Source organism: Bacillus cereus group sp. MG1 (assembly GCF_040460035.1).
GTDB classification, from domain to species: Bacteria; Bacillota; Bacilli; order Bacillales; family Bacillaceae_G; genus Bacillus_A; species Bacillus_A cereus.
In genome coordinates this window covers 5,069,968-5,127,494 of the sequence record NZ_JARVGY010000001.1, presented here as the reverse complement: position 1 = coordinate 5,127,494, position 57,527 = coordinate 5,069,968, and the positions used below count along the sequence as shown (strand labels likewise).

Sequence of the window (57,527 nt, the reverse complement as noted above, 5' to 3'; positions counted from 1 at the left end):
AACTTAGTTAGTATTTTAGACAAGTACGTTGGTGAAACATTTTGCATTTCTGCTAATTGGTGAACATTAACTAACTTATTTGGTGTAGCCTTTGCCAGAAAAAGCATTGTATGAAGAGCATAATTTGTAGCTTTAGAATATTTCATAATACAGCTCCTATTGTAGACTTCATGTATCTACAATAACTTTATTTTTTTATTATGTCAAACGTTTGTAATACTCCATACAACATTATTTCTTCACAAGTAATACATCTGCCGCGAAAATCGTCACTTCTCTAAATGGAGAGTCAAATAAAACACCTAGTTTAAAACCATCTTCAGTAAGAGCTATTTCATGATATAACCACCAAGCATTTTCAAAGTTTTCCGGCATAGAACACTTTGTTACTCCTATAAAGGTTACTTCAAGTAAGTCATTTGATTATTTAAAAGTGGATGAACAAAATGTTAATTCATTTGCAAAATTAAATGATCAGGATAAGAAAAATATCCAAATTACTATGGTATTACCAGAGCAAAATGAAAATAGGGATTGGCTAGCTTACGGTTTTACTAGTCGTGAAACATTAGATGCGTATATTGAAAAGGATAAAAAAGCAATTAAAAATAAAATTAATCCTTTAGGTAGCGGTGCTGGTAGTACTGATTTTTATGAACATAAAGATAAAGGTGGCCAATATATTTACTGGAGCAGCGGATTTAAAAACTTACCATCTAGCTGGAATGACAGAATTTCTTCTGTAAGTACAGCGTCACCTTCTGCAAGTTATTCAACGACACTTTGGGAGCACACTTCAACACAAGGATATGGAAAAGGCGTTTTATTTAAACACGCTGATTGGTACGGTAAAACTGCTAATTTAGCTGCTGATTGGAACGATATTACTTCAGCGATTGAAATTAAATAGTAATAAGACATTTAATTTCTTCTATAAAAATTCAAACCACTATTCTCTCTTTCATTTAGAGAATAGTGGTTTATCATATTTCTATTTAAGCATGTACAGCATGTCCTACTGCTTGCATTAACGCTTCATGAATCGCCTCAGATAAAGTTGGATGTGCTGCAATATAATCTCTCATTATATCAGCGGTAACTTCTGTATGAATCATTACAGTTCCTTGTCCAATCAGTTCAGTGGCATGAGGACCAATAATAGAAATCCCTACAATTTCTTGGTATTTAGGTTCCACAATGACTTTTACTTTACCCATTTGTTCGCCAATAATAAGCGCTTTTCCGTTTGCTGTAAAAGGAAATTCTCCAATTTGTATGTCACCGTACTGCTCTCTTGCATCTTTTTCTGTTAAACCGACACTAGCAATTTCTGGAGCTGTATAAATACAGCGAGGTACAGCATGGTAGTTTACTTTTACATCTTCTCCACTCGCGTGTAATGCTGCTGTCGTTCCTTCATGGAAGGCAACGTGAGCAAGCTGAATTCCACCGATCACATCACCAGCTGCGTAAATATGTGATACGTTCGTTTGCATATGTTCGTTCACAGCAATCCCTTTATTTGAAAACTGAACCCCTGCTTTTTCTAAATCTAATTGTTGTACACGTGGTTTTCGGCCGACAGAAATGAGAACATATTCCGGGTTAGCTTCTTGGATACTACCTTCATATTCAAATGAAGCTTGCTTCTTATAATTATTTAATCCTTTTAAAGCAGCTCCTGTAAATATTTCTACGCCATCACTTTCTAATTTCTCTCTTAAAATATGTGCGATATCTTCATCTTCACCTGGTAATAATTGCGGTGCCATTTCAACAATCGTAACTTTTGTCCCAAGGCGACTATAAATACTTGCAAACTCGCATCCTATTACACCACCGCCAACGATTAACAATGAAGATGGTACACTCTCAAGAGACATCGCATGGCTACTATTTAAAATCCATTTTCCATCAAACGGAGCGAATGGTAATTCTGTAGGTTCGGAACCAGCTGCGATAATAAACCTCTCTCCATCCACTACTTCTTCTTTATTTCCTTGTACAACTCGCACACGATGATCCGTTTCGAATTTCGCTTTTCCTTTTACAACTTTAATTTTATTTTTCTTCATTAAATATTGTATTCCTTGGACGAGTTGCATTACGATTTGTGATTTCCTTGCCTGTATTTGATCCCAATCAATTGATATACTTCCTGTATTAAGCGTAACCCCATAATCATTCGCTTTTCTCACAATGTCATGCACTTCTGCACTTTCTAACAATGATTTCGTCGGCATACACCCAACATTTAAACACGTTCCGCCAAGGTCAGCTTCATCAATAAGAGTGACCTCTTTTCCATTTTGAGCCGCGGTAATTGCCGCTACATATCCAGCTGGTCCGCCTCCAATTACAACTAATTTACTCATTCTCTCACCTTCTCTTTATAAAAGAATTGTTATAGGTTCTTCTAAATAATATTTAATTGTGCGTAAAAATGCAGCTGCTGGTGCACCGTCTAGTACACGATGATCGAATGTTAAACTTAAAGGTAACATACTACCTTTTTTAAATTTTTTCCCTTTATATACAGGAACATGTTCAATTGCGCCAATACCTAAAATACCAGTCTCAGGTGTATTTAATACAGGTGTGAAATATTCAATACCAAAGCTACCTAAATTACTAATTGTAAATGTCGTTCCGTGCATATCATCACTACTTAAGCTACCTGCTCGCGCCTTTTGTGCCATATCCTTAATCTCTTTAGACAACTCTACTAAAGATAAATTATTTGCAAAGCGAATAGCTGGAACGACTAATCCTTTTTCTAATGCGACTGCTATGCCTAAATGCACATGTTCAAATTGATGAATGGCATCATCTATATAAGCGCTGTTCATTTCTTTATGCTCTCTAAGCGCTAATACAACAGCACGAGAAACGAAATCCGTAATGGTTAGTTTGTTTTCGTATCGTTTTTGCACAACTTTCGCTATGTCTTTATGTAATGCAACTAAATCTGTAACATCTACTTTCATCGTTAACGTTAATTGCGCACTATTTTGTAAGCTTGCATGCATACGACTCGCAATTGCTTTTCTCATACCAGTAACAGGAACGACTGTACTTTCTTCTTGTTCAGGTACTTCTGGATTTGCTACTCTTTCTTCTAGCGCCTTTAATACATCTGCCTTTGTAATCCTTCCGCCAGGACCTGTACCAACTAATGCCTTGATATCCAGATTTTCAGACTTTGCAATTTTCTTCGCTACAGGTGAAATTTTAATTCTTTGCTTCGCTACTTCTTTCCCATTTGGTTCTTGATTTTGTACTTCTATATTAGATGTTTTTTCTTCTACCACATGTGTGCTTTCCTGCATTTCTACTTTTTCATTTGGTTTACCGATGTAGCAAATTACAGTACCAGGCGGCACTCCTTCATCTTCACTTACAGCTATATCAAGTACCGTACCATCAGCTGGCGCTTCAATTTCCGTTTCAATTTTTTCTGAATTAATACTAGCAATTAGTTCTCCTTTTGCTACATTATCGCCTGCTTTAATATTCCAGCTCGTAATAATACCTTCTTTCATCGCCATACCTAACTTCGGCATTACAACTTCTACAGCCATGTGTCTCTCTCCCTTCTCATCGTTTTATTACACATGTAATAAAGATTGGTCTCCAATCATTTCTGATACAGTTTCAATTACTTTTTCTGGCGTTGGCAAATACAACTTTTCAAGTGGTGGTGAGAACGGAACAGGTGTATGTGGTGCTGTAATTCGTTTAATAGGTGCATCTAACAAATCAAAACCTTTATCCGCTACAATTGCCGCAATATCTGTTGCGATACTACATCTTGGATTCGCTTCGTCAATAACGATAAGACGATTTGTTTTTTCAACAGATGATAAAATAGTATCTTCATCAAGCGGTGATAAAGATCGTGGATCAATTACTTCTACTTCAAGCCCCTTTTTCGATAATTGCTTTGCAGCTGCAAGTGCTGTATGAACTTGTTTTCCGATTGCGACAATTGTTACATCAGAACCTTCTCGTTTAATATCTGCTTTTCCTAAAGAAATTGTATAATACCCTTCCGGCACTTCACCTTTCATATTGTAAAGTGTTTTATCTTCAAAGAAGATTACCGGGTCGTCATCTTCAATTGCCGCTAATAATAAGCCTTTTGCGTCATATGGAGTAGAAGGAACGACAACTTTTATACCTGGAATGCTCGTAAATAAGGCATACAAACTTTGTGAATGTTGTGCAGCTGCGCTAAAACCTGCACCGTGCATCGTACGTACCGTAACTGGCACTTTCGCTTTACCACCAAACATATAGCGGAATTTTGCACCTTGGTTTAATACTTGATCAAGACAACTACCAATAAAATCATTAAACATTAATTCAGCTATCGGACGTAACCCAGTTGCAGCAGCTGCCATCGCAGCTCCCATATAACCCGCTTCAGAAATTGGTGTATCCAATATACGATTTCGGCCAAACTCTTGTACAAGTCCTTTCGTAACACCAAGAACACCACCCCAAGCTTCATCATCTTGCAGATGATCAACTTGTGCACCGCCTGCAACGTCTTCACCTATTAAAATTACATTTTCATCACGACGCATTGAGATTTTCATCGCTTCATTAATTGCAGTTGACATACTTACTGTTCTAGTCATAATTTTTCACCCTCCTCTTATTTGTAAGAAACGTATACATCTTTTAATAATTCTTCATCGTCTGGGTATGGACTATTTTCACTAAATTCAATGGATCTTTGTACTGCATCATCTACTGCTTTTTCCATATCAACAAGTTCAGATTCCGTTAATAAACCTTCATGAATTAAATGCTTACGGAAATTCACAATCGCATCTTTTTCATTTAAATGTTCTTCTTTTTCTTCTGATGTTTTATATGTTTGCGCTTCACCTTCAAAATGACCGTAATTACGATATGTCATACATTCAATAATTGTTGGACCATCACCATTACGCGCACGTTCCACTGCTTCTGCAGCAGCTTTATATACAGCTAGAAGATCTTTTCCATCTACTTGAACGCCTGGAATATTATAAGCTTTTGCACGATCCGCAATAGAATCACAACTTGAAGCATATTCAAATGTAGTTGCTTCACCGTAACCGTTATTTTCTGCAATAAAAATAACTGGTAACTTCCAAATCGCCGCTAAATTAACCCCTTCATGGAATGTTCCTTCATTATTTGCTCCGTCACCGAAGAAACAAACACTTACATCTTTTGTTCCTTTATATTTAGCTGTCAATGCTGAACCGCAAGCAAGTGGGAAACCCCCGCCTACAATGCCATTAGCACCAAGCATTCCTTTATCTAAATCCGCAATATGCATGGAACCGCCTTTACCTTTACATAATCCTGTCGCTTTCCCGAAAAGTTCAGCCATCATACCATTTAAATCACAACCTTTTGCGATACAATGTCCATGACCTCTATGTGTACTTGTAATACTGTCACTATCCGTTAAGTGGGCACATACACCAACTGCTACCGCTTCTTCACCTGCGTATAAATGAACGAAACCTGGCAAAGCGCCTTGCGCGAACAATTCATGTACCTTATCTTCAAACTTACGAATCTCTAACATTTTTTCATACATCCAACGAGCTTGTTCTTTCGTAATTTCATTCCCTTTACTTTCAGTTGTTTTTAACATGTCCAGCCCTCCTATTTTCTTGATCATCTTTTATATTGCAAGTACCGTGCCAAATTCTAATCCTTGATTTAATAAGTTTTCTCTTTTCTTTCATAATAAAAAAGTGGACAAAATGAGACATCTGTCTCGTTTTGTCCACTTTTGTTCACCTAATTTGAGAACTATTATTTTATTCATTATCAAAGCTCCGCTGTAATTTTCGGATGTAAATAATTTGGCCAATATGATATGCATTATGAGTTGTTACATTCGCTAACACTTCCCACCACTTTGCAGAAACAGGAAATCCTACTACATCACTTTCAACCTTTTCTTCATTTATAAGATTTTGCCATTGTAACAGTTTTTCTAGTAGTTTTTCCCGTAATTCATCGAAAGTTTGATTATCTGAAAGCATAAAACTTTTGTTATTATCTCCAATAGCGGGTACTGCATTCACATTTGATTCTTTATACCTAGTTTGCCACGTTGAGTTCCAATACAGTAAATGTTGTACAATTTCAGCTATACTATTACTCTCTTCATTCGGTTTCCAGAAAGCTTCTCTCTCAGATAGATCTTTCACTGCATCTGAAAATGGAATATACCAACTGGGATCGTTTGCATTCGCCAACAATTGATCCGCTAATACATCCTTCACATGGACCATTTTTCTTCCCTCCTGTTAAAAAGATTCATTTCATGACAATACTCACTTCTCTAAATACGCTGAGTTTGTAAGATTTCCTCTTTTTAAGCATAACCCCATACATATGCACATAAAGAAACCGAAAGCACCTAATACATAAGCTAATGCATAACCACTTCTCCCAATAACCCAGCCCGCAATTCCAGGTCCAATCATTTGCCCAACTGCATAGAAAACAGATATAAAACTAATTGCCATTGAGACATATTTCGGAGATACTTGCTTTGAAGCTGCAACTTGAATTAATAATAGTATACCTCCGAGGCTAGAACCCCAAATAATTGCCGACACGATAAAACCAGTTATATTTCCAAATATAATTGGAGCCATATCACCTATAATAGCTAATAAAAGCGCACTACATAAACTCTTCTTTATACCAATTCGATCCGAAATAAATCCCCAGACAGATGCTCCTACGATTGAAAAGATGCCAGCAATTGCATAAACAGTCCCCGAAATTGATGCTGAGATACCACTATCAATCATAAAACTAGTTTGATATAAATTTGGAATTAAATATACAACACCAACAATAAAATACATCCATGCAATGATATATAGTTCTTTCGTTTTCCATAAAAACGATTTATTACTCATTTTTTGCTCATCTTCAGTAACTTCTGGATTTTTCAAAACAACTGAAGCGACAAATACAATGATACATGTAATAACTCCAAACAAAAACCATGCACCACGCCAACTATACTCAGGAAATGTGCGCACTACATAAGGAACAATTATTCCACTAAATAGCATACCTATACCTGCACCGCTTAATAACAGTCCCATTACAGTTCCTCTTTTGTCTGGAAACCACCCTACCGTTATTGACATGAGTGGTGTATATACAAGAGCACTACCAGCTCCAGCACATAGCATACAAAAAGCAACTATCCAAAACGAAGAAACAAACGCTAATCCCATTAAGCTTATAACGACGAACCAACTGCCTATTAATAAAACTGATTTTGCGCCAAAACGGATAGTAAATATTCCAGATGTTCCTACAGTTAATAAATAACCTAAAAAAAGTATGGTTCCTAGCATACCTGATTGAGCCGTAGATAAGTGAAGTCCTTCCTGCATAAATGGCAGTATAATTCCATATGCCATACGGGCGAAACCAGTTGTTGTTATAATAAGAAAGATTCCTATTAATACAAATATCCAAAAATGACTTTCATTCCGCTCTTTCATTTAAATTCCTCCATAAAAAATTATTTCCAATTGGATGTTGATTGTAATTATAATGATTATGACGAAATACAACTACCAAATGGTGGAGGAGTTTACGGTATAACGGATTTTTAATACATACGCAAAATTTCAGAAGGTTTCATTCCATATTTCTTTTTAAATGACTCTGAAAAATGACTAATATTATTGTATCCAACAGCAACTGCCGTTTCGGTCACATTACTAGTTCCCGAACGCAATAAAAGCATTGCTCTTTCCATTCGCTGTTCTCTTAAATATGCAAATGTGGACGTGCCAAATAATTCTTTAAAACCAATTTTTAATTTATAATCATTTAATCCTACTATTTTAGCTAATTCTAATAATGATGGGGGTGACTCCATTCTTTGAAGTAAAATTTCTTCAGCTTGTTTTATTTTATTTAAATCCTTTTTGGATAATTGGCTCCTTTTATTTGCATCACGATCATTCAGTAATACTTTCCCAAAGTATATAGAAAGCAATTCGAGCGCTTTACTTTCTATTTCGAGTTGATTAATACGATCCTTTTGGGGATTCTCTAACATTCTCTTAATAATATTAGATGTTAGGGCATCAATGGGGGTTTGAAACTTTTTAAAAGATTGATTTCCTATTATAGTATGAAAATCATGACTTTTTTCAATAGCACAATTTAGCATGAAATGATTAAACAACTGTACAGGAATTCCAATTGCTAATGAATATAGTGGAGTTTCTTTTTCATATTCAAATAGAACTTCAAAGTCATTCATAAAGTATAAATAGCTATTCCCAGCCATTAATTTATTTGTAGAGTAACCAACTTGTACTTCCCCGGATCCTTGTAAACAAAAATTAAGTTCCACCATTGCTGCATCCGATGCAAATTGAATGCGATGGTTTTTATGAAACTGGTAATTTGATAGCACTATTTCCATTCCAGAAAACGAGCTCCACCTTCGCACTTCACCCATACCTATTGTTTTTGGCACATACATATATCTTTCTTCTACAACTTGTAACCCATGAAAATATTTACTAAAAATATCATGAAAACTGTTAGTCTTCATGAAATCCACACTCCTTTTATATACAAATTACAATCAATTGATAATCATTTTCAATTATAACAAATATCTTTATACAATAAATAGCTTTTACCTTTATATCTCGTTATGATAAAAGAAAAAGAAAGCGAGCCGACAATGAATAAAAAAATTGCAATTATTACTGGGGCTTCAAGTGGATTCGGCCTATTAGCAACGCTTGAACTTGCGAAAAAAGACTATTTAGTCATTGCTACAATGCGAAACCTAGAAAAACAAGGAACCTTACTATCTCAAGTTACTGAACTCAACTTACAGCAAAATATAAAAGTTCAACAATTAGATGTAACAGATCAAAATTCTATACATAACTTTCAATTATATATAAAAGAAATAAACAGAGTAGACCTACTTATTAATAACGCAGGATATGCAAATGGGGGCTTTGTAGAAGAAATTCCAGTAGAGGAATACCGCAAACAATTTGAAACGAACCTATTTGGGGCTATATCAATTACTCAGCTTGTCTTACCGTATATGAGAAAACAAAGAAGTGGAAAAATCATTAATATTAGCAGCATTAGCGGCCAAGTTGGATTCCCTGGTTTATCTCCTTATGTATCTTCAAAATATGCATTAGAAGGCTGGAGTGAATCACTTCGCTTAGAAGTAAAACCTTTCGGAATAGATGTTGCTTTAATTGAACCAGGTTCTTATAACACAAACATATGGGAGGTTGGGAAACAACTCGCTGAAAACCAATCTGATACAACATCTCCTTACAAAGAGTATATGGATAAAATACAAAAACATATTAATAGCGGCAGTGATACATTTGGTAATCCGATAGATGTTGCTAATAAAATTGCAGAAATTGCTGAATCTAAGCGTACAAATTTACGATATCCAATCGGTAAAGGTGTGAAATTTATGATCTTTGCGAAGAAGATTCTTCCTTGGAGATTGTGGGAACACCTTGTTTTGAGAAGCTTTAAGAAAATGTAATAAACTTTTTGAAAACTATTTTGAAAGGGATGCTAATTAAATGTTAGGTTTACCGTATGGGAAAGTGTTTTTAGTGCCGTGGACTGAAGAATGGGAAATTGAGTTTATGAAAGAGAAACAACTCATTGAGGAACAAATTGGCGAACATATTTTAGCAATACACCATATTGGTAGTACTTCTATTCCATATTTAAGTGCAAAGCCAATTATTGATATAGCAATTGAATTAGAAAATTATACGGACGGTATACATTGTATTAAAAAGTTAGAACTACTAAACTATAAATATAGAAAAGAAGTATTACCCGAAAGATACTATTTTAATAAAGGTGAACCAAGAACTCATCAAATTCATATGTATGAACAAGGGAATACATATTTAATAGAACAATTACAATTTCGTGATTACTTAATAGACAATAAAACTGCACGCATGCAGTATGAACAGTTAAAGATTCAACTTTCACAAGCTAATCCTACTGATAAACATAAGTATGCAGAGGATAAAACTAATTTCATTACATCTATATTAACTAAAATAAATGCTTAAATAAACAAGAAACCATTTAGTAGTAAATGGTTTCTTGTTTATTAGTTATTTCATTATTTGTACTATCAAATTTTTATTATACAGCAGGTGGAAAGAAGTAAAATAGTATCGAAGTCATAAAAATAAACGTGAATACCCCAATTACCGAAAATATATATTCTTTCGACTCTCTATCATACTTCCATTCCATCAATGCTCTTAAGATTAACGTCCCACCTAAATAAGTAAAAATGACATAAGCAATATTAATACTTTCAAATTTAAAGATAAACATAAAGCTAGTTATTAAATAAATAAAAAGTAGTCCTATTTCCAATTTTTTATGTAAACTATTTACATGTTTTTTATATCCCCAAAAACCACCCTTGGGCATATTCAATTTTTTTCTTAAAAACTTATCGAGAAAATAGACAGCTATACAAAAAACAATAGTTATAATCCAAAAAGTAGAACCTCCCATTTTCCCCCCTCCTATTATTTCATTTAATTACTTGAAATAAATTGGACTATATTACGGTTATCCCCTTCTAAATAACTTATGATGCCTTCAGGATATGTCGGCTTCTCCTGTAATTCCTCTAGACTTTTCCAAATTAATATAATATCCTCATGCTCTTTATGCCTTATTTCATTTGTAATGATTTTTTCAACAGTCCCCCAATGTATCAATGTACAATGATGACCTTTTTCGTTGTCCCACTCAAAAATGTGTTCATTTACAATTGCTAACTCTTGAACATCAACTTTCAAATCGTATTCTTCTATTAACTCTCGAATTATTGCTTCTTTTGACGTTTCACCAAATTCAATAGAGCCACCTGGAAAACGATAAAATGATTCATTTTCATTGCATTGTACAAGTACTTTAGAATGATCTTCATTTAAAATCATTGCTTCAGCACGTAATTTAGGATTTTTCATTTTGTCTCCCCATTCATTCCACATATGATTAAATCCAATAGGTATAAAAGAAAAAATTAAGAATAATTCCTGTTATTACTAATAGCGGAACCGTTCCTAAAGAAATGACATATTCCCTCGATTCTTTATCAAATTTCCACTCCATAAATGATTGAAAGCAGTATAAAGTTATTAAAAATAAAATGGGTAAATTACTAATATAAACGGGATTTAAAGTAGCACATATCATCGTAAAAATTATATAAGAAATAATAAGAGCCCTAGTGCCCCATTTATGAAAGTTGTTTACATATTTACTATTCCAGTCTGTTTGTTTCGGTATATTTAGTTTTTTCCTCACTACTTTTTCAAAAACAACTAAGGATATAATCCATACTATTAATAAAATTCCTTTAACCCAAAACAGTGATGTTTCCTCCTTTACCTTTTCTCCGGCTGATCACTCGGATACGTAGCATTCCTTTTATTTTCTACGTCCCAACTAATAATTGTCGCACTATCACGTCCCAACTGATGATGCACGTGTTCTAAAACATTGTGAATATTTTCTTTAAGTGTTTTATCATTTCTGTGCATAGCAATATGCAAATTTAAAGGTATTTCATATCGGCGCTCCCCGCATTCTAATACTCCATCTGTCACCATTACAATTCGGTTCTTTCCAGTACGTAATTCACGAATACCTGATGAATAGCAAGGAACAGGTAAATCAAATGTGTTTACATTTCCAATCCATTCGTAAAAATGACGTTGATTTAATGCATATTGTCCTAACTTATGTAACTCTTCATGAAATACATACACTAAACAATCACCGATAGAAAGCCACCATATATAATTTTCTTTCCTTACACATAGTAAGCAAGCTGTTTCACCTTTAATTTTTTTGCACTTTTCCTTAAATGAAGATGACTGAAAAATTGTAAGTATATGATTTTCAACAGACTGAAACACTGTATTAATTGGTTCATTCAAAATTACTTTTATATTTTCATATTCTTTTTCGATTGTATTTACTACTAACTCAACACTTTCCGCACTATTATGTCCATCTAGAATAGCTGCAAATTCCCATTCACCATTTGACCAAACTAATGCACCATCTTCATTCTTTTTCGCTCCAGCACTTATATTCCCACCATATTTACCAAGTACAATATCACCATATTGTTTAACTGAAATTTCTCCTAAACACATTTCTATATTTCCAACCCATGAATATTGTGTATTATTTTTTGTATGCATACTCATTTACCATATACTTTCGTATTCTTTCACATAGTTTTTTTATTTTCTCTTCGTCACCATATGGTGCGCCAGTCCATTTCGCTATCTCGGTTGGTGACCAAAACTCTTTTGGTGTATTCGGATAACGCGGAATAATGTGCATATGCATATGTGGTACACCATTTCCTGAAACAAAAGTGTAAATATGCTCTGCACCTTCGCTTTCTTTTAACGCTTTACTTACTCTACTTGTTATAAGTCCGAACGCTTTCGCTTCTTCATCTGTTAGTTCAGCAAGGCCAGGTACATGTCTTTTTATATCTATCATTACATAACCCAGGTATGTTTCTTCACTATCCCAGTGGACATGTCCAACGTAAACGAGTTCATCTTCGTAAATAGCTCCACCTGGAACTATAATATTTCCTATATGTTTTTTGCAAATGAAACAGTTTTGTTCTATTTGATTGTTTGTTGACATATCCATCACCTTCCTTTTCATATATAATATCACAAAAAAAGGAAAAACAGGTTTAGTATTCCGAATTTTCATTCTTTTGATACAACAATTTTTGAAATGAATTTACATCTCATTATTTCTTCAAAAACGCAATCCCAATTATAATCCCAATCACAATTCCGATTACTAAATTATTTGTAAAGTGCCCTTGAAATACACCAATTACAACTCCTATACCGACACCTATTGCCAAAGCATCATTTCTTTTTTTATTTTTAGCCAAAATTACATCTCCTCCCATCATTTCTCCCTAAATAACATACATTTACTTGAATGTATTAATATAAGGACTATCTCGCTTAAATATTTCCAAAAAATGTACTGTAACTTCACATATAATATTTTCCATTTTCTGTACATACTCCTTTTATATTGGAAAATTTTCAAGTAACTATTAATTATACATAGGCATTTACTATAAGAAAGCTTCGTAATTTATTGAAGGAGGAACGATTCAAATGTATCCTCATTGGAATCCAAATATAAATCAACAGTATGTTTATTCCCCTCATCCCGCAAGGAATACATTGCATCATGATTCACAATATATGATGCAGCGTATTGCAAGTCTTGAAAATCAATTAACTAAATTAATCTCATTAATCGAGGAAAATAATCAATTAATTAAATCAATGGAACAACAAAAAAACCAAGTTTGTGCACCAGCTGGAGGTTCTGTTATCGTTCGTATGTGATCTGGATGCAATAAAAAACACACTTTGTATTATAAAAGTGTGTTTTTTATTCATTATTTTCTTTTCGTATGGAACCCTTGTGTAATTCGATCTAATATAATTGCGATTACTACGATAGCTAATCCAGCTTCAAATCCCATTCCGATATTAACTTGTGTTACAGAGCGATATACATCAACTCCAAGTCCTGGAGCTCCTACAAGTGATGCTGTTACAACCATCGATAACGAAAGCATAATGCTTTGGTTCACACCAGCCATAATCGTTCCGGTTGCAAGTGGTAATTGTACTTTAAATAGTTTTTGTGATGCTGTGGATCCAAATGCATTCGCTGCTTCAATTAAATCTTCTGGAACTTGTCTAATTCCTAAGTCAGTAAAACGAATTGTCGGTGGCATTGCAAAGATTACTGATGCAATAATTCCAGGTACTACACCTACTCCGAAAAATGTAATCGCTGGAATAAGGTATACGAATGCAGGCATTGTTTGCATAAAATCTAATGTTGGTTTTAAAAATTTTGAGAAACGTTCATTTTGAGATGCTAATATACCAATTGGAATTCCGACAATAATTGAAATAATAACAGACGTAAGTACGAGTGCTAATGTTTGCATTGTTTGTGCCCAGTAGTTAATATTCAAAATAAATAATAATCCAATAAGCGTAAAAATGACTAAAGATAATTTCCTCGTTGTGTACCAAATGAGGAAACATAAGATAATAATCATCAATATGGCGGGTATTATTGTTAAAAAATTAGTGAGTAAATCAACAAATCCGCCAATAATATAAGAGAATCCTCGGAATAAGCCTTCAAAGTGCTCATATAAACTTGCAACAAATGAGTCGACCCATTTCCCTAATGGAATCCGCGGTATACTATTCATCGTCTTTCACCTCTTCCTCAATGTTTCCTGCAAGAGCTTGAATGACACTTTCACGTTTAATAATTCCTCTTAGCCTTTTCTTCTCATCGATTACTGGTAACGGATATTTCATCTCTGCCATTTTTGCATATGTCTCTTCCAGTAAAGTATCCAAATACACATGCGGAATATCATTAAGTAATAAATCAGCAATCGGCCACTGTTTTTGTACTGCTTTACTCGCATCATCCGCAGTTAATATACCTAAAAACTCATACTTTTTGTTTACAACATATACAGTTGAAACACCTGCATTCCTCATAATTTGAAGGGCTACACGAGGTCCACGATCAATTAATAAAGTTTCTGGTCGTTTTAAAATAGACTCCGCCGTAATTACTTTTCCTAAATTCACATCCGCAACAAACTTTTCTACAAATTCATTAGCGGGGCTCATCATAATTTCTTCTGGTGTTCCAATTTGGACGATTTCTCCATCTTTCATTAATGCGATACGATCTCCAATTCGAAGCGCTTCATCTAAATCATGCGTAATAAATATAATCGTTTTTTCCATTTTATCTTGTAACTCTAACAATTCATCTTGCATTTCTTTTCGAATAAGTGGATCTAATGCACTGAATGACTCGTCCATTAGTAATACATCTGGATTATTCGTTAGTGCCCTTGCGATTCCAACGCGCTGTTGCATACCACCACTAAGTTGACTTGGGTAATTATCTTTATGATGATCGAGTCCTACTAACTGTAGCGATTCTAACGCTTTTTTCTCTCGCTCTTCAACCGGAACTCCTTGTATTTCTAAACCATATGCAACATTTTGTATAACTGTACGATGCGGAAATAGAGCGAATTTCTGAAATACCATACTCATTTTCGTTCTTCTTACTCTCCGTAACTCTTCTTTTCCCATCGTTGCGATGTCTTCACCATCTATGTATATATGACCTGCAGTTGGTTTAATCAATTGATTTAACATACGAACTAGCGTAGATTTCCCGCTACCAGACAAACCCATAATAACGAAAATCTCTCCAGAGTAAACTTCAAACGTTGCTTTTTTCACCCCAACGTTCATTCCTGTCTCTTTTAAAATTTCCGATTTACTTTTTCCTTCTTTTAATAAGGAAAGGGCCCTTTGCGGATGTTTCCCGAATACTTTTGTTACGTTTTCAACACGCACCTTTGTATTATCCATGTCACTACTCCTTTTCTACCCATCTATTCACATAGTGTTGCGATTTTACAAAGAAATATTACATAAAAATGACATTCATAAGATTTCTTTAAAATTCTCGTTTCCGTTCATAATAAGAATGCTTACTTATACATTTATTTTATAAGGCAAACGTTACTTAGGAGGTTTTCGATGCGAAAGAAAATTTGGTTTATATGCCTTGCATTATTTATTACTATGATTTTCACTTCATGTAATGCAACAAATGCAAATTCGAAAGGAAAAATTAAACTTGGTGTAACAAGTTGGAAAGAAAATATTGCAACCGCAAACATGTGGAAAGTTTTATTAGAAGAAAAAGGCTACAAAGTTGAGCTCATGTATTTAGAAAAAGCCGCAATTTGGACTGGTGTCGCTCGTGGTGATGTTGATGCGAATTTAGAAGTATGGCTACCAGTTACAGATAAACCGCTAAACGATCGTTATAAAGATGATATTGTCTTAAAATCAAAATGGTACGAAGGTACTGGACTAGGTTTAGTCGTCCCTTCTTATATGAAAAACATAAACAGTATCGAAGATTTAAATGCTCATAAAGATGAACTAGAGAATAAAATTGTCGGTATCGAACCCGGTAGTAGTCTTATGAATTTAACGAATAAAGCAATGAAAGAATATGATATAAAACTAAAACTTGTCCAATCCTCTGAAGCTGCGATGATGAGTGAACTAAAGAAAGCATATACGAAAAAGAAACCAATCGCTGTTACGCTTTGGAATCCGCATTGGGGCTTTTCAGAATTTGACTTAAAATATTTAAAAGACCCTAAGAAAGTATATGGTGAAAAAGATGACATTTATTACTCTGTTCGTAAAGGTTTCGAAAAAGACCATCCGGATATCATAAAATACTTTGACAAATGGAAGATGAACGATGAACAGCTTGGTACATTAATGGTCGAGTTAAATAAAACGAAAGATCCCGAAGAAGCGGCGCGAAAATGGATTAAGAAGAATCAAGCGCTAGTTAATGAATGGATAAAAGATTAATAAAAATAGGCTAGAGGGTTAGGATATCCTCTAGCCTGTTTTCAACTTATTTTTTCGTAACAACGTCATCTACAATCCCATATGCCTTCGCTTCTTCTGCAGTCATAAAATAATCTCTTTCTGTATCATGTGCTACTCTTTCAATCGGTTGCCCCGTTTTTTCTGCAATCATTTTATTAATATCATGCTTTAACTTTAATATTCTTTTCGCAGTTATTTCAATTTCTGTTGCTTGCCCTTGTGCACCACCAAGCGGCTGATGAATCATAATTTCACTGTTAGGGAGAGCAAACCGTTTTCCTTTTGCTCCTGATAATAATAACAATGCACCGAATGATGCCGCAAAGCCCATGCATAGCGTTTGCACATCTGGTTTAATTAAATTCATCGTATCTAATATTGCAAAACCTGCTGTCGTTGAACCGCCAGGGCTATTGATGTATAAGAATATATCTTTTTCTGCATCTTCTGCTTCTAAAAATAATAATTGCGCTACGACACTACTCGCTACTTGATCATTAATTTCTGAGCCGATAATAATAATGCGGTCTTTTAATAACCTTGAATATATATCATAGGAACGTTCTCCTAATTTTGTTTGTTCTACTACATATGGAATTGCATTCATTTTAAATCCCTCCAATACTTGTTATGCTGCGTAAAGCATATAACTGTAGGAAGAAGGGTTTTTCACATTAAATAATAAGACTGGCTGTTTAGATGGTAATTTAGTAAAATCTATTGTCGGAAGAAGCTTCGTTAATAATTCTGGTCTTTCCTCACGAATAGATGTTACAACAACTTCAATATCCTCTGTGAATTCGACTATCTCAATCCCTTCTTCACTTACAGTTTTCAGCCTATTTCTACTCCGAAATAAAGAAGCTTTCACTGCACCTTCTGATACAGAACACACTTTAGCAATATCAGCGATACTATATTGAAAAACATCTTTTAATAATAAAATTGCGGATTGCTGTACATTTAATGAAGACAATACTTTCCCTACCATTTCATGCAAATCTGCAATGTTCTCATGTGGTTCTTCAAAAGTGATTTGTCCTCTTATTTTTTCATGAACAGACTTAGACTTCATCTGATCTAACCAACGATTTCTTGCTATTTTATAGACGAGTGTCATACAAATATCTTTATTTCTATATTTTCGAAGCACTTTACACACTGTTTCTTGGGCGAGATCTTCCCCATCCCATTTGTTTTTCGTTAAAAAAGTACAGTATCTTTTTAACTCTCCATATTGTTCAATTAAAAAGTTTATATTTGAATGATTCATATCGATATGATTCTTTAAAACATGAGTTACTTTTGTGCACAAAATAACCACTCCTTTTCAGCGCTTACTTAATAAACGATTCAACATTAAAAAAAGTTACGGGGATATAAAAAAATAATGTTTATGTTCAATAATTCGCGGTCATAAATATGTTATGTACAATTTTACGTGAGGAGGAACAAATTTGCCAAAATTAACAATTGAAGGTGCGGGAACTTTTGATGTGAAAGAAGGAACAAAGTTAGTATTAGCAATTGAAGATAGCGGTGTCAACATTCTTCATCGTTGCGGCGGGAATGCACGTTGTACAACTTGTAGAGTAGAAATACTAGCAGGTGATTTCTGTGAAGCGAGTGCGAATGAGAAACATGCAATGACGGAAAAAGGAATTGAAGATCATTTACGATTATCTTGTCAAATGCGTGTACATAAAGATATAGTCGTTCGTCCGGTACTTACAGTTGAAAATTCAGGTCTTGATGCTGGGCCACGCCCGGCGGAGTAAAGTGATGAATTTAAAACAGCTCGCTGGCGAATATGCTGCTAACTTTGTAAATGATGGCATGAAAATTGGGCTTGGTACAGGTTCTACTGTATATTGGACAATACAAAAATTAGGTGAACGTGTAAAAGAAGGATTATCATTTCAAGCTGTACCAACATCAAAGGAAACTGAAGCATTAGCACAGCAACTAAATATCCCCCTAATTTCGTTAAACGACGTACAAAGCCTTGATCTTACAATTGATGGAGCGGATGAAATTGATTCAAATTTACAACTTATAAAAGGCGGTGGTGGTGCATTACTTCGTGAAAAAATCGTTGCCTCTTCCTCTAAAGAACTAATTATCATTGCTGATGAATCGAAATTTGTAACACATTTAGGTAATTTTCCATTACCTGTTGAAATCATCCCTTTTTCATGGAAACAAACCGAAAATAAAATTCAGTCTTTAGGGTGTCAAACAACGTTACGTTTGAAAAATGATGAAACTTATATAACCGATAACAATAACCTGATTATCGATTGTATATTCCCTAATCATATTTCTAATCCTGCCCATTTACACACCCAATTAAAAATGATTACTGGTGTAGTTGAAACAGGGTTGTTTATAAGTATGACGAGTACAGCAATTATTGGTACTAAAAATGGGATAAAGAAATTGTAATAAAAGCTAACTTTTTAAAGTTGGCTTTTTAGTATGTTCTTCTTCTCTTAATAGTGCTTTATTATGATATACTAGGAAAACGCAAACTGATTACACTAGAAAGGACTGAACATTTTGCAATCCAAACTTATAACAGAACTTGCTGATTTAGAAACTGCCTTTCATATTCGAAAAGAAGTATTTGTAAAAGAACAAGGTGTCCCTCTTGCAGATGAATTCGATACATTCGATGAAATCGGAGAGCAATGTAAACATATTTTAGTTTATTATCATGAACTTCCTGTAGGCACAGGTCGTATACGATTTGTTGATGGTGTCGGAAAATTAGAACGTATTTGTATTTTAAAAGATTATCGTACATACGGATTAGGTAAAGTCATCATTCAAACGTTAGAAGAACTTGCTCGTAACGAACAAGTTACGAAAGTGAAACTACACGGTCAAACACAAGCTGAAGGATTTTATAAAAAATTAGACTATGAAACTTCTTCTGATATATTTATGGAAGATGGCATTCCGCACATACTTATGACGAAAATGTTATCATAATAAAAAGGGTAGTATATGAATCTTATGTATTCATACACTACCCTTTTTTATTAATAGAAAAGTGAATTCTCAAGATTACCTTTTGCATCAAAGCCCATCATCTCTTAGTTCATACCTAAGTAAAGCTTACACTGTTTTCCATAATGATAATGCATAAATCCAGTTTGGATCACCATTTCCTTGATAACTCTGGACTGCTTCATATACTTTTCCTTCGTGTAGAACTCTATCTCCCTTTTTATATGCTTTTTTTGCATCCCACGCTTCATATGAAGCGCTTTCGGTTTTTGTAGTAATTGTGAATATATCACTCTGTACGGATTCATTTCCAGCTACATCAACAGCTTTCACTACATATTTATAAGTAGTATTAGCGAGCAGATTTTTATCCAAATAAGAAGTTGTATTGGATGTTGCAATCTTTTTCATTGATCCTTCTGTTTCTCTATAAATATCATAATGGTCTACACCAATATTATCGTCAGATGGACTCCACATTAAATCCACACTTGACGCTGTCGTTCCCATACTATGTAATCCTTTTGGTTGTGTTGGTGCTTCTGTATCAGGAGTCTCAACTGTCGTTTTTACTGTAAGCGCTGTACTTTCTGTCGATACATTGCCAGCTGCGTCAATTGCTTTTACAGTATAAGAGTATTCTGTACTTGGTTGTAACTTCTTATCAATAAAATGAGTCCCTGGTACTGTATCAATCATCTCTCCGTTACGGAAGATTTGATATCCTTTTACCCCTACATTATCCGTAGAAGCGTTCCATGTTAGTTCTACACTATTCGCTGTTACTTTTTGCGTCTGAAGTCCATTTGGAATACTTGGTGCTTCTATGTCTGGTTTCACATCATTAATAAGATTAACATCAATTACATTATAGAATGCATTTGCTGTATCAGCTACATCCCATACTGCTAAAATCACATGATATCCACTACGATCAGTAGGTACATTGATTTTATGAGTTAAATTATTTGAAGCTGCAGAACCATCATGTTGTACAGTTCCAATTGGTTCGAAATCTGCTCTTGTTAGCGCTTTATTTGGATTCCATCCTTTTTTAGTAATATAGTAATGCCACTTACTCGTTAAGTGAGGCGCAGTATACTTCCAAGTAAATGTATTTTCCCCACCAGTGATTGTATTTTTAAACCAACGATTTTCTGTTTGTTGATCTAAAATACCACCAAATTTTCCGCCTGCTGAAGCAATTTGTCCATCTACTGGACCACCTTGTGGGAACCCTTTTGGAGCTTCTAAACTTTGTGGTTCATACATAACACTTCCACAGTTTACATTTAGCGCACCATAAGTTGGACTACATAAAGCGGATCGGCTACCGGGCTTTTCAACAAAACCGTGCGCATAAGCATTTTGAGGAATAAGTGTCGTACTAATAATTCCAGCTGTTAATGCTACAACTCCTAAACTTTTTTTGTTCATTTTCATATTTTGTAGTTGTTTTAAAAATCGATTATTCATGTTCATGTCCCCTTCTTGTTATACTTTGTAGTGGAATGTGGGCTTTGATGTAAAAGAATAACAAGAGACAAACTTGTACCGATGTATGTGTTAATTATGCATACACCGCAGTGAAAATATATTTTTTCCTTGTGAAATATTTCACTTTATGAATATATCATGACATAGAACTCGCCTAAGCATGTGCAGAAGTTGTGCAGAAACAGTGAAATTATTACTAACATATAAAACCACATCCTGAAATCATAAAGTAAAACTTTAATTAGTTGGGGTTTTACGGTCGGTTAATACGGGATAAAATAAAAGTGTGCAGCAGAAATTGTAGACTTAGTTCTCAAAATTCACATTTAGTATTTTCATTTTTTCCATTTAAACAATTCTTCTCTTCTTACAACAGAAAAGTGTCTATATCATTTAATATAGACACTTTTTTCATGTATAACTTTATATTTATTACTGACCTACAAATGTAAAGATTTCATCAACAGCTTCTTTATATCCACCCGATGTTCGGAATGATTCCTTCAAATTCAAAGCAGCCTCTTTATATGAAGGGTTATTTAAAATTAACTCCACACTTTCACGCAATTTCTCCACGGTTAATTCATTCATATGTAATTGAACTCCTGCTCCAAGACTCTCCACTTGCTTTGCAATTGCTGGCTGATCTGCACTTTGCGGTATTACAACGAGCGGAACCCCGTTATATAATCCTTCATGCGTACTGTTCATCCCGCCGTGTGTAATAAATAGTTTCGTATAAGTAAGCAGTTCGGTTTGAGGCACATAGTTTTTCACAATGAAGTTTTTAGGGATTTCGCCTAGATCACTTATTTTTGTTTTATTACCAATAGACATAACAATTGTATGCTCACTATTCTCAAAGGCCTTCATACACAGTTTATAAAAGTCAATCGCTTCATTAAAAACAGTACCTAATGAAATATAAATCGGACTTTTTTCTTCAATTGAAGTAAAATCAACGTCTCTGTTTTTCATTTGTGCAGAGATAGATGGTCCTACAAATTTATATGTTTCATCAAACGTATCACCAAAAGGCTGAAACTCCTTAATTGTATACACAATAGTAAGAGGTGCAGGATTACAGAAAACTTCATACGATGATTTTATTTCAACACCATATTTTTCAGCAATTCCCTTCGTTAAGTTTTGAAAATCATTCTGTATTTTATCATGAATTTCTACTGGGATATTTTTTGACAGATGACCTAACATTTGCTCAAAGGATTTTTCATCCTGCGCAAAAGATGTGCATGAATTTATGGCTGGAAGTTTAAGAATTTGAGCAATTAAATGGCCACAACCAAACATAGAATCATGAATCATGTAATCAAAATGTTCACCTTCAATTTGTTCTAGAACGCTAGATATTACAATATCCGCTGTATGTAGAAGGCCGTTTATTCTTTCCTGTAAATAATTTCTGCCTCCAGATAGAAACGCTTTTATAAATTTTTGATCATCAATCGTTCGTACAGTAGCACCTGTCTTCTCAATCCGATCCCTGAAAGCTTCTATTGAAAAATAAACGACCTCTTCACCACGAGAAATCAATTCTTCTACAACTTGTAAAGTTGGATTTATATGTCCTTCTGATCCAGCGTTAATAAATAAAACACGCGCCATAATAAACACTCCTTACGTTAAATCGTTTCTATGTTGGCAAGAGTACGGATTTTCTCCATACTCTTTTCTTAGTTGTTCGTAGCATGTTCCTACTAAATTGACCTAGCGAGTCTAAAACCGAGATCATCTATATGAAATGTAGGATGGCTTCGACGACGACAAGTAGCGCCGCACCCTCTCGCTGTTTCAGCCCAACTACCACCACGAAAAATGCGATATGATCCGTACACTGTTTCATCATACAAATCATAACACCATTCCCAAACGTTCCCTAGCATATCATAAAGTCCCCATGCATTCGGTTCTTTTTGGCCAACGTCATGAATCTCTCCATTTGAATTTTCATTATACCACGCTATATCATGAAGTTTCCCGTATGTATATCCGGTTGTACTTGCTTTACATGCATATTGCCACTCTGCCTCACATGGTAATCGGTAGCCATTTGAATCTAAATTACATTTCACAATTTGACCACCATCACTAATAGAATAATATTCTTTTAATCCCGCTTTTTTTGAAAGTACATTACAAAACGCAATGGCATCGTTCCATGAAATATTGACAACTGGTTTATGATTTTTATCAAAATTATTTAATGGACTATTTGTAATAGCATCATATAGTTCCATTGTTACAGCATACTTCGCAAGAAGAAATGGTTGAATTTGCACTAGCCATTCTTTTTTTATTCGATCATCTCTTAATACTACCTCTCCAGCTGGAATATTTACCATTAATGAATCGATTGTTTGAATTAAATCATTAGTCATTTTCTATTCCTCCAAACGTTCATTTTATATGAATTTATAGTCATATACTCATTACAAAATACAATTTTCAAAAAGCGTTAAATTTTTCATAATAAAAAACGATTAGTTTAATTAAACTAATCGGTAAGATCCAAAAAGAATTGTTGTGTCACATTGTATTATTATATGTGCTCTAAAAATTTCCGAACCTCATTTGGAGATTTTAAAACAATAACCTTTTTCTCTTCGGACAATTGCTCTAACCCTTTTAAAATTGTAGGTCGTTTAGCATTAGGATATTTCCATATCCATTTAAAAAATTGCAAATCAAATCTTTCTTCACATCCCGCGCCCATATCTGGTCTTGTTTTATTCCGGTATTTTACAATTCTTTTAAACGCACGATAAATACAAATTGTTCTATGAATATCAAGGAAGATAATTGTATCAGCTGCATTCAGTCTGATATCCATCGTCCCGCCATAATTCCCATCAATAATCCACTTCTCATCTTTAATTAAGTTATTTTGAACTGCTATTTGTTCTTCTCTCGGAACACCTTCCCAATTCGGTTTCCAAAATAATGCATCAAGATGATGCACCTTAATATTTAATTTATTTCCTAACTGCCTTGCTAATGTAGATTTTCCTGAACCACCAGAACCAATTAATATTATTTTTTTCATACCTTTACGATACATTCTATAACTTCTTCAATAGCTTCCTTATTAGCAAAAATCCAGAAGAACATTTCTTCATTTAACTTTAATAAATCTGGTAACTGGACAAAATAAGCAATAAAGATAATTTGAATTGAAAGCATAACATACCAAATAGCTTTTAGTTCTTCTTTCGTTAAATCATTTTGTTTATAATAACCTTCAAAGACTTTGCAAACGATATGTAACCATTTCCCTCTTAATCTTTCATTACTAAATAGCTCGCTTAATACACTTGTACAGCAATAACATAGATCGAATATTTTTACATTATTTTCTAAAATCTCAAAATCTATAAACCCTTCCAGTTTATCATCTTTAAAGATTACATTTGATAGATGCATATCACGATGAATAATTTGTCTCGGTAATGAATGGACCGTTTCCTTGAAAGCTGCGTGCATTCGCTCCATCTTTTGAATTACCTCTCGATGAACATACTCATTCTTTTCTAAAATCGGTATAGCCCATTCAAATACCATCTTATATAAATCTCTTTTTATTAACTCATGGTCACTATTCACCGCATGTAATGCTTTGTGCAGATTAGCTATTTCTTCTCCAATTGTACTTGCTAGCCTTTCCAGCTTATTCGTATCTTTTATTTCTAAAACACTTCCGGCAACATACTCATATAAGCAATAATATTTTTCTTTATATAATACATATTGTTCATCATTTTCTGTCTTTACTACTCTCTGTACTTTAATTCCCTTTTCATACAGTTGCTTCAAAACATCGAATTCAACTAGAAGTTGCTTTATCGATCCCGTTCTCTTTAAAATGTACTCTTTATTCTTGCATAAAACCTTCGCTACTTTTGGTTGCATTACAGTAGCTGTGACATGTTCATTTCGAAACCAAAGCTTTGCAATTTCCAGTGCTTGTTCCATTTACAAATACCCCTTTTACAATTCTTATTTCTTCCGAAAAATAACCTCACACAGTATTCCCACTCCAACACCAATTGTATAAGCCACTACATCACTCCACAAAAAACCGTATCCCAACACGAGTCCCCCCAAAGTCGTTGCACGAATGCTATCTATCCATTCCGCATGATACAATTGGCTCGCTTCAATCCCGTAGCAAAACATTAAACTAATAAAAGCCAACTTCTTCGTCTCTGTTTTAGGAAACAAAAATCCAAAGCCAGTGAAAATCATTAATGCCCATAATGCATCACCTAAATAATCATTTAATAGATGTGGTAGTGCAAAAGCAAACTTTCTTGAGCTAAGACCTAAAATAATAACAACTATAGTAAATAGTGCATATACTACTCTATTTCGTTTCATATTCATTTTAAAGTCTCCTAATATGTAATGTAAAACTGTAAATAGCTAGTAAAACAAAGTTATTTTACTAGCTATTTATTGATTGCTTTTATGATAAGAAAATGTGGATTCATATTTAAATAATGATATGATTTTTCGCTTACTTCTTTCATTTTTTCAATTGCCTTCGGTTCCACTATCTCTTCTAATACAAAATAATTTGTAGTTTCATTTAGTATGTCTTGTAATGATCTTCTAAAAAACTTGACTTCAATAGTAATATTCGGTTTAACCCAAGTATCTATTAATAACTGTTTTTCAAAATAATTTTCACATGGAAACTTTGTGAAATCCATAAAAGGATGATGAATAGAATAAATAAGTTCTCCACCTGGCTTCAATACACGACGAAATTCTTGAAATACTTGATTCCAATTTTCTATATAATGAAGAGTTAATGAACTTACAATCACATCATACGTATTATCTTCAAATGGCAATGTTTCTTGCAGATCATGACAAAGGAACGTCGCTTCTTCTCCTATATTTTCTTTTGCTGCTTTTACCATTTCAGGACTTACATCAATTGCTGTAACATTTGCTCCTCTTCCTATGAATTGAGAAGTATACCATCCAGCTGCACATCCAGCATCTAATATCTTTTTTCCTTCTAGTTCCTTTGGAATAAGCTCCATCATCGCCGGTCTTTCATAATAACTGTTATATGGATTTGCGAAATCTAGATTTTCTTTATATGTACTCGCTAATTTATCATACGTATCTTTAATCGAATCTTTCATTACACACACTCCTAATACATATTAACCCATTAACTCCTGCTGCTTTTTCTTTGAAAATGATTGTAGTACTAAATCATACGACCAATCAATCATTTTATTAATTTGCTCCTGCTCTATACCCTTATGAATATAAACGGTATTCCAATGTTTTTTATTCATATGATACCCTGGAATAATTGTTTCTGGATAATCTTCTCTTATTCTTAATGCGACTTCTGGATCACACTTCAATGTAATCGCAGCCTTTTCACCTTCTTCATGATTTACTATCGCAAATATTTTATTATTAAGCCTCATACATGTTGCACTCCAGCCATCTGGAGAATCTTCTGTCGCTTTTCTTTTCGATAAACAGTACGCTCTTGTTGCATTCATTTTAATTGGCACCTCTTATTCTTTCCCTGTTTGATTACGATGCATCACAATTTGCTTCGTTGCTTGAAATTGCTGCTCACCGTAAAACTTTATTAGCTTCTCTCCGCAAAATAGACTAACAATATCAATATGAGATATTTCTCGAAGTAACATTGTAAGCATTTTCTCTCCAATACCTTTATTTCTTACATTCTCATGTACGACAACATCTTCAATGTATGCTCGAAAAACACCATCAGAAACGACTCTAGCAAATCCAACTAATTCATTTTCTTCCCATACTCCAATGGCTATACTATTCTTTAACATTTTTTCAATATCGACTTCTTTTCTTTCTGGCCACCAACCGACAGAATCATAAAGCTTCTTAATTTTTTCTGCACAGATTGGTTGTTCTTGTTGCAATTTATACGTGTACATATGCTTTCTCCCATCAATCAGTATACATAATATTATTATAATCTCTTTTCAAAAAAGTGCTGACTATGACCTTTTGGATGATCTTCAACGATACCATACTCTCGGTAACCGTGCTTTTTATAAAATTCTGGCGCTTGAAAACTAAATGAATCTAGCAATATTAATCTGCACCCTTTTTCCTTCGCAATTTCTTCAATTTTATGTAACAGTTGACTACCATAACCGTCATGACGAACTGATTTATCAACCCATAAAAAGTCGATATGAAGATGATAAAAATACATCGTACCTGTTACACCACCAAATATTTTTCCTTCTTCATTTTTTACTACGAGGCTTACTTTTTCCATCGGCTGTTTTACTTCATCTGTTAAGATGGACATATTATATTGAATGACTTTATTTTTAATGTATTCTCCTTCAATACGTGTACCGTTCTCTATATGTTTCATATACATTGCTTCCTTTCAACTTAGTAAGCTACATTTTATTTTTCCCCTTTAAAATACTAATCAAAACGAATCCACCATATGTAACAAAGCATGAAAAGCCAATTATCCCTGGTACAGAGACATAGCCTACCCTTATGTAATTTATAACTGCAAAACAAGCGATAGACAATAAAATAGATGGCCAAAATATAACAGCTATTTTTCTTCGCTCTCGTTTCGATGTACTTTCTTTCTCTTCAGAAACACGTGTGCCAAAAAGCAATACAATACAAATAAGGATCGCTGCAAAGTAAATTGTATCTAATGACAAATTGTGATCATATAGGGCGATTCCAACTTCAAGAGCAATAATCGTTAAAATTAAAATAATGATTGTTAAAGTCTTTAAGTTTCTTTTCAATCGCTCACTCCTAGCATGCTTTCACTATATTCTTTGTATATGTACTTTAAAACTACTGCAAAAGCTTCATCTACCTCTTTATTTTCACGGCGATTCGGTAAATCTTTTCCCCCAATCACATAAAGAAGTGGAAATTCGTTAAACATTCCTATTATACCAATATTTATTGTAGCTGTGAGTAATCCACCTGTCATATGAGTTATATGATAATATGGAATTTCTTCATACTCTCCTTGCTGTCTTACCATGCCGCTAATAATTGGTTCCCATAATTCTGGTTCTGATTTATAACCTTGAAAGGTTTGTATGAAAAGGGCAAGAACTTCACTTAATTCTCCAACATTTTTCTCATCTCTAGCATTCTCTTGTATATGAATTTTTGAAAAGTACGTTTGTGCGTACATTTTCACAGCATCCCATCCACCACAGTGCATTACAACTGACTGTGCAACGTAACTATCATGACAAGCAATCATTACCTCTACCGCTTGACTAAGTGTTAAAGAAGTTCTTCCTTGTAAATGCGGATATAACTGCGCACTATCTTCATGTGGATTAAATTTAATGTAATGAAGTATATCATTCCAATTATGTTTATTTTCCTTCACCATTTGCGTTACTACAAATCCAATGACTAATTTTGCTGCTGATGCTAACGGAATATTTAATTCACTATTATACGAAGCAACTATACGATTATTTTTTGTAGAATAAATTGCCATTCCCACATAATTAGATTGTACCTCTTTTATTTTATTTATAACAGTTTCCATTTCTATCCCTCTTTTTATATCGTTATATTAACTTCTAATATTTCAACATTGAATGTAAAAAACCTTTTCATTAGCTATTAAAATAAGAAAAAGGTAGCATGAATTTTTTCTTGCTACCGAAAAATATTTATTCTTCTATAGGATTTTCAGGACCGTTAAGTTCCAGCTGATAAAAAGCTAAATCTAGCCATTTATTAAACTTATAACCAGCTTTTTTTATTGTTCCTGCATGAACAAATCCATAGTTTTGATGCAAGGCAATACTTTTCTCATTCTCTGCATCAATTCCAGCAATTAAGGTCATATACTCTCTTTCCTTTGCAATTTTGATTAATTCTTTCATTAATGAAGACCCAATGCCATTTTTTCTATATGCCTTATCTACATACACAGAATGTTCAACTGAATATTTATAAGCAGGCCACGCTCTAAATGGGCCGAATGTCGCAAATCCTACTACTTTATTATCTAATTCATATACGATAATTGGATACTCTTCAGCCTTTTTTTGTTCATACCAATCTATTCTATTTTCAAGGGTTACAGGTTTATACGCATATACAGCTGTTGTATAAAGTATCGCATCGTTATAAATATCTAAAATGTATGCTAAATCTTTTTTCGTTGCTTCCCTTATCATTATTTTCTTCCTTTCATCATGTTCACCTTATTTTACTATCTTTTTAATAGTTTTATTTTATCGAAATTTCCGATTTTTATCTACATACGAATACTAGCTTTTCGGAAACCATCAAATATATTTATTGCAGCAGATAACATGTAGAAGAAAATTCCTCCCCAAATGAGCCACGTTTTAAACTCCTCTGAGGAAATAGTAAATGCATTTGCCAAATACGTAATAAACCCTGCGTTAAATACATGTGGATTTACTACAATTACAATGAATACTATCGTCCCAGCTATTTGAAGAATAGCATTCCCAATCGCCAATCTTTGCGTCCATTGTCCCTGCACTAATTTATAAAGGGATATACATATTTCAAAAACGATCATAATTACAACGATTGGCCAGTACTGCAATAAAACATCTTGATTAAAAGTTGGCGAGACAAACTTCAGTCCATTTGCCGTACCGTTATATACGCCAACAAGATAATTCGCATAAAAGTAAAGTGTAGCCCAAACTGCTGTCCACATTAAACCTCCAAAAACTTCAAACTTCGAGATTGCTTTTTTCTTTGGGATATACGAGATGTTTTTCAAATCATCTGGTGTCCATTTTTTTAAACTTGTCGTCAACGGCTCGATACCTTTGTCTTTATCTGTTCTTTCTAAAATAACAAACACAACTGTCAACCAGAAAAATACATGGAGGCTCACTTCAAAAATTTCCCCAATGCCTTTACCTATCAATTGTAAAATAACATTTAATACCGCTTGATCACCACTATAGCCTATAAAATTTTCTGCAACCATTGATATGAGTGCAATGACAGCTGCGATTGGTATAATCATTTTTAACAACGTTGTATATACATCAAAATAACGTGGTCCAATTAAATGCATCGGTCTATCCAAATAACCATTAGCCAATGAAACCGGACTCCCCAATTTTTCGAGAACGCTCTTTACATCTTTCTCATTATAATCTTCAGGTAACATATCATCTATAGTTGACCTTAGTTCAAGTGTAATATCTTCACGATTTTTTTCAGGTAATCTCTTCGCAACCTCTTGGATATAGAGATCAATTAAATTCATTCTCTTCCTCCTCCTTTAATAAGTTATAAAGTTCTTTCGAATCCTTTATCCATTCTTTTTTCAACTGCAAAAATATTTCTAATCCATAATCACTTAAAACATAATACTTACGAGGTCTACTCTCCGTTTTATCCCAACTACTCGTCACTAATTCCTGCTTTTCTAATCGGCGAAGTAGTGGATATAAAGTACTTTGATCAATTGTAACCCCTGATTGCTCTAATAACTGGACAAGTGAATATCCGTACTGCGGCGTTCTTAATTGACTTAAAACAGCTAACGTTAATGTCCCTCTTCTTAACTCAGTAATTAACGAATTTAATAAAGTATCCATTCACTCACCTCATTTCCATTACTATATGTCATACAGTATGTGTTTTATACTATGTATCGTACAGTATTAATGTGACAAAAACTATAATTTTTTACCAAAAAACAGATAATGAACAGCTCAAATTATATGATTTGTGCTTTTTTAGCTAAGTTATATATAACACTCTATAAGGTAACAACCTTAACTACTAATTTTGAAGTTCCAGTAATGCTATATTAAGTTACAAATATCGTATACATATGATGTGAACATAACATCTCACTATAGGAAGCTATAAAAACGGTGAATTACCATGCTTGAATAATTCCCGTTTTCAGCACCTAATCAACGTTATTTCCTTCATAAACTTCATCTTGTTCAAAATCTTTATTTTTGTTTGGTTTATTAGAGAAAAATAAAAAAACAATTAAATTAGGTTAATTGTTTTTCAAATACAAAATCTTTATTTTTTTAAATAACCTATGATATTCGAAAAGACAAATTCTCCAAATGCAAGTGGTATATAAATAAACCATAACTTTAATATTGCCTTTGTTTCTTTGTGATCAGAATCCCCCATTAAAACCAACCCTATCCTTTTTCTTCTAATATTTTCATTTTAATTCCAATAACAAGGAAATTATACCATTTATTAATGTTTTAGTCTATTTTTTCTGAAAATTAAATAAATAAAATTCTTGTATTCCCTCAATATTCAGATAAACATAATAACTTTTTTACGTTTCATCTTCAAAGTCAATAATGACTCCTGTTAGAACCGCTACATTACCAATCGATTGGATCCCGTGACCAATAAAATCCACCTTAAATTCTTCCCACTTTAATTTATGTAATGATATAATAACACTAAATTTTCAACACGTGCTTAATAGATTGGGGACTTATAATGGATAAACCTCTCACTGCATTACAAACTATTATTATACATATGAATACAACTGAGCATTGGCATGATTTTATTTGTTACTGTCAGCATCGCGAAGCGGGACTTCGAAAATTAGCTTTTAAACATTTAGAGACATTTATTACAAATGCAAAGAAATGGGAATCAAAAGATCAAGAAGAGTTTGCCATTTCGCTGTTTACTATTTTAGATGTATTAAACGAAAAAGATGAGGTCTTAACTTTCTCACTAAATAGTTTTCTAATTGACATTCTATATAGATGGACAGAAAACAACCCATTTGATTCAAGACCTTTTAGATGGATAGGAATTTATATGGACTCTAGCAATAAAGAAGACGATTTAGAAAAATCCCTTCGAAAAGCGATTGAATTAGGTGGTGATACCGAACAAGAAGCCATGATATACCTAGTTTCTAATTACATCAATACTTTAGAATTTGGTACACATGAATTCCCTTCAGGTTATTGCGGAGATTTAAGTGAATGTATAGAAAAACTTCCCTATATGCTTCAATTAATTGATAGAATTCAGAATAAGAACATAAAGGAGCAAAACATTGGGCAAATACAAGAACAACTACACCTTATTCTAGATTGGTTAAAACATACACAAATTCCAGTAGATGCCGTTCGTGTACGGGAAAAAGAACAAACTAAGGAATTAGAAAAGGTCATTGTATATTATTTACACAACAGCTCAAGTCGTTAATTCATCGTGTACAGAGATAATAAAGTTGTTTAAAAAACGCCAGTCATGTTATTCAACAATCGGGCTATATAACGGAATAAATCCTTGTAAAAATTAAAAATATTTGAAATAATCGTCATTAAGTTGAAGTAGAGCGATTGCAGAAAAAGGTGATACGACTTTTTCTTACTTAATAATTGCATGATAGTTAAAAAATTCAACTAATTATATTCCGAAAGGGTGTGTGTAGTATCTTATCAACTAATGTTTTTACTTATAAATCTAAGGATGGAAAAACAATAATAATTAGAGAAGCTAAAGAACGGGATGCAGAAAGAATACTAGATTCTGCTTCAAAAGCTTTAATAAACGCTCCATACATGCTAAGTACGGTTGAGGATGTAAAAAAGGTGCGTATCGATGCTATTCAAAAAACGTTAAAAGCTTATCATGAAAATCCAAATTATGTACAGTTTATTGCTGAAGTTGATGGTAAGTTAGTCGGTGCAATAGATTTTAAGAACGGAAACAAAGAAAAAATTAGTCATCAAGGGGCTTTTGCGATGACCATACTACCCGAATATCGAAATTATGGTATTGGAAGAGCTCTTCTAGAAACGTTAATCAATTGGGCTAAAAATAACAGTAAGATTGAAAAAGTTTGTCTTGAGGTAATGGAAGATAATCTAGGTGCAATCCAATTATATAAGAATCTAGGCTTCTTTGAAGAGGGTAGAAAAGCAAAGGGTGTAAAATTGGATGGTAGCTATCAAGATTTAATATTAATGGCTTTATTCGTTTAAAATTGAACATTAATTTCAATATAAAAAGAGGGTCTTCATAGTCATCTCCCTGTTAAGTAGACAGTAATAGAAACCCTCTTTTTATATTTATCTCACATTAGCTTGCAGTAAAACTCCCCACTGATTATAGTTTCACTTTATTTTAATCCTTTAATTAAAGGTGACGCTTCCCCACTATGGAAAATCCATAGGTCATGAAGTGATCTCGTACATCCAACATATAGTAACTTTGCATCATGTTTTGTGTCTTTGTAATGTTCTTCATCCACATCAATTAAAAGCACCGCATCAAATTCTAAACCTTTCGCTAAATAGACAGGTACTACTGATATACCACCTTCATATTTACTTTGGTTTGCTTCAATTACGTTTACCGTTAATCCTGCATTTGTTAATTCCACATATATATCACGGCATTCATCTTCTGTTCTTCCGATTACCGCAATTGTTTTCACATCTGTATTTTGCAAATGTTTTACCGTCTTCACAATTTCAGTAAATTGATTTTCCGCATGAATTACTTTCACATCTTCCCCACTGCGGAAGACTGGTGTTGCGAGTCCTACTGGGATTTCTGCATTTTTAATTATTTCATTTGCAAATTCAATAATTTCTTTTGTAGAACGATAACTTCTTGTCAATTCATAATAACCGGTTTCTTGGAATACTTCCTTAAAAGCATTCCAATCTTCAATTCCTTGGTAATCATAAATCGCTTGCGATAAATCACCTAATATAGTGAAAGAATTACCTAATGTAATTTCTTTTAATACATAAACTTGGAAAGGCGAAAAATCTTGCGCTTCATCAATAACAACGTGATGAAACTTCTGCCCGATTTCAATCCCTGTTATACGATGATGTATGTATATTAAAGCTGGTAAATCTTCTACATACACTTCTTTTTTACGACAACTCTTTTCTGTTTCTTTAACAAGTTCTTCAGGTAATACCTCGAGTATTTCTTTACTTTTTACTATTGAACTATACAGTGAAAGAGCACTCATTTTCGGCCAAAACTTCATATATGCGTTCAGTCTCTTAGTCGCTTCTTTTTTAAGTAATTTTTTCTCGTTTGTTTCCCCGAATTTTTTAAGTTCAATTTCAATCCAGCGCTTCATTCGTCCTACTAATCGTTCTCTTCTTTTCTGTAAAGGATAATGTTTATATTCAACTTGCATCCATTTTTTAATATCTTCTACTGGAATAATCGCTCTATCCCACGCCTCAAAATCTTTTGTCGGAACTAACTCATTTTCAAATTGGATCATTCTCTCTTCAATAAACGTCTTAAATTCCAACGTACCCTTTAATTTACCTAGCATTATCTTCTTTTCATCACGATTAATTGAAAATGCTTCTTTCAATTTTTCTTCTGTCTGCTTTAGTTTCACTGAATCATCTAACGTACGTAATGCCCAATCCAGAAACGTTGTTTGACTAATATTCCCTACACCTAATTCAGGAAGTACACTCGAAATGTAGTCTAAAAACAGACTATTCGGCGCAAATACGATCATTCTTTCTGCTTCTAGTTGTTCACGATATTCATAAATTAAAAAAGCAAGGCGATGTAAAGCAATTGTTGTCTTTCCGCTCCCTGCAACCCCTTGAATAAGTAATGGTAAATTTCTTTCCGCTCGAATAATATCATTTTGTTCCGATTGAATCGTTGAAACAATATCCTTTAGCTTATTATCTTTATTCTCACCTAATCGATATAGAAGAAAATCATCGGCATGCGATACATCTTCATTTCCTTTTACATATGTATCAACAACACGTTCAAGTTCTCTTTTTCGAATGGAAATGTTTCGTTTTAAATACACATCACCTTCTACTAACCCATCTGGTGATTGATAAAATGCTAATTCTTCTCCACCGGTAAATGAATAAAACATACTGGCGACAGGCGCCCGCCAATCAATAATGATTGGCTTCATCGTGTCCATATCCGAAACCCCTACTTTTCCGATATAAATCGGCATAACTTCTTCTTTTCCATCTTCCTGAAAATCTAACCTTCCAAAGTACGGCTCTTGCACACCAATACGTAAGTTTTGTCTATTAGACTCCCTCATACTTTCAAGAATTTGCTCTTTAAAATCTTCTCCATAATAAACCGGGGTTTTTTCAAGCTTATCCAATTGCTCATCCATCGTATGTAAAGTATCCTTCATTTTTTGTAACTCATCTTCAAATATGTTGCTCATTTCGACGATTCCCTCCTGTCCGTTCTAATTTTTCAGTCGAAGTATCATTGTATTAAAAACCCAATCATAAAGTCAATAGTTTCCGTTTAAATTTTCCGAAAAAACTTACTTTTCATCTTTCTAATTTAAAAAGAATATGCAACATCAAAATCACACAAATACACATATAGTATAGTGATGCATACAAAAGATACTACTTTCTATTTGTCTCCTATTTAATTTATCCATTAACAAATATTGTAAAAATTAAAGACTTTAATCAATGGGCGTTTTACTGCCCACAAATAATAGGATAAATAAAAGTAAAGGAGGCTCTTCAAATGAATATTTTGAATCTATCTCAAGATTAAATATGCTTCTATCTGGCTGTATCCTTATGCTTTGTTGGTCAATTATGTATGTTGAAATATATAGACTTACAAAATCAGTCTGGCCATGTGTTATCATGCATGCAATCGAGGATGCTGTTCCTACTGTTTTAGTTACAATAACAGGGATTATTACTCTTACAAACAGTAGTGATTTTTGGTTAAATCCTACTAGCGGGGTCGCTGCTACTGTTTTATTTCTCGGAATTGGAATCGTACTAAGAACTATAAGAATAAAAAGAGAACGACAATTATTCACACAATAAAAAGCAGATAATGAATTCGTCATTATCTGCTTTCCAATTTTTAAAACTACCTTATTATATTTTTTGATACATAAGCCAGTCACCAGAGTCTATCACTTTCTTTAACATCTTTTTATTCTGAGCGATATACACATATGCCTCAATTTCCCTATCAGCAACATATACTGTTTGCGTGATTCGATCATATAAATCAGTCTCCGCATTACCTGTATATTCTTCTAGTTCATCTAACTTACACAATATCTTATCATTTACTACATAAACTTCTCCATACACCTGTTCTTCAATCGAATAAGTCATGGCCGGATATCCTTCATTCGTATCAAATAATTTTCCATATGTCCAAGCTCTGTCTGCGATGCATGTTGCACCTTGCATATAATGAGCATTCGTTTGTCCTCTTCTTAATGTGCCATAAACGAACACATGATACATAAATTCTTATCCCCTTTATATGTCTCTACTTTCTTATTTGTAAATAAGCACGAATCATAAAGTAACTCACTTCATTCGGAAGCTGTTCTTTAATAGATTTCAGCCCACCCTCTGCATTTTGAACGGCAGTTTCAATAAGAGATTCATACTCTGCTGGAACAAAGCTTTGCCAATCTACTTCCATTCCATCCTCATAGCAGCGAATTAAATGGTTTTCAATTGTTTGTCTTGATAAGTTACGTTCTTTTGCAATCTCATTCAAATCAATACCTTGTTTATACATTTCATATGTTTCTAAATGAGAATTTGCGGATGCTTTTCCTGACTTTTTACGCTCTGAAACTACTTCTGTCTTAATCGTTTCAGCATAATTTGGATTTTCCTCAATAAAATGCTGAACTGCTTGTAAGAAGTGCGAGCCATATTTCACAAGTTTGTGTTCTCCGATACCTTTTACCGTCAACAATTCAGAATCATTTTGCGGCATTTTCACACACATATCTTTTAATGTTTGGTCAGAGAAAATAACGAACGGAGGTACACCTTCTCCTTGTGCAATTTCTTTACGTACTTCACGAAGCACTTCAAATAAAGGATGGTCTTGAACAATTTGTCTTGTCTCTACTCGTTCTTTTCGTAAAACATTCTCTTTACCAAGTAATACTTCTTTCCCTTTTTCAGTTACTTTTAACGTCGGATAAGTGCCATGTTCAACTGCAATTAACTCGTCTGAAATTAAAAACTCAATAAACTCACTGACCTCTTTTACACTACGGTTCGATAAAAGCCCATACGTTGGTAAAGTATGAAAATTAAATTCAATAACTTTCTTATTCTTCGACCCAGTTAATACTTGCGCTATCATTTGCTTTCCAAAGCGTTGGTTCGTTCTAATCATGCATGATAAAACCATTTGTGATTCTCTTGTCACATCGATGCTCTCGCGATTGTCTGTACAATTACCACAGCGTCCACAATCTTCTTTCGGTTCTTCTCCAAAGTATTGCAAAATGAATGATTGTAAACATTGTTCTGTATGACAGTAATCGGTCATATTTTGCAATTTTTCAAGTTCATTTGAAAAACGTGATTCTCCAGTTGATTGATCAATTAAAAAACGCTGTACTTGTACATCTTGAGAAGAATATAACAATATACATGTACTATCTAATCCGTCACGACCAGCACGTCCTGCTTCTTGATAGTAACTTTCCATATTTTTTGGAAGCTGATAATGAATTACGTAACGAATATTCGATTTATCAATACCCATCCCGAATGCAGATGTTGCTACCATTACACTTACTTCATCTCGTAAAAAGAGTTCTTGTTGCTCATTTCGATCACTATCACTCATACCAGCATGATATTTTGATACAGAAACACCTGCCTTCATCAAATCTTCATATAACTGATCGACTACTTTTCTAGTAGCTGCATATATAATCCCGGATTCCTTTTGATTTTGACGAATATAATCCGCCAAATATGCATTTCGATCTTGCCCTTTAATGACAGAAAACGATAAGTTCTCACGCTCAAACGTTGTCATAATTGTATTTTCTTGATTAATTTCAAGTGTGTTACAAATATCATCACGTACTTGCGGTGTTGCTGTTGCTGTTAATGCTAATACGAGCGGCTTTTCTGGAAGATAATCTAATATGCGATGTATATGTAAATAACTTGGACGGAAATCATGTCCCCACTGTGAAATACAGTGTGCTTCATCAATCGCAATCATAGGGATTTTCATATCAATAAGTTGATCAACAAACTCCATCGAATCAAGACGCTCAGGCGCCACATAAAGTAACTTGTAATGTCCTTGTTTCGCTAATTGAATTCGCTGATTTGCTTCTGCAATAGATATAGAACTATTAATATATGTAGCTGAAATGCCATTCTGTACCAATGTATCTACTTGATCCTTCATAAGTGATATTAGAGGCGATATAACCAACGTCGTTCCTTCAAATACTAATGCCGGAATTTGATAACAAATCGACTTACCGCCACCCGTTGGCATAATACAAACCGTATCTTTCCCATCTAGTACATTTTTAATTGTTTCATCTTGTCCTCTTCGAAACGAAGAATAACCAAAGTAGGACGCTAAAAGTTCTTGTGCTTTAGTAAACAAAAAAGAGTCACCCGCTTTTCTTTATCTTTCATCTACTTCTATTATATCAATCACTTATGCGACTTGAAAGGGATGATTAGATGCTTATTGTTTTTTCATTATTCTATGTTTCTTCACTTATTTAATATGAATTAGCATCATTATTTTATATGTTTTACAACATTTATAACGTAAATCCAGTACACAAGAAGAAAGAGTTTCAATTTAAATGTTCATTTTATTTCCCTTTCTTGAATACTACTAATCGTATACATATAAATTCAGGAGGTTACTATATGAAACATCGTAATATGAGTTCCATCAAGGCAAAAACGAAAACACAAAAACTCCAATTCTCTAATAATGATGCGTGGAAATATGAATCATACTATAAGTACCAGCCATTATTCTCTTATAAAAAGCTTTTTAATTTTCTTTCTCAACTTTTTAGACGTTAATATATGTGCAAAAAATATATCATTCACAGAATTTTTCTCAATATTAAATGTATAGACTTACTACAATTCAGTTGTTACCATATATAATAATCTGTTGGATAAACCCCTTAAGTTGACCTGCTTATATTAGCAGGTCTTTTTCATGATTACATACTTCTGTGTACCTCGATCTCACTTCCAAGTCTTTTCTCCATTTTATAACCATATTTAGATCCCAACAATTAATGATAATCATAAATTGTTGGGATTTAAATTGTTCACATATAATTATGCAATTCTTCTTTCTCAATACACAAAACACATTTTACTTGTTACTATAAAAGTACTCCAGATGAGTTTTTTGCTCATCGACATTATCTAGTTATTGGGGCCTGCCGCGGGAAGCAGGTCCCTTTGACTGTATGAAGGTCCCAATTTCATTTGGACACATTTACCAGGTTTTTTCAAAAGAATTTTATGATAACATTACGTAGTCGAGTCCGACATCTCGGCAATACCCTTTTGAGGGTCTGCAACTTCCCTTACAGACCCTCTTTTACTTTATATTCAATTTATTCATATATACCACAACACCATTCATTGAATTTCTCCATTTCAAATTCCCTAAAAATAATCTAGGACACGTAACTAAAAATAAATCTTCATCATACTTTGAGTTATACATGTTCAAAGGAGTGTTACTATTTATGTATTCTTATTGGCAATCGTATTACTCCCCCTACCATAACCCTTATGTAAACTATGATTTATCCGTACGGAACTACCGAATTAGTAAAAATGAGAATTTTTTAAAAGGGTATATGCGTTCTTTATGGGAACAACACGTCGCTTGGACGAGATTGGCTATTATAAGTATAGTATTTAATTTACCAGATGTTAATGTTACTGTTGGACGACTTCTACAAAACGCAACACATATGGGACTATCACTTGAACCATTTTACGGTGAGGATGCAGTGAAAAAATATAGTGCATTAATTAAAGATCACTTAGTAATTGCAGCGGATCTTGTTAAAGCCGCAAAAGCTGGTAATCAAAATGCAGCGGCCGCTATAGAGAAAAAATGGTACGCTAATGGTGACGCAATTATTGAATTCCTTAACAGGATCAACCCATATATAGATAAAGAAGAATTTAGAAAAATGTTTTATGAACATTCAGCACTAACGAAAGCAGAAGCACTTGCCTTCCTAAATAAAGATTATGAAGCAGGAGTAAAACTTTACGATAAAATTGAAAAAGAAGCATTAGAAATGGCTGACATGATAACAAACGCAATCGTAAAACAATTCCCGCAAGTATTTCAATAAAGTGAAACTTTAATCAGTGAGGGGGTTGTTCATCCCCCACTGATTATCAGCTCTCACCAATCGGCTTATTTAGTTTTCTCTCCATGATATTTCACCTCTCCTCTTTACATTTAGCTTATATCGATATATTTTATTAATATCCGTTTTTTATAGGAGGAAATAGTTTGATTAACGCGATTGGTCTCGTTTTTATACTTACAAATAAACACGAGAAAAAAAAGAAAGTTTACTTAAATGAAAAATTTGCACTAATAGATATTATTGATTCTAAAGAAGTATTTGATGATGAAGGGAATCCTTTAGTAGAACTAACATGTAAATACAGTATATATTTAGATGAAAAATATTACTGTAAATCTCTCGATGATTATACCGGACAAGTCTTTCCTTTCTTAAGTGCAAAAATAGGAAAAGGTCTTCTAAGAAACTTAAACTACTACTTTTCTTACGTTGATGCCTATGATAAGAAACCACCAGTTAAAGAAATAAGACCACTTATGAAACAAGTAACTAACAGATAGCCAAAAATACCAAAAAAAGAAAGCATCTAACCCTGGATGTTTTCTTTTTTATTAAAAACTCATTAACTTTCATCCTCTTCTAAAAGTATGTATCCAAGCATATTTTAAATTAAAAACATTGGAGGATTAGAGTGAATGAAATACTCAGAAACAATTATAAGCAAACGACTTCGAATACTTAAAATGACGGGTATGTTTTTCATGCTAGTGTTAATAGCATGGATTGGCTATACAAAATTACTTTATGAAAACGGCTTTCTTCAAGAAAAAAAGAATTCAGTAGAAGTAATGAACACTAGCATTACAGGAGAAATAGAGCAGCTTTTTCATATAAACTTGCAAGGTTATCGAAAAACAAGCCTTGATGCTGTTATAGAAGCCAGTAAAACCGATCCAAGTGAACTATCCTTAATTGAACTAGTCAACAAATCCTGCTCGCGAGATTGCATAGGTGAACCAGTTACATATGTAAACTCAAACAATGGATATATCTTTTATAAGGAATCTAATGGAACTAATGTAGCTATAACGGTTAAAAAGAAAGACACATGGGTAATTGTAAAGAAATCTGTTCAAGATGGAATATAATCACCCAAAAAAAGAGTACGCATCTGGTATTATCCCCTATAGGTAGACAGTAAAAAAAGAGTCCATCTGATATGATGGACTCAATACTGTTTTATCTGGAGGGGATTTTTTTATGGCAAGAAAAGGACAATCATTTCAAAAATATACAGAAGAACTAAAGCGAGAAGCAGTTCGTCTTCGATTAGAAGAGAGAAAATCATTGCGAGAAATTCGTGAACAACTCGGTGTGAAGAGCGATGCCCAGATTATTGAGTGGGTAAAACGTGCGCAACAAGGGGAGTCCTTTGATGATCAACGTGGTGTCTGGAATCGAAAGAATTTTAATAGTCTAGAAGAAGAAAATGCTTATTTGAAGGCACAGGTTGAGTATTTAAAAAAGCGCAATCCAAATCTACACGGGAAGGAATGGTCCTAAAGAAAGAACGATTTTCTCTTATCGATTCATTACGCCAAGCCTATCCACTCCGATGGTTGCTTCAAATCGCGGAAGTTTCTAAGGCTGGCTACTATAAATGGCGGAAATATCATAACGTGCAGCGTTTACGTCAGAAAAGGGATATGTGGCATAAAGAACATATTTTATCTATTCATCGTCAGCACCCTTACTATGGGTATAAACGTATGACTCGTGCTTTGGCTCGAGAAGGAATGGTAATGAATCATAAACGTGTTCGTCGTCTTATGAGAGAGCTGGGTATTCAATCTATCATTCGAAAAAAACGTCCGTTTTATGGAAGAAAAACATCTGTGGTATTTAAAAATCATTTGAATCGAGAGTTTCAAGCTGAAAAGCAAAATCAAAAATTCGTAACAGATATTACTTATGTACGAATCGGAGAACAATTTGCCTATTTGTCGGCTGTGTTAGATTTATACAACAATGAAATTGTTGCCTGGAAGCTATCTTCAAGAAATGATTTAGATTTGGTTTTAACTACATTACGTCAATTAGAAGGGAAGTCATTAACTACTAAGCCCCTTTTCCATTCAGATCAAGGGTTTCAATATACATCTAAATCCTACGCAAAACAGTTAGAGAAATTAGGATTTGTCGGTAGTCATTCTAGACGTGGAAACTGTTTTGATAATGCGTGTATCGAATCATTCTTCTCACATTTAAAAACAGAGAAGTTGTATTTAGTGTGCCCAAAAACATATGAAATGGCCTACCGAGCAATTCAAGAATATATTCAATTTTATAATACAGAAAGATTCCAAGAAAAACTTCACGGCCTTTCCCCGATAGAATATCGGGAAAAGGCCGTGGCATAATACTCTTTTTATTTCTGTCTACTTGACAGGGAGATGACCAATCGTACTCTTTTTTATTATTAATACCCTTCCTCTTCATGCCTACAATGGCATTTCGCTTTTGTTTTACAATGACATTTTTCACACTCACACTTCGGTTTCTCTTTGCAACAACACTCGTGAAAATCATTGCGCTTACATCTACATCTCCCAAACATTAAATCATCCCAAAATTTATTACAATCTTGAAAATGTCCACAATGACAAGTATTTCTCATAAATATGCTTCCTCCTTGATAGAATTCATCATATTCTATGTTTGAAAGTATACAAAGGCTTGTTTATTAGTCTATTTTCTCCATATTATAAGTAGAGTTAAAAGATTAAATAAAAATAAAAACCGTCACATGACGGCTCTTATTTTTGCAAACTACTCTTTTGTATAAAAATATTTAATTCCTTTCATATCTAACCAAGCAGTTGCTTTGTCCAGTTCGTTCCCTTGACGATAATCTGTTTCGAAATACACAAGCCCTTGGTTATCTCCACGAGATATTATTTTAGAAGTATATCCAAGCTTATCCATCATTTGAATCATGTCAGAAATTAAATTTACACCAAATTCATAAGTAACTACTTTGCTATATTTATTCACTATAATTCCAACCCCTTCTTGTTTTTTTATCGGCTCAACAATTTGATTTGTAAACCAAGCTAACGGCTTATTTCCAATCAGCTTATTTAAATCACACTTGCCGATACCAGCCACATTTCCTGTCTCTGTGTATTGCCAAATATCACATGGATACGCCGGTTTGTTACCACCATAACGAGGAATCCATACAAAATCACAATTGACATTTTCCATTCCAAATGGAGCATACATATGATGAGCAATATATAAACCGACTTTCTTAGCTCCTAATCTGCGTAATTCATCAATAAAAGCTTGTGCACCCGCTCTCATATCGTTCATTGTTCTTACTTCTACGTCAGCTACCCAAACTGTTGCATTTTTATCACCACGGTTCCAAAAGTCTCTTGCTTCTATCCGTGCATCCTCTACTGAAACGAAACGACAGAACGCATAATTACCAAACGGAATATTCCTTGCTTTCATTGCTTGTACATAATTTTTATATAAAGGATCTACATAGTTTGAACCATCTTGCACACGTGCAATTACGAAATCTAATTGTGGTGCTGCGATATCCCAGTTAATGTCGCCATTCCATTTCGAAATATCTACAATATAACCCATTATTTAACATCTCCTTTTTCATTATTATATTCAAAGCTTGTTTTTTTGTTATTATCAACTAATAAATAGTATGAGAGGTATTATATTATTGGGTAATAATTTAAAATTCGGCTTATGTATTGAGAAAACAAAATATTATTACGGGTTTAATAAGTAAAGATTTACAAAACTCTAAACTATATAAAGTGAAACGATAATTAGTAGGAGGCTACGAGCAGTGTAATTCCCACCTAATTTCTTAGCTTCATCCGAATTTTGAGGTGAGAATTTTACTTCCCGCAAATAGCTTGATAAATAAAACCACCTTTCTGACAGGTGGTTTTGTGTACTAATTTACATATAAATTGTCCATATTTTTATAGTTACTTAATATACTTGTTAACTAAAAATAAGACAATTTTTAGTTTTTAATCAAACCAATTTTCGTTTTATCTCACGTACTCATAGTACCATTTACGTGCATCTAACCAAGCTGTAAATTTATCGATATTCCCGGACGGATAGCCATTCGTTATAGCATAACCAATGCCATCTTTTTGAACGACAATTTGTCCATCAATACCCGCATCAACCATAGCTTGAGCCAAATCTTGTAAATTACTAAATGCTACACCACCAGTTTTTACTTTGAGCAAATTCGCTGCACCTCCTCCAGTTTGTCCTGTAAGAGCAAATACAATAGAATTAGCGATTTTATCAACATTCCATTTTGCCATGTCGGATTCATTATCAATAAACCCTAATTCAATAAGAATAGCCGGTGCCTTCGTTCCATTTAATACTGCTAAATCTGTACGTTGTTTCGCACCTCGATCACGCCATCCAATATCTTTTGCTAGTTGAGCTGAGATTTTAGCCGCCAAATCTTTCTGATCATAATATAAAACCTCAACACCCTGTCCATTTCCATCACTTGCATTAAGATGAAAAGAAATAACTAAATCCACAGCATGGGAATTGCTATTCCGAATGATATTATTTAAATTTTGTGATTGAGTTGCCCCTACCTCGTCCGTATCGTCATAAACCGTGTGTCCTAGGGCTCTTAACTTAGCCGCCACGGCATCTTTAACTTGCCTATCTAGAACGTGTTCTTTCCGATTCCCGAAATTAGCACCTTGAACAATACTATTGTGTCCTCCGTGCAAACTATATCTAGCCATTATTCATCAACATCTCCTTTCTTAATATCTTATTCAAAACTTGTCTTATTGCTATTCCCACTTACAATCTTAACTGTGCCCATACGTCCTATATTTTCTAAAAGTTATGCAATTTGTTTTCGATATAAAAAAGCTATCGCTTCATAAATCGAATGATTTATTCTCTAAATTACTTTTACATGAATGACGACACGAACAAAAAAGCATCACCCTTTCGGCGATGCCTAAAAACTCTATTTTACTTTTCAGCTCCCTAAATAAATAGAGTTTAAAATCACTGAAACTACACCTATATTTCCTCCCCTTCCTTCACAGCTTCTTTCAACCTCTGCAACATATACCCAATTCCTTTACACCCCTCTAGCGGATATGTAATCATTTCTTCTGGATATAACTTTGTCACTACTTTTTTATGCTTCTTCCCTGCTAGTAAGACGATTTCGTCAAACTGTAGTAAACTTTTATCTACCATCTGTTTTTGTAATTGCTCTATACTTATTACCTCATCGCTTTTTGAATCAAATGCAAGATCATAGTTTTCTAATACAATATCACTTGGTCTTAAAAATCCATGTTTCGCTGATAATATAACCCAGTTTTCGAAAAACATAGTTGCGTACGCCTGACATGCTTTTCCGAACGGACTAATATATACATCTTTTGCTTCCATCGGTCCGTAGTCTGAATGTTTATCCCAAATTTTCTTTTTTCCGCATGGAATTATACATAGCCTTTTCATATATATTTCTACTCCCTTTACTTTGGTAAATAAAATTCGTTATTTTGTACATTTTTTTCTCGAGATACTATATAATAATTCTGAAAGTTAAAATTACACATTTTACCATATGCGTACTATAGATTACTCTCATTGCAAATATTATAATACCATAAAAAATTTTTCATTTTTTCTTCAAAATAATGAAACTAAATTATAATGCAAGTATGTATTAATAAAACAATAAAGGAGGTTCATAAAAATGAAAAATATTATTCCTGCACTATTAGTCTATTTTATCGTTTGCGTTATTTCCGTTATCATCCCAGCATCTGAAGGCTATAATTATGTCGGCTGGAAGTTATTTGTTGGGCAAGTGTATGCGATACCTATTTTCTTCATTACTACGATAATCACATTTTATATAAACAAGAAAAAATCTTACGAATAAACGATTATAAGGATAGCTAACGCTATCCTTATTTTAATTCGTTAATCAAAACTTTATATCCTTTCTTCTAAAAAGTTAAACGCAACATCTGTATTTCAGCGTTTAAACGCAGTTCCTCCGAAATCCAGCTCTCTAATTTTGAAACAGATGCAATATTTTTTCAAAAAGCCCCTGTAATTTACTTTTCAATACTTCCATATCATTAAGCATACACAATGCGACTGTTTAAAAGTTAAAAATTTCTGCTTATTATAAATAAAAAAGGACAAATAGCCAATCTGACTACTTGTCCTTACTGTTCATCTGTACGCAATACGATTAAGCTTGGAATGCTTCTGTTAATACTGGTACGATTTGTTTTTTACGAGATACAACACCTTTTAAAGTAGCTGTATTGTTTTCTAGTGATACGTTGTATGCTTTCTCAACAACGTTTGCTGCTTTACCGATCGCAAGACCGACAGAATCGTTAGTTAAGATATCAGTTACAACGAATAAGAATAGGTCTAAACCTTTTTCTTCTACTACTGCAGAAATTACTTTTTCAAGTTCCGCTTGGTGTACAAGAACGTCGTTTGTATCAACAGCGTTTACTTGTGCGATTTCAACTTTCGCATTACCCATTTGGAATTCTTTAGCATCAAGAGAGATTAATTGCTCCATTGTTTTTCCGCTTAAGTCAGCACCAGCTTTTAACATTTCTAAGCCGTAGTTATCTGCATCTACACCAGCGATTTCCGCTAATTCACGAGCAGCTGCTACATCTTGTTCTGTGCAAGTTGGAGATTTGAATAGTAAAGAATCTGAAATGATTGCAGATAACATTAAACCTGCAACTTCTTTACGAATTGTTACGCCATTTTCTTTGTACATTTTATTTAAGATTGTAGCTGTACAGCCAACTGGCTCACAACGATAGTATATAGGATCGCTTGTTTCAAAGTTAGCAATACGGTGATGGTCAATAACTTCTAACACACGAACTGATTCGATATCGTTAGCACTTTGTTGACGCTCGTTATGGTCAACTAAAATAACGTTGTCCACTTCGCTTGCTACTGTCTCAACAAAACGCGGTCCTTCTACTTTAAAATAGTCTAACGCAAATTGAGTTTCACCGCTGATTTCGCCTAAACGTACAGGCTCAGCATTCATTCCTAATTCTTTTTTCAATTCTGCATAAGCAATTGCAGAACAAATTGCATCTGTATCTGGGTTTTTATGCCCGAAAACTAGTACTTTTTCCATGTTTTCCACCTCTTCATGAAAAGGATATCTTAAAGAAGCAAATATGACAATATTTAAAGCATATTTTTTTATAAATAATTGCACTTTCTTCTATATTTTTCATCATTTTCATAAAAAAAATCATCTAAAATGAATTAGATGATCGAAATGTATGTTTCAATTAAAATAGTGTAGGAGCTTGCACTACATTGTTAAAAGCAAAATTTGAGGATAAGCCATTATTCAAAAGGTTTACATCTATAACTTGATAAAACGCATTTCCAGTGTCTGCAATTTCCCAAACAGCTAAAATAAGATGGTATCCACTACGGTCAGTTGGTACATTTGCTTCGTGCGTTACTGTTGTCCCTGGTCTAGCTCCCCCGTCATTTTTTACATAGAATGGCACTAAATCTAAATCTGATCGCGTCAAAGGTTTATTTGGATTCCAACCTTTTTTCGTAATATAATATTTCCACTCTTTCGTACTATGAGGAGCCGTTAGTTTCCACTTGAATGTATTCGTCCCGCCATTTAACGTAACTTTCTTCCACCTATCTACAGTTTGAACATCTAAAGCGGGAAAATGACCAGCCCCTGCAATTTGTCCATCAGAAGGTCCTAGTTGTGGAAATCCACCTATCCCTTCTACACTTTGTGGTTCATATTGAATTGGTCCACAATTTACATTTACACCTTGCTTACATAAATAAGATCGGCTCGCTGGTGATTCTACATATCCATGAGCTGAAGCCTTTTCTGAAAACCCAAATGTTAATAATCCCGTAAGTAATACGCCACCACTTAAAATAACTTTCTTCATCTTTTGTAAACTATTCTTTTTCATTCTTTCATCCCCTTCCCATAATAAAGCGAAAATAACTATAGTCGGCTAGTCATCTTCTCTACATTTATTATAAGACGAGAATCATTACTAAAAGAACCCTCTAAAAACTTTCTCAAATTCATTTAGTGCGTTAATTAGATTATAATTAACTATTTTAACACCGCCAGAAAAATATAGACGGTGTTAAAAATAGTCGTTTATTATTCACTTACTAATAATTAAGCACTCTCCCCGTTTGATTATAACTTAAATGTTTTTATAATAAAGAACCGTAGCATCTAACTTTCCATTCGAAGAAATTGCATACCCTGGTATTGTTCCAACTTCTTGGTAGTCTAGTGATTTGTACAATTTATTGGAAGGATCTCCTTCTCTAGTATCTAATACTAAAAGAGACCTGTTTTCTTGCTTTGCTCGTTCCTCTGCTTTTTGCATAAGCGATCGTCCAATACCGTTTCGTCTAAAGTTTGGATGAGTCATTAATTTGCAAATCTCAGCTCTATGAATTCCGTTAGGCTTAGTAACTAATTGTAATTGAATACTCCCTGCTACTTCGTTGTTTATTTTAGCCACATACAATATCACTTCTGGCGCTAATACTGTTTGCCAATACTTTGTTGCATCTTTTTGTTCCAGTGGAGGCAAAAAACCAATTGATGCCCCATCATTTACAACCATTTTCAAAAGTTTCGAAAGTTCTTCTATATCATTTTCTAGTTTCTTAATTTCTTCAATTACTAAATTTCGCATTACTTTTCCCCCTTTTGTTTCATTGTAACAATTTTTAAAGAAGGAATAATGAAATAATAAGAGGAATTTATAGTTAAGATATGATTTTTTGTGAAAGGATAACGATATGAAATATATATTAGATAGAATGTACGCAAAAGAATTACTCGAATGGGCATATGAACAAAACCCGGGCCCTTGGTTTGAACATTCACTACATGTTGCTCATGCAACTGAAAACATAATTATAGAACTTATAAAAAAAGGGTACAAGCTAGATGCTGACATAGCATATAACGCTGCCCTTTTGCATGATATCGGAAGATACAAAGGTTTTACCAAATCGGTCATTCATTCCTATGATGGTTATATGTATATGAATGATTTAGGGTATACAGGAAACGCTGTTATTTGTGTGACACACTCATTCCCATGCAAAAATGAACATATAGATATCGCAGCAGAATGGAGTCTCGTTCCTGACCATATGAGAAGCCGATTAGTTGAAATATTAAATGAACATTGTAACTACGACTTATACAATAAAGTAATTACTCTTTGTGACGCTCTTGCTGATGCGGATGGCTTTACTACGCTGGAAAGAAGATTAATTTCTGTTGGTTTGCGTCATGGTACAACATCTCATACATCTTTACATTGGAAAGGGTTTTATGCGATTAAGAAAGAATTAGAAGCTTTAATCGGTAAGAGTATATACACAGTTCTTCCTGATGTAGAAAAATCTATTTATGAAGATATAGAATATTAAAGTGAATACAAATTGAAAACGATAAAATTTGTATGTATGTTTCTAAAAGACTCTTTCAAAAGTGGAGGGATTTCTTATTAGTAAAATAGGATTTGACTTGATAAACCTTGAGAGGAATTTTGATTTTGGCTATGAAGATATAAAAGAGATTTCTATGAGATGTAAATTTTCTAACTGTTCACATACAAATGAACCAAACTGCGCGGTTAAAAGAGCTATATCTGACGGTGCTCTTTCTGAAGAAGTAGTTAACAGTTACTATAGAGATTTTAATGAGGCACATTATGTTTCTAAACAGAAAAACAAAACAAAAGCTATTGATTATATGAAACAATTGAAGCTTTTTACAAAACCTTAAAACTAAATAAATAGTTTTTATTTCTCATTCCTACTAAATTTAAAATTCTCCATTATTGTATAACCATAAATTGAACCCATCCTAGATAATTTTTATACTTAAATTTAATTTCACATAAAAAACGTTTTAAACATAAAGTTTAAAACGTTTTTTTATTCAATGCTTTTGATTTTTCAATTCTGTTAAACACTCTTGCACTAAAGTTACCGCTTGACTCATCGCAGCTCCGCCAGCAAATGCTGCTGAAACACCACATGCTTCCAGAATCTCTTTATCCGAACATCCTTGATCAAGACAACCTTTTGTATGATAAATTGTACAATACTCATCTTGCGTTGCTAAACTAATTCCTAATGCAATAAGTTGTTTTTCTCTTTTTGTTAAAGAACCCTCTTGAAAACAAGCTTGCGTGAACGCATTATATGTCTCAGCGATTTCAGGAATTTGATTTGTAAAACTACCTATACCTTCTTTATAATGATGTAGAATATCATTTATCGAACTATGTTGCTCATGTTCCATCTTATTCCCTCCAGTCATATTATCCATACTTATTGTAGTATGTGATGAAATGGAGGCAATATACCTTCTTTCAAATTAAGAATTTTCAATTAATTTGAGTTATAATTTTAAATTATCATCGACAATAACTTTTTCTCTAGAACTTTTTCTTTCAACCTCTTTACTTCTTTCTTCCCAAAATGTTAATCCTTCAATCCCCACATTTTTAGGATTAAATACTGGATCTTTCCCTTCTTTTTTCTGCGTTTCATAATCTTTTAACACTTTTAATGCGGTTTTACTTAAAAGTAAGATTGCGATTAAGTTTAACCATGCCATACTACCGATTCCTAAATCTCCAAGATTCCATAAAAGCGACGCTGATTCAACGCTACCGATGTAAACCATAATTAAAAATCCAAATTTCAAAACTGGTTTTAACCAGCCATACTTCAGTTGACGATCTAAATAAGTAAGTGTCGTTTCAGCGATATAGTAATAAGCGAGTAACGTTGTAAATGCAAAAAAGAAAATCGCAATTGAAATAAATATTGGACCAAACCCTGTTATCACAGTTTCAACTGCTTGTTGTGTATAAATTGGACCAGCTTCCACATTTCCTATGTTTTGTACAATGGCGGTTTTCCCTTCAGGTATAACATTATACATACCTGTTATTAAAATCATAAGAGCTGTCGCTGTACATACGACAATTGTATCGATATATATGGAAAACGCTTGAACTAATCCTTGTTTTGCGGGATGCGATACTTCAGCAGCTGCCGAACTATACGTCGCTTCTCCGACACCAGCAACGTTTGAAAATACAGCGCGTTTTACGCCCCATGCAATAGCTGCACCAACAATTCCACCAAACATTTCATTTACACCAAATGCGCTAGAGAAAATTAAAGCAAACATACTTGGAATCTCCGTTACATTCGCAATTAATATGATACATGTAACAATTACATAACCAATTGCCATAAATGGAACAAGCATTTGAGAAACGCCAGCAATTCTCTTTACACCACCAAAAATAATTGCTGCTAGTAACACGACTAAAAATATACCAGTTATATATTTGCTAATACCATTAGAGTTTTCAAATCCAACTGCGATACTACTAGATTGAATACCTGGTAATAACACGCCATATGAAAGTGTTACAACTACTGCTACAATGACTGCAAACCATTTCATTTTCAAACCTTTCTCAATGAAATATGGAGTACCGCCGCGATATTCATTCCCTACTTTACTTTTGTATACTTGAGATAATGTTGATTCTACAAACGCGCTCGCTGCCCCTAACAAAGCCATTACCCACATCCAAAATACAGCTCCAGGACCGCCGAAAGCAATTGCTGTCGCTACCCCTGCAATATTACCAATTCCAACTCTTCCTGATAAGGCTAAACAAAATGCCTGAAAAGATGATATTCCCGTCTCTGAACTCTTTCCTTCAAATAATAGTTTAATCATCTCTTTAAAATAACGGATTTGCAAAAAGCGTGTTGCAATCGTGAAATATACGCCTACCCCTAATGCAAAAACAACTAAACCGATACTCCACACTTGCCCTACTAACCATTCTACTAAATTCTCCATCCAAATCCCCCTTATCATTCTTTGGAAAAGCAATTTTGTATATAAAAAAAACGGACAACTATTATCAAACTTTCTAGTTGTCCGCATCTTTCATTATTTCATCCCTCAATTTTTATCAGTAAAACGCCCTATTACTTTATATTTACCCAAACACTTTTCACTTCTGTATAATTATCAAGCGCATATGAACCTAATTCGCGGCCAATACCAGATTGTTTATATCCACCAAATGGTGTAGCTGCATTTTCTAAGTTATAATCATTAATCCACACTGTTCCTGCTTTTAATTTATTTGCTACTTGATGACCCGTTTTGATATTTTGCGTCCATACACCCGCAGCAAGGCCATAGGATGAGTTGTTCGCTCGTTCAATTACTTCTTCTGTCGAATCAAATGGAAGTACGACAACAACTGGTCCAAATATTTCTTCCTTAACGATTGTCATATCGTCTGTAACATCTGTGAATATAGTTGGCTTAACGAAATAACCTTTTTCAAGCGCACGTTCGCCACCAGCCGCAACTGTAGCACCTTCTTTCTTCCCTTGCTCAATGTAATATAACACACGCTCTTGTTGTTTCTTAGATACGAGTGGACCCATTTCCGTTCCTTTCTCCATACCTGCTCCAAGTTTTACGTTGTTCGCCATTTTCACAAGTGCATCTACTACAGTTTCATAATGTTTACGATGAACAAATACACGTGATCCTGCGCTACAATTTTGACCGTGATTATACATAATACCTTGGAATGCACCATTTATCGCTTCTTCCAAGTCCGCATCTTCTAAAATGATATTTGGTGATTTTCCGCCAAGCTCTAACGTTACATGCTTAATCATTTCTGCAGATTGACGCATAATATACTTTCCTGTAACAGTAGATCCTGTAAAAGCAACTTTATCAATGTCATGATGATTTACAATTGCAGCCCCTGCTTCAGGACCAAAGCCTGATACAAAGTTTACAACGCCGTTTGGAAATCCAGCCTCTTTAAAGAGTTTCGCTGTATATAGTAAAGATAAAGGCGTTTGCTCTGCTGGCTTTAATACAATCGTACAACCTGTCGCCAGTGCAGCTCCCATTTTCCAAGAAGACATAACAAGCGGAAAATTCCACGGAATAATTTGTCCTACAACACCAACAGGTTCATGTCTCGTATAATTCAAGTAATCTTTTGAAATCGGGATTGTTTGCCCAATAATTTTTGTAGCCCATCCTGCGTAATAACGATAATTTTCTACAGTCGCTGAAATATCATCATCAAGTGCTACTTGATATGGCTTTCCATTATCTAAAGCTTCTAGTTGCGCTAATTCTTCTCTATGTTCTTCAATTAAATCTGCTAATTTATAAATAAGATGCGCTCTTTCAGCAGTAGCCATTTCTGCCCACGGGCCAGATTCAAATGCAGATCTTGCCGCTTTTACTGCAGCATCAATATCCTCTTCTTGCGCTTCACATACGACTGCTAGAACCTCTTCTGTTGCTGGATTGTACGTTTCAAACGTCTTTCCGCCAATAGCAGAAACAAATTCGCCATTAATAAACATTTTAATTTCTTCATTTAAAAACGCTTCCACTTTTGGTTTCAGCTCAATATTTGTCTTTAACATTATGTTCTCCTCCTTATTTAAACAGCTGCATGAGCTGCAATATTTGATAAAATCGTTTGAAGCTTTTGATCTTCTTCTACAGTTAACCCTAGTCTTGGATAGCGAGAAGGTCCTCCCGCTTGCCCATGTAATTCCATAGAACGTTTAACGATTTGAACATATTTCCCTGATCCTTCAAGAAACTCACAAAGTGGTAAAATAGCATCGTTTATTTCCCACGCCTTTTCTAATTCACCATTTTGAAAATGCTCATACATTTTTGTAACGAGACCGGGAACGATATTTCCTGCTACTGAAACCCATCCCGAGGCACCAACTAAATATGATTCCATAACTAAATCTTCAGAACCACAGAAGACTTGGAAAGCCCCTTCACTTTGTCTTACTAAATCTCTCGCTTTTCGAATATCTCCGCTAGATTCTTTAATATGTGTAACATTTTCACACTCTTTTCCAATACGGAGCATTAGCTCTGTACTCATATCAACACCAGAAGTAAATGGATTATTGTATAACATAATTGGTATATTTACAGAGTTTGAGATTTCTTTAAAATGAAAATAAATCTCCTCTTCCTTCGGTTTACAATAGTAAGAGTTTATAATTAATGCACAATCCGCTCCGTGCGCTTCTGCATGTTTCGTATATTCAATTGTTTCTTTCGTCGTCTCTGCTGCAGTTCCAACAATAACTGGAATACGGCCATCAATTTCTTTCAACACGGTTGCTACCATTTTAAATCGTTCTTCTTTTGATAAACTTACAAATTCTCCTGTACTTCCATTAATGATGATACCTGCAACGTTTTGTTCGATAAAGTAATTTACATTTTGCTTTACCCCATCCCAATTAATTTCCTGAAATTCATCCATCGGTGTTATTAATACTGGAAATGCCCCTTTAATTTTTTGCATATTTATCTCTCCTTATCACATTTTATTTTAATAAGAAACCTGCCGGAAACGGATCCGTAGGGTCTAATAGAAACGTCTGCATCCCTGTAATAAACCCTCTACTTTCAAAACGGAAAATGTATCCTAGTTCCTCCTTCTTCACTTTCTCCACAGTTATAAAACTATTAAATATACTTTCATTTTTAAAAGGTTTATCCGCCATATAATCATTTTTAAATAACGCATGAACATAGGAAACAATAGTAGAAACAAAACCTGGCGAATGTACGATAAAGTTATCTTCATGAAATGTAATCGATTTTATATGGTTCTTTTCTTTTTGCGAAGGATCTACTAAAATAAGCCTTTTTATTAGCGACTGTTTTTGTATAGTCTGTAGTGTAGCTTCTCCTCATCTTTTCAATTCAGAAATGTTTTCCATGCGAATTTCTGGCGAATACGCACCTTTCTCTACAACTGCATATACTTTATCTGCTTGTATGAGAGAATAACTTACATTACCAACCTGTAAATTTCCCTCAATCATATAGCATAGTTTGCTTTCAAACGAAACCGATATAACTTCATCATTCTCTACATACGCATGAACTAAAAATATTCCAGATAACGTTTCAATTTTGTATTGATTGGACTCTCTCTTTTTTAAATACCCACTTTCGAGTAACATCGTTATTACTGCAACAATGCCTCCATAATGAAGCGGAACCGAACCTTCATGATTAAAAAATAATACAGCTGCATCCACTTCGTTATAGATAGATGGAACGACAATACACCCATTCAAACCGATAAAACCACGTGGTTCATTTAATAAAAGCTTCATCTCTTCTGCTAATTCACCTGAAAATTGTTCATTTAATTGCTCCAAACTGTAGTAGTATTTGCATGGTACGTCTTTCATTACACGAAATGCCTCGCCATTTACATGTACGTCTACTGCTGTATACATTTTTTGAATGTTCATTTTATATCCTCCGTTTCATGTTCCATCGGCGGAATTAGCAAAAATCCTTCTTTAAGTGGATCCATTTCATTGTAAAAAAATCTATGCATACCCATAAGCCAAGCTGATCCCGTAATTTTCGTTATGACAGCTTCAATATTTTCAACATGTGTCGTATTCATGACATATCCTTTAAATAAAGAACCAACGATACTCTCATGAATGAACTCTTCACCAATTTCGATTTCTTTCTGAGCGTATAATACAGCTAGCTTCGCAGATGTTCCTGTACCGCATGGAGATCGATCTATTCCGCCTGGTGGTACAACAACTGTATTTTTCACATGCGCACATTCATGAGTAGGATCTGTATAAAATTCAACATGTGTTAATCCTCTTATAAACGAATACTCTGGATGAGTGATTTCAAACTTCTCATTAATTGTGTTTCTTATATGAATCGCCTTATCGATGATTGTAGATGCATTTTCTGGTACTAATTCTAGATCTACTGATTTCGCATCAATAATGGCATAAAAATTCCCTCCATACGCAATATCAGCCTCTATAGTCCCAATGTCTTTCACTTGTACAGTAATATTTTTCAATAAAAAAGCTGGTATGTTACAGAAAGATACTTCTTTTGCTTTTCCATCTTGAACAGCAATATCTACTTCAACTAAGCCAGCCGGTGTATCTAGTTTTAAAGAAGTAATCGGTTCAACTACCGGAATTAAACCTGATTCAACTAACGCTGTACATACACCGATTGTATCGTGACCACACATCGGTAAATATCCACCTGTCTCTATGTATATAACACCTATATCAGCCTCAGGATGACATGGGTCTGTTAATAATGCTCCTGACATTACATCATGACCACGCGGTTCATTCATTAACAATTTTCGAATCCAATCATACTCCTTTTTCATATGTAACATCTTCTCTGCCATCGTCTCTCCAATCAACTTTGGAAGTCCACTAATTAATGTCCTCGTTGGATTCCCACCTGTGTGTGTATCAATCGTCGTAAAGACTCTTTGTGACCTCATCCGTTTAACACCCTTTCTGTAAAACGACTCAAACGAAGTGGTTCAATAGGAATAATTGTCTCTTTTTCATTTAATAACTCTTCAATTACTTTTCCAGTAACTGCTGCAAGACTAATCCCATTACCTTCATGTCCAGCGGCAATGAAATAATTCGGAATATGTTCCACTCGTGAAATAATCGGTAAATGATCTTCTGTCCACGGACGTAAACCAGCGTAAGAACGAATTACCATCATATCTGCCATTTTCGGATAAAAGCGAATTGCTCTATTTGCGATACATTTAATGACTTCATTATTTATCCTCGTATGAAATCCTACAAATTCACGACTACTACCAATTAAGAAATTTTGACTTTCAGTAGGCTCAAATACGAGCGCAACCCCGTATTTTTCAGTTAAAGCATCCACTTTTCGTTTTCCGCCAAATTTAGAAATTAAATAACCGAATTCCATTACTTTACGGCATCCTACGTGTTGTTGCCTTGAAGCTACAATAATATGCCCTTTTCTCGGTTCAATTGGTATATTTATATTTAACATCTGACCAATCTTAGGAGCCCACACACCGGCTGCATTTACAACTTGTTTTGCTGTAAAAGTTCCATTCGTAGTTTCTACAACAAAT

The 57,527-nt window shown here is 34.0% G+C and carries 65 protein-coding genes and 3 pseudogenes (2 of these 68 only partly in view); 18 read left to right on the top strand and 50 right to left on the bottom strand.

From position 1 onward, the window contains the following. Window positions 1-146 carry the 5' portion of an Rrf2 family transcriptional regulator gene (locus QCI79_RS26780; RefSeq protein WP_021727925.1) on the bottom strand. Its footprint begins 256 nt before the window's first position, so the window shows 146 of its 402 coding nt (coding positions 1-146); the start codon lies at window positions 144-146; its stop codon lies off the left edge, out of view. 85 nt (window positions 147-231) lie between these two features. After that, window positions 232-417 (bottom strand): annotated as a pseudogene (locus QCI79_RS26775) (DUF4085 family protein); the annotation flags it as partial. On the opposite strand from QCI79_RS26775, the gene QCI79_RS26770 reads away from it, so the two are divergent. Then, a complete protein-coding gene (locus QCI79_RS26770; protein ID WP_044129551.1) occupies window positions 374-910 on the top strand; it encodes a hypothetical protein in 537 nt (178 codons plus the stop codon). The pseudogene QCI79_RS26775 and the gene QCI79_RS26770 overlap by 44 nt on opposite strands. Before the next feature lie 85 nt (window positions 911-995). Here QCI79_RS26770 and lpdA read toward each other — a convergent pair whose 3' ends face one another. The 7 genes from lpdA to QCI79_RS26735 form a co-directional block, all read right to left on the bottom strand. Beyond that, window positions 996-2,375, bottom strand: coding sequence for a dihydrolipoyl dehydrogenase (gene lpdA, locus QCI79_RS26765; RefSeq protein WP_000041212.1), 1,380 nt, complete (start codon window positions 2,373-2,375; stop codon window positions 996-998). 15 nt (window positions 2,376-2,390) lie between these two features. Next, the gene (locus QCI79_RS26760; RefSeq protein WP_000257770.1) at window positions 2,391-3,581 is read right to left on the bottom strand and encodes a dihydrolipoamide acetyltransferase family protein; all 1,191 of its coding nucleotides are present in this window, start codon (window positions 3,579-3,581) and stop codon (window positions 2,391-2,393) included. 27 nt (window positions 3,582-3,608) lie between these two features. Next, window positions 3,609-4,643 carry an acetoin:2,6-dichlorophenolindophenol oxidoreductase subunit beta gene (acoB, locus tag QCI79_RS26755; protein ID WP_000198907.1) on the bottom strand — a complete coding sequence of 345 codons (1,035 nt, stop codon included), beginning with the start codon at window positions 4,641-4,643 and terminating at the stop codon, window positions 3,609-3,611. A gap of 17 nt (window positions 4,644-4,660) precedes the next feature. Next, on the bottom strand, window positions 4,661-5,659 hold the full coding sequence (gene acoA / locus QCI79_RS26750; RefSeq protein ID WP_021727926.1) for an acetoin:2,6-dichlorophenolindophenol oxidoreductase subunit alpha: 999 nt from the start codon (window positions 5,657-5,659) through the stop codon (window positions 4,661-4,663). A 169-nt stretch (window positions 5,660-5,828) separates the two neighbouring features. Continuing rightward, window positions 5,829-6,308, bottom strand: a complete 480-nt coding sequence (locus tag QCI79_RS26745; protein ID WP_000233782.1) for a DinB family protein — start codon at window positions 6,306-6,308, stop codon at window positions 5,829-5,831. A 42-nt stretch (window positions 6,309-6,350) separates the two neighbouring features. After that, a complete protein-coding gene (locus tag QCI79_RS26740; RefSeq protein WP_000664568.1) occupies window positions 6,351-7,547 on the bottom strand; it encodes an MFS transporter in 1,197 nt (398 codons plus the stop codon). Window positions 7,548-7,657: 110 nt separating this feature from the next. Beyond that, a complete protein-coding gene (locus QCI79_RS26735) occupies window positions 7,658-8,617 on the bottom strand; it encodes a helix-turn-helix transcriptional regulator (protein ID WP_000856359.1) in 960 nt (319 codons plus the stop codon). Window positions 8,618-8,752: 135 nt separating this feature from the next. Here QCI79_RS26735 and QCI79_RS26730 point away from each other — a divergent pair, with 135 nt between their 5' ends. Beyond that, window positions 8,753-9,598, top strand: coding sequence for an oxidoreductase (locus tag QCI79_RS26730; protein ID WP_001034786.1), 846 nt, complete (start codon window positions 8,753-8,755; stop codon window positions 9,596-9,598). 40 nt (window positions 9,599-9,638) lie between these two features. Next, window positions 9,639-10,148 (top strand): GrpB family protein, encoded by a 510-nt coding sequence (locus QCI79_RS26725; protein WP_000901213.1) that lies wholly within the window; start codon window positions 9,639-9,641, stop codon window positions 10,146-10,148. Between the two features lie 76 nt (window positions 10,149-10,224). Here QCI79_RS26725 and QCI79_RS26720 read toward each other — a convergent pair whose 3' ends face one another. The 6 genes from QCI79_RS26720 to QCI79_RS26695 all read right to left on the bottom strand — a co-directional run bounded on the left by QCI79_RS26720 (window position 10,225) and on the right by QCI79_RS26695 (window position 13,057). Further along, complete coding sequence (locus tag QCI79_RS26720) at window positions 10,225-10,608, bottom strand: DUF4181 domain-containing protein (RefSeq protein WP_000509504.1); 384 nt, start codon at window positions 10,606-10,608, stop codon at window positions 10,225-10,227. A 23-nt stretch (window positions 10,609-10,631) separates the two neighbouring features. After that, window positions 10,632-11,069: an NUDIX domain-containing protein gene (locus QCI79_RS26715; protein WP_000795353.1), complete on the bottom strand. Its 438-nt coding sequence runs from the start codon at window positions 11,067-11,069 to the stop codon at window positions 10,632-10,634. A 28-nt stretch (window positions 11,070-11,097) separates the two neighbouring features. Then, window positions 11,098-11,436 carry a DUF4181 domain-containing protein gene (locus QCI79_RS26710; protein ID WP_074628857.1) on the bottom strand — a complete coding sequence of 113 codons (339 nt, stop codon included), beginning with the start codon at window positions 11,434-11,436 and terminating at the stop codon, window positions 11,098-11,100. A gap of 53 nt (window positions 11,437-11,489) precedes the next feature. Further along, window positions 11,490-12,314, bottom strand: a complete 825-nt coding sequence (locus QCI79_RS26705) for a PP2C family serine/threonine-protein phosphatase (RefSeq protein ID WP_000556972.1) — start codon at window positions 12,312-12,314, stop codon at window positions 11,490-11,492. After that, a complete protein-coding gene (locus QCI79_RS26700; protein ID WP_003284488.1) occupies window positions 12,298-12,798 on the bottom strand; it encodes an HIT family protein in 501 nt (166 codons plus the stop codon). The genes QCI79_RS26705 and QCI79_RS26700 overlap by 17 nt, the downstream gene beginning before the upstream one ends. A 91-nt stretch (window positions 12,799-12,889) precedes the next feature. Further along, window positions 12,890-13,057: a glycine zipper domain-containing protein gene (locus QCI79_RS26695; RefSeq protein WP_000508470.1), complete on the bottom strand. Its 168-nt coding sequence runs from the start codon at window positions 13,055-13,057 to the stop codon at window positions 12,890-12,892. 217 nt (window positions 13,058-13,274) lie between these two features. Here QCI79_RS26695 and QCI79_RS26690 point away from each other — a divergent pair, with 217 nt between their 5' ends. Further along, on the top strand, window positions 13,275-13,511 hold the full coding sequence (locus QCI79_RS26690) for a hypothetical protein (RefSeq protein ID WP_000283222.1): 237 nt from the start codon (window positions 13,275-13,277) through the stop codon (window positions 13,509-13,511). 53 nt (window positions 13,512-13,564) lie between these two features. Here the strand turns inward: QCI79_RS26690 and QCI79_RS26685 are convergent, their stop codons facing one another. After that, window positions 13,565-14,401: an ABC transporter permease gene (locus QCI79_RS26685; RefSeq protein WP_021727929.1), complete on the bottom strand. Its 837-nt coding sequence runs from the start codon at window positions 14,399-14,401 to the stop codon at window positions 13,565-13,567. Then, the gene (locus QCI79_RS26680; protein WP_000370606.1) at window positions 14,394-15,599 is read right to left on the bottom strand and encodes a quaternary amine ABC transporter ATP-binding protein; all 1,206 of its coding nucleotides are present in this window, start codon (window positions 15,597-15,599) and stop codon (window positions 14,394-14,396) included. Before QCI79_RS26680 ends, QCI79_RS26685 begins: the two co-directional genes overlap by 8 nt. A 171-nt stretch (window positions 15,600-15,770) precedes the next feature. Here QCI79_RS26680 and QCI79_RS26675 point away from each other — a divergent pair, with 171 nt between their 5' ends. Next, window positions 15,771-16,628, top strand: coding sequence for a glycine betaine ABC transporter substrate-binding protein (locus QCI79_RS26675; protein WP_001227621.1), 858 nt, complete (start codon window positions 15,771-15,773; stop codon window positions 16,626-16,628). Window positions 16,629-16,674: 46 nt separating this feature from the next. Here QCI79_RS26675 and clpP read toward each other — a convergent pair whose 3' ends face one another. Beyond that, window positions 16,675-17,256, bottom strand: coding sequence for an ATP-dependent Clp endopeptidase proteolytic subunit ClpP (gene clpP / locus QCI79_RS26670; protein ID WP_000991610.1), 582 nt, complete (start codon window positions 17,254-17,256; stop codon window positions 16,675-16,677). 21 nt (window positions 17,257-17,277) lie between these two features. Then, window positions 17,278-17,964 carry an RNA polymerase subunit sigma-70 gene (locus tag QCI79_RS26665; protein WP_000337520.1) on the bottom strand — a complete coding sequence of 229 codons (687 nt, stop codon included), beginning with the start codon at window positions 17,962-17,964 and terminating at the stop codon, window positions 17,278-17,280. A 142-nt stretch (window positions 17,965-18,106) separates the two neighbouring features. On the opposite strand from QCI79_RS26665, the gene QCI79_RS26660 reads away from it, so the two are divergent. The 3 genes from QCI79_RS26660 to QCI79_RS26650 all read left to right on the top strand — a co-directional run bounded on the left by QCI79_RS26660 (window position 18,107) and on the right by QCI79_RS26650 (window position 19,643). Then, on the top strand, window positions 18,107-18,427 hold the full coding sequence (locus QCI79_RS26660; RefSeq protein ID WP_001125388.1) for a 2Fe-2S iron-sulfur cluster-binding protein: 321 nt from the start codon (window positions 18,107-18,109) through the stop codon (window positions 18,425-18,427). Window positions 18,428-18,431: 4 nt separating this feature from the next. Then, window positions 18,432-19,094: a ribose 5-phosphate isomerase A gene (gene rpiA, locus QCI79_RS26655; RefSeq protein ID WP_001049986.1), complete on the top strand. Its 663-nt coding sequence runs from the start codon at window positions 18,432-18,434 to the stop codon at window positions 19,092-19,094. Window positions 19,095-19,208: 114 nt separating this feature from the next. Beyond that, window positions 19,209-19,643, top strand: coding sequence for a GNAT family N-acetyltransferase (locus QCI79_RS26650; RefSeq protein ID WP_001190864.1), 435 nt, complete (start codon window positions 19,209-19,211; stop codon window positions 19,641-19,643). Window positions 19,644-19,769: 126 nt separating this feature from the next. On the opposite strand, the gene QCI79_RS26645 is transcribed toward QCI79_RS26650, so the two are convergent. From QCI79_RS26645 to QCI79_RS26575, 15 genes are all read right to left on the bottom strand, one after another. After that, a complete protein-coding gene (locus tag QCI79_RS26645) occupies window positions 19,770-21,137 on the bottom strand; it encodes a lytic polysaccharide monooxygenase (RefSeq protein ID WP_001065165.1) in 1,368 nt (455 codons plus the stop codon). A gap of 453 nt (window positions 21,138-21,590) precedes the next feature. After that, window positions 21,591-22,784 carry a macrolide family glycosyltransferase gene (locus tag QCI79_RS26640; protein WP_000124885.1) on the bottom strand — a complete coding sequence of 398 codons (1,194 nt, stop codon included), beginning with the start codon at window positions 22,782-22,784 and terminating at the stop codon, window positions 21,591-21,593. A 92-nt stretch (window positions 22,785-22,876) separates the two neighbouring features. Then, window positions 22,877-23,557: a formylglycine-generating enzyme family protein gene (locus tag QCI79_RS26635; protein WP_000180359.1), complete on the bottom strand. Its 681-nt coding sequence runs from the start codon at window positions 23,555-23,557 to the stop codon at window positions 22,877-22,879. A 161-nt stretch (window positions 23,558-23,718) separates the two neighbouring features. Next, window positions 23,719-24,222: a DNA topology modulation protein gene (locus QCI79_RS26630; RefSeq protein ID WP_000720552.1), complete on the bottom strand. Its 504-nt coding sequence runs from the start codon at window positions 24,220-24,222 to the stop codon at window positions 23,719-23,721. Next, the gene (locus QCI79_RS26625) at window positions 24,219-25,148 is read right to left on the bottom strand and encodes a phosphotransferase enzyme family protein (RefSeq protein ID WP_000434097.1); all 930 of its coding nucleotides are present in this window, start codon (window positions 25,146-25,148) and stop codon (window positions 24,219-24,221) included. Before QCI79_RS26625 ends, QCI79_RS26630 begins: the two co-directional genes overlap by 4 nt. A gap of 24 nt (window positions 25,149-25,172) precedes the next feature. Beyond that, on the bottom strand, window positions 25,173-25,559 hold the full coding sequence (locus QCI79_RS26620) for a ribosomal maturation YjgA family protein (RefSeq protein WP_001056436.1): 387 nt from the start codon (window positions 25,557-25,559) through the stop codon (window positions 25,173-25,175). A gap of 65 nt (window positions 25,560-25,624) precedes the next feature. Then, on the bottom strand, window positions 25,625-26,332 hold the full coding sequence (locus QCI79_RS26615) for a class I SAM-dependent methyltransferase (protein WP_000655256.1): 708 nt from the start codon (window positions 26,330-26,332) through the stop codon (window positions 25,625-25,627). Window positions 26,333-26,353: 21 nt separating this feature from the next. Continuing rightward, a complete protein-coding gene (locus tag QCI79_RS26610; RefSeq protein WP_000994623.1) occupies window positions 26,354-26,707 on the bottom strand; it encodes an MmcQ/YjbR family DNA-binding protein in 354 nt (117 codons plus the stop codon). Window positions 26,708-26,722: 15 nt separating this feature from the next. Continuing rightward, window positions 26,723-27,127: a GNAT family N-acetyltransferase gene (locus tag QCI79_RS26605; RefSeq protein ID WP_000288971.1), complete on the bottom strand. Its 405-nt coding sequence runs from the start codon at window positions 27,125-27,127 to the stop codon at window positions 26,723-26,725. Between the two features lie 35 nt (window positions 27,128-27,162). Then, entirely contained in the window at window positions 27,163-27,579 is a 417-nt protein-coding gene (locus tag QCI79_RS26600; protein WP_000680418.1) for a GNAT family N-acetyltransferase, read from the bottom strand. Between the two features lie 28 nt (window positions 27,580-27,607). Beyond that, window positions 27,608-27,979, bottom strand: coding sequence for a hypothetical protein (locus QCI79_RS26595; RefSeq protein WP_000827980.1), 372 nt, complete (start codon window positions 27,977-27,979; stop codon window positions 27,608-27,610). Next, window positions 27,976-28,752 carry a serine hydrolase gene (locus tag QCI79_RS26590; protein WP_000450752.1) on the bottom strand — a complete coding sequence of 259 codons (777 nt, stop codon included), beginning with the start codon at window positions 28,750-28,752 and terminating at the stop codon, window positions 27,976-27,978. Before QCI79_RS26590 ends, QCI79_RS26595 begins: the two co-directional genes overlap by 4 nt. Before the next feature lie 127 nt (window positions 28,753-28,879). Beyond that, on the bottom strand, window positions 28,880-29,392 hold the full coding sequence (locus QCI79_RS26585; RefSeq protein WP_000617511.1) for a GNAT family N-acetyltransferase: 513 nt from the start codon (window positions 29,390-29,392) through the stop codon (window positions 28,880-28,882). A gap of 80 nt (window positions 29,393-29,472) precedes the next feature. Beyond that, window positions 29,473-30,474 (bottom strand): HAAS signaling domain-containing protein, encoded by a 1,002-nt coding sequence (locus tag QCI79_RS26580; RefSeq protein WP_021727930.1) that lies wholly within the window; start codon window positions 30,472-30,474, stop codon window positions 29,473-29,475. After that, on the bottom strand, window positions 30,461-30,808 hold the full coding sequence (locus QCI79_RS26575) for a PadR family transcriptional regulator (RefSeq protein ID WP_000380301.1): 348 nt from the start codon (window positions 30,806-30,808) through the stop codon (window positions 30,461-30,463). The genes QCI79_RS26580 and QCI79_RS26575 overlap by 14 nt, the downstream gene beginning before the upstream one ends. 886 nt (window positions 30,809-31,694) lie before the next feature. On the opposite strand from QCI79_RS26575, the gene QCI79_RS26570 reads away from it, so the two are divergent. Together QCI79_RS26570 and QCI79_RS26565 are read left to right on the top strand one after the other, a co-directional pair. Next, the gene (locus tag QCI79_RS26570) at window positions 31,695-32,423 is read left to right on the top strand and encodes a hypothetical protein (protein ID WP_000360495.1); all 729 of its coding nucleotides are present in this window, start codon (window positions 31,695-31,697) and stop codon (window positions 32,421-32,423) included. A 221-nt stretch (window positions 32,424-32,644) separates the two neighbouring features. After that, a complete protein-coding gene (locus QCI79_RS26565) occupies window positions 32,645-33,205 on the top strand; it encodes a GNAT family N-acetyltransferase (RefSeq protein ID WP_000337114.1) in 561 nt (186 codons plus the stop codon). Between the two features lie 137 nt (window positions 33,206-33,342). Here QCI79_RS26565 and QCI79_RS26560 read toward each other — a convergent pair whose 3' ends face one another. Beyond that, entirely contained in the window at window positions 33,343-35,418 is a 2,076-nt protein-coding gene (locus QCI79_RS26560; protein ID WP_021727931.1) for a HelD family protein, read from the bottom strand. A gap of 319 nt (window positions 35,419-35,737) precedes the next feature. On the opposite strand from QCI79_RS26560, the pseudogene QCI79_RS26555 reads away from it, so the two are divergent. Further along, window positions 35,738-36,052, top strand: a pseudogene (locus QCI79_RS26555) (CPBP family intramembrane glutamate endopeptidase); the annotation flags it as partial. A gap of 54 nt (window positions 36,053-36,106) precedes the next feature. Here QCI79_RS26555 and QCI79_RS26550 read toward each other — a convergent pair. Together QCI79_RS26550 and recQ are read right to left on the bottom strand one after the other, a co-directional pair. Beyond that, entirely contained in the window at window positions 36,107-36,487 is a 381-nt protein-coding gene (locus QCI79_RS26550; RefSeq protein WP_000274916.1) for a gamma-glutamylcyclotransferase family protein, read from the bottom strand. A 25-nt stretch (window positions 36,488-36,512) separates the two neighbouring features. Then, on the bottom strand, window positions 36,513-38,630 hold the full coding sequence (gene recQ / locus QCI79_RS26545) for a DNA helicase RecQ (protein WP_000494270.1): 2,118 nt from the start codon (window positions 38,628-38,630) through the stop codon (window positions 36,513-36,515). A gap of 1,123 nt (window positions 38,631-39,753) precedes the next feature. Here recQ and QCI79_RS26540 point away from each other — a divergent pair. From QCI79_RS26540 to QCI79_RS26525, 4 genes are all read left to right on the top strand, one after another. After that, window positions 39,754-40,377, top strand: coding sequence for a hypothetical protein (locus QCI79_RS26540; RefSeq protein ID WP_000287726.1), 624 nt, complete (start codon window positions 39,754-39,756; stop codon window positions 40,375-40,377). 164 nt (window positions 40,378-40,541) lie between these two features. Beyond that, window positions 40,542-40,898 (top strand): hypothetical protein, encoded by a 357-nt coding sequence (locus QCI79_RS26535; RefSeq protein WP_000606231.1) that lies wholly within the window; start codon window positions 40,542-40,544, stop codon window positions 40,896-40,898. 135 nt (window positions 40,899-41,033) lie between these two features. Then, window positions 41,034-41,486 carry a hypothetical protein gene (locus tag QCI79_RS26530; protein WP_000877572.1) on the top strand — a complete coding sequence of 151 codons (453 nt, stop codon included), beginning with the start codon at window positions 41,034-41,036 and terminating at the stop codon, window positions 41,484-41,486. Window positions 41,487-41,598: 112 nt separating this feature from the next. Next, window positions 41,599-42,758, top strand: a protein-coding gene (locus QCI79_RS26525; RefSeq protein WP_087874946.1) for an IS3-like element ISBth8 family transposase whose coding sequence is annotated in 2 segments (ribosomal slippage) — window positions 41,599-41,857 and window positions 41,857-42,758 — 1,161 coding nt in all. Because the reading frame shifts where the segments join, the coding sequence is not laid out codon by codon here. Window positions 42,759-43,167: 409 nt separating this feature from the next. Here QCI79_RS26525 and QCI79_RS26515 read toward each other — a convergent pair. The 3 genes from QCI79_RS26515 to QCI79_RS26505 all read right to left on the bottom strand — a co-directional run bounded on the left by QCI79_RS26515 (window position 43,168) and on the right by QCI79_RS26505 (window position 45,900). Beyond that, complete coding sequence (locus QCI79_RS26515; RefSeq protein WP_000540614.1) at window positions 43,168-43,998, bottom strand: GH25 family lysozyme; 831 nt, start codon at window positions 43,996-43,998, stop codon at window positions 43,168-43,170. A gap of 428 nt (window positions 43,999-44,426) precedes the next feature. After that, window positions 44,427-45,161: an N-acetylmuramoyl-L-alanine amidase gene (locus tag QCI79_RS26510; RefSeq protein WP_000135280.1), complete on the bottom strand. Its 735-nt coding sequence runs from the start codon at window positions 45,159-45,161 to the stop codon at window positions 44,427-44,429. A gap of 289 nt (window positions 45,162-45,450) precedes the next feature. Then, window positions 45,451-45,900 (bottom strand): DUF6884 domain-containing protein, encoded by a 450-nt coding sequence (locus tag QCI79_RS26505; protein WP_000824872.1) that lies wholly within the window; start codon window positions 45,898-45,900, stop codon window positions 45,451-45,453. Between the two features lie 241 nt (window positions 45,901-46,141). Here QCI79_RS26505 and QCI79_RS26500 point away from each other — a divergent pair, with 241 nt between their 5' ends. Then, a complete protein-coding gene (locus QCI79_RS26500; RefSeq protein ID WP_000789486.1) occupies window positions 46,142-46,330 on the top strand; it encodes a DUF4017 family protein in 189 nt (62 codons plus the stop codon). A gap of 318 nt (window positions 46,331-46,648) precedes the next feature. On the opposite strand, the gene ppaC is transcribed toward QCI79_RS26500, so the two are convergent. From ppaC to QCI79_RS26485, 3 genes are all read right to left on the bottom strand, one after another. Continuing rightward, on the bottom strand, window positions 46,649-47,578 hold the full coding sequence (gene ppaC / locus QCI79_RS26495; RefSeq protein ID WP_000416865.1) for a manganese-dependent inorganic pyrophosphatase: 930 nt from the start codon (window positions 47,576-47,578) through the stop codon (window positions 46,649-46,651). Window positions 47,579-47,738: 160 nt separating this feature from the next. Then, complete coding sequence (locus tag QCI79_RS26490; RefSeq protein WP_000742279.1) at window positions 47,739-48,404, bottom strand: lytic polysaccharide monooxygenase; 666 nt, start codon at window positions 48,402-48,404, stop codon at window positions 47,739-47,741. A 246-nt stretch (window positions 48,405-48,650) separates the two neighbouring features. Continuing rightward, entirely contained in the window at window positions 48,651-49,154 is a 504-nt protein-coding gene (locus QCI79_RS26485) for a GNAT family N-acetyltransferase (protein WP_001245251.1), read from the bottom strand. Window positions 49,155-49,260: 106 nt separating this feature from the next. Between QCI79_RS26485 and QCI79_RS26480 the strand changes: the two genes are divergently transcribed. Both QCI79_RS26480 and QCI79_RS26475 read left to right on the top strand, forming a co-directional pair. Next, entirely contained in the window at window positions 49,261-49,902 is a 642-nt protein-coding gene (locus tag QCI79_RS26480; RefSeq protein ID WP_000874102.1) for an HD domain-containing protein, read from the top strand. Window positions 49,903-49,963: 61 nt separating this feature from the next. Beyond that, complete coding sequence (locus QCI79_RS26475; protein ID WP_000398282.1) at window positions 49,964-50,260, top strand: P-loop NTPase family protein; 297 nt, start codon at window positions 49,964-49,966, stop codon at window positions 50,258-50,260. A gap of 156 nt (window positions 50,261-50,416) precedes the next feature. Here QCI79_RS26475 and QCI79_RS26470 read toward each other — a convergent pair whose 3' ends face one another. The 7 genes and pseudogenes from QCI79_RS26470 to QCI79_RS26440 all read right to left on the bottom strand — a co-directional run. Beyond that, window positions 50,417-50,809, bottom strand: coding sequence for a carboxymuconolactone decarboxylase family protein (locus QCI79_RS26470; RefSeq protein ID WP_002005224.1), 393 nt, complete (start codon window positions 50,807-50,809; stop codon window positions 50,417-50,419). Window positions 50,810-50,881: 72 nt separating this feature from the next. Continuing rightward, window positions 50,882-52,372 (bottom strand): alanine/glycine:cation symporter family protein, encoded by a 1,491-nt coding sequence (locus tag QCI79_RS26465; RefSeq protein WP_021728593.1) that lies wholly within the window; start codon window positions 52,370-52,372, stop codon window positions 50,882-50,884. Window positions 52,373-52,503: 131 nt separating this feature from the next. Beyond that, a complete protein-coding gene (locus QCI79_RS26460; RefSeq protein WP_021728594.1) occupies window positions 52,504-53,988 on the bottom strand; it encodes an aldehyde dehydrogenase family protein in 1,485 nt (494 codons plus the stop codon). A gap of 17 nt (window positions 53,989-54,005) precedes the next feature. Further along, on the bottom strand, window positions 54,006-54,902 hold the full coding sequence (gene dapA, locus QCI79_RS26455; protein WP_001169459.1) for a 4-hydroxy-tetrahydrodipicolinate synthase: 897 nt from the start codon (window positions 54,900-54,902) through the stop codon (window positions 54,006-54,008). A 22-nt stretch (window positions 54,903-54,924) separates the two neighbouring features. Next, window positions 54,925-55,866: pseudogene (locus tag QCI79_RS26450) on the bottom strand (proline racemase family protein). Beyond that, a complete protein-coding gene (locus QCI79_RS26445; RefSeq protein WP_001257540.1) occupies window positions 55,863-56,900 on the bottom strand; it encodes a proline racemase family protein in 1,038 nt (345 codons plus the stop codon). Before QCI79_RS26445 ends, QCI79_RS26450 begins: the two are co-directional and overlap by 4 nt. Then, window positions 56,897-57,527, bottom strand: partial view of an NAD(P)/FAD-dependent oxidoreductase gene (locus tag QCI79_RS26440; protein ID WP_021728595.1) — the 3' portion only. It continues 545 nt past the right edge of the window; the window shows 631 of its 1,176 coding nt (coding positions 546-1,176); its start codon lies off the right edge, out of view; its stop codon occupies window positions 56,897-56,899. Before QCI79_RS26440 ends, QCI79_RS26445 begins: the two co-directional genes overlap by 4 nt.

Coding starts and splice junctions, on each gene's coding strand:
- QCI79_RS26445 (WP_001257540.1), bottom strand. CDS start 56,900: ATGAGGTCACAAAGAGTCTTTACGACGATTGATACACACACAGGTGGG.
- QCI79_RS26705 (WP_000556972.1), bottom strand. CDS start 12,314: ATGCATACAAAAAATAATACACAATATTCATGGGTTGGAAATATAGAA.
- QCI79_RS26585 (WP_000617511.1), bottom strand. CDS start 29,392: ATGATAAGGGAAGCAACGAAAAAAGATTTAGCATACATTTTAGATATT.
- QCI79_RS26575 (WP_000380301.1), bottom strand. CDS start 30,808: ATGGATACTTTATTAAATTCGTTAATTACTGAGTTAAGAAGAGGGACA.
- QCI79_RS26530 (WP_000877572.1), top strand. CDS start 41,034: ATGAAATACTCAGAAACAATTATAAGCAAACGACTTCGAATACTTAAA.
- QCI79_RS26690 (WP_000283222.1), top strand. CDS start 13,275: ATGTATCCTCATTGGAATCCAAATATAAATCAACAGTATGTTTATTCC.
- QCI79_RS26645 (WP_001065165.1), bottom strand. CDS start 21,137: ATGAATAATCGATTTTTAAAACAACTACAAAATATGAAAATGAACAAA.
- QCI79_RS26720 (WP_000509504.1), bottom strand. CDS start 10,608: ATGGGAGGTTCTACTTTTTGGATTATAACTATTGTTTTTTGTATAGCT.
- QCI79_RS26605 (WP_000288971.1), bottom strand. CDS start 27,127: ATGTACACGTATAAATTGCAACAAGAACAACCAATCTGTGCAGAAAAA.
- QCI79_RS26735 (WP_000856359.1), bottom strand. CDS start 8,617: ATGAAGACTAACAGTTTTCATGATATTTTTAGTAAATATTTTCATGGG.
- QCI79_RS26700 (WP_003284488.1), bottom strand. CDS start 12,798: ATGAAAAGGAAGGTGATGGATATGTCAACAAACAATCAAATAGAACAA.
- QCI79_RS26610 (WP_000994623.1), bottom strand. CDS start 26,707: ATGAATGCAACAAGAGCGTACTGTTTATCGAAAAGAAAAGCGACAGAA.
- QCI79_RS26680 (WP_000370606.1), bottom strand. CDS start 15,599: ATGGATAATACAAAGGTGCGTGTTGAAAACGTAACAAAAGTATTCGGG.
- QCI79_RS26460 (WP_021728594.1), bottom strand. CDS start 53,988: ATGTTAAAGACAAATATTGAGCTGAAACCAAAAGTGGAAGCGTTTTTA.
- clpP (WP_000991610.1), bottom strand. CDS start 17,256: ATGAATGCAATTCCATATGTAGTAGAACAAACAAAATTAGGAGAACGT.
- QCI79_RS26560 (WP_021727931.1), bottom strand. CDS start 35,418: ATGAGCAACATATTTGAAGATGAGTTACAAAAAATGAAGGATACTTTA.
- QCI79_RS26730 (WP_001034786.1), top strand. CDS start 8,753: ATGAATAAAAAAATTGCAATTATTACTGGGGCTTCAAGTGGATTCGGC.
- QCI79_RS26715 (WP_000795353.1), bottom strand. CDS start 11,069: ATGAAAAATCCTAAATTACGTGCTGAAGCAATGATTTTAAATGAAGAT.
- acoB (WP_000198907.1), bottom strand. CDS start 4,643: ATGACTAGAACAGTAAGTATGTCAACTGCAATTAATGAAGCGATGAAA.
- QCI79_RS26675 (WP_001227621.1), top strand. CDS start 15,771: ATGCGAAAGAAAATTTGGTTTATATGCCTTGCATTATTTATTACTATG.
- lpdA (WP_000041212.1), bottom strand. CDS start 2,375: ATGAGTAAATTAGTTGTAATTGGAGGCGGACCAGCTGGATATGTAGCG.
- QCI79_RS26510 (WP_000135280.1), bottom strand. CDS start 45,161: ATGGCTAGATATAGTTTGCACGGAGGACACAATAGTATTGTTCAAGGT.
- QCI79_RS26580 (WP_021727930.1), bottom strand. CDS start 30,474: ATGAATTTAATTGATCTCTATATCCAAGAGGTTGCGAAGAGATTACCT.
- QCI79_RS26615 (WP_000655256.1), bottom strand. CDS start 26,332: ATGAAAGATTCGATTAAAGATACGTATGATAAATTAGCGAGTACATAT.
- QCI79_RS26625 (WP_000434097.1), bottom strand. CDS start 25,148: ATGGAACAAGCACTGGAAATTGCAAAGCTTTGGTTTCGAAATGAACAT.
- QCI79_RS26685 (WP_021727929.1), bottom strand. CDS start 14,401: ATGAATAGTATACCGCGGATTCCATTAGGGAAATGGGTCGACTCATTT.
- acoA (WP_021727926.1), bottom strand. CDS start 5,659: ATGTTAAAAACAACTGAAAGTAAAGGGAATGAAATTACGAAAGAACAA.
- QCI79_RS26640 (WP_000124885.1), bottom strand. CDS start 22,784: ATGGCGCGTGTTTTATTTATTAACGCTGGATCAGAAGGACATATAAAT.
- QCI79_RS26635 (WP_000180359.1), bottom strand. CDS start 23,557: ATGACTAATGATTTAATTCAAACAATCGATTCATTAATGGTAAATATT.
- QCI79_RS26500 (WP_000789486.1), top strand. CDS start 46,142: ATGAAAAATATTATTCCTGCACTATTAGTCTATTTTATCGTTTGCGTT.
- QCI79_RS26590 (WP_000450752.1), bottom strand. CDS start 28,752: ATGGAAACTGTTATAAATAAAATAAAAGAGGTACAATCTAATTATGTG.
- QCI79_RS26480 (WP_000874102.1), top strand. CDS start 49,261: ATGAAATATATATTAGATAGAATGTACGCAAAAGAATTACTCGAATGG.
- QCI79_RS26540 (WP_000287726.1), top strand. CDS start 39,754: ATGTATTCTTATTGGCAATCGTATTACTCCCCCTACCATAACCCTTAT.
- QCI79_RS26550 (WP_000274916.1), bottom strand. CDS start 36,487: ATGTATCATGTGTTCGTTTATGGCACATTAAGAAGAGGACAAACGAAT.
- QCI79_RS26695 (WP_000508470.1), bottom strand. CDS start 13,057: ATGGGAGGAGATGTAATTTTGGCTAAAAATAAAAAAAGAAATGATGCT.
- ppaC (WP_000416865.1), bottom strand. CDS start 47,578: ATGGAAAAAGTACTAGTTTTCGGGCATAAAAACCCAGATACAGATGCA.
- QCI79_RS26725 (WP_000901213.1), top strand. CDS start 9,639: ATGTTAGGTTTACCGTATGGGAAAGTGTTTTTAGTGCCGTGGACTGAA.
- QCI79_RS26490 (WP_000742279.1), bottom strand. CDS start 48,404: ATGAAAAAGAATAGTTTACAAAAGATGAAGAAAGTTATTTTAAGTGGT.
- QCI79_RS26600 (WP_000680418.1), bottom strand. CDS start 27,579: ATGAAACATATAGAGAACGGTACACGTATTGAAGGAGAATACATTAAA.
- QCI79_RS26630 (WP_000720552.1), bottom strand. CDS start 24,222: ATGAAAAAAATAATATTAATTGGTTCTGGTGGTTCAGGAAAATCTACA.
- dapA (WP_001169459.1), bottom strand. CDS start 54,902: ATGCAAAAAATTAAAGGGGCATTTCCAGTATTAATAACACCGATGGAT.
- QCI79_RS26570 (WP_000360495.1), top strand. CDS start 31,695: ATGGATAAACCTCTCACTGCATTACAAACTATTATTATACATATGAAT.
- QCI79_RS26505 (WP_000824872.1), bottom strand. CDS start 45,900: ATGAAAAGGCTATGTATAATTCCATGCGGAAAAAAGAAAATTTGGGAT.
- QCI79_RS26740 (WP_000664568.1), bottom strand. CDS start 7,547: ATGAAAGAGCGGAATGAAAGTCATTTTTGGATATTTGTATTAATAGGA.
- QCI79_RS26485 (WP_001245251.1), bottom strand. CDS start 49,154: ATGCGAAATTTAGTAATTGAAGAAATTAAGAAACTAGAAAATGATATA.
- QCI79_RS26620 (WP_001056436.1), bottom strand. CDS start 25,559: ATGAATATGAAACGAAATAGAGTAGTATATGCACTATTTACTATAGTT.
- QCI79_RS26470 (WP_002005224.1), bottom strand. CDS start 50,809: ATGGATAATATGACTGGAGGGAATAAGATGGAACATGAGCAACATAGT.
- QCI79_RS26465 (WP_021728593.1), bottom strand. CDS start 52,372: ATGGAGAATTTAGTAGAATGGTTAGTAGGGCAAGTGTGGAGTATCGGT.
- QCI79_RS26760 (WP_000257770.1), bottom strand. CDS start 3,581: ATGGCTGTAGAAGTTGTAATGCCGAAGTTAGGTATGGCGATGAAAGAA.
- QCI79_RS26745 (WP_000233782.1), bottom strand. CDS start 6,308: ATGGTCCATGTGAAGGATGTATTAGCGGATCAATTGTTGGCGAATGCA.
- rpiA (WP_001049986.1), top strand. CDS start 18,432: ATGAATTTAAAACAGCTCGCTGGCGAATATGCTGCTAACTTTGTAAAT.
- QCI79_RS26515 (WP_000540614.1), bottom strand. CDS start 43,998: ATGGGTTATATTGTAGATATTTCGAAATGGAATGGCGACATTAACTGG.